We start from the raw sequence: 57,671 nt of genomic DNA, 5'->3' as shown, positions 1-57,671 counted from the left end.
ATCGACCAAAACGTCCCACAAACGCTGCTCCGAGTTAAGTTCGCGAAGCAAGAAAACCTCGATGCGCGCACCTGTTTTTTCTTTGTTTCCATACAAACGCGCAGGGAAAACTTTAGTATTGTTCAAAATAAGTACGTCGCCGTCGTCGAAATAATCGATCACATCCTTAAACATTTTGTGTTCGATGGTTTTTTTCTTGCGATCGACGACCATAAGGCGTGATTCGTCCCTGTTTTCGGCTGGAAATTCGGCTAAAAGATCTTTTGGGAGATTGAAATTGAAATGTGATAATTTCATGCAGAAGTTGACGCGCAAGGTTTTAAGTTAAATAAGACTCGCGCTTTCGGATGCAAATATACGATTGTGAGATAGGCGTTGTCAAGTGTTTTGTGTTATTTGTTTAGGGTTTGGCGTTTAGACCTGCAAAACACTAAATCCTAAACATTGCCGACAACAAAACCCAGTGCTTTCAAGTCTTCCCAAAATGTCGGAAAGGATTTCGAAACCACTTCGGCGTCATTGATCAAAATCTCGGTTTTCAACGCCAATGGAGCGAACGCCATCGCCATCCTGTGATCGTTGTATGTGTCGATCGCGATTCCTGATTTTATTGCTCCCGACGCTTCGAGCGAAAGACTGTCGTCGGTAACCGAAACCTTCGCGCCGAGTTTCGTGAGTTCGGTTTTCAGCGCTTCAAGCCGGTCGGTTTCCTTTATTTTAAGCGTGTGCAAACCTGTGAGTTCGCAACCGATTCCCAGGCCGAAAGCAGTTACGGCAATCGTTTGGGCGATGTCGGGCGTGTGGTTTAATTGACAATTGATAATTGACAGTTGACAATTTTTCGCTTTCGTCAGTGTGATCGAATTTTCATCGAACGTGGTTTCGACACCGAAAACTTTGTAGATTTCCGAGAGTGCGCTGTCGCCTTGTAAACTGTTTTCTTTATATGACGAAAGTGTGATTCGCGCTCCCATGTCGGACAAAGCGATAATTGAGTAAAAATACGACGCCGACGACCAATCGGATTCGACTGTCAAGGCGCAAGGTTCAGGGTTCAGGGCGCCGGGTTCGATTGAAATGACATTCTCGGAAAATTTCGCGTCGATGCCGATCTCATTCAAAAGCGCGACGGTCATGTTGATATACGGAATCGAAGTGATCTTACCGTCGAGCGTGAGTTCTAGGCCGTTTTCGAGTTTCGGAGCAATCAGTAAAAGTGCCGAAATATATTGGCTGCTGACTCCGGCGTCAAGTATTACATTGCTTTGCGTGAGCTTTTTTCCAGTGATTTTCAAAGGTGGAAATCCTTCGTTTTTTTCGTACGAAATATCGGCGCCCAAATCGCGTAACGCCTCGACCAGAATCCTGATCGGTCGTTCCTGCATTCTCGCCGAACCCGTGAGCGTAACGGTTCGTCCGTGCTGGATCGCGAAATACGCCGTGAGGAAACGCATCGCTGTTCCTGCGTGATGGATATCGACGCTGTCAGATTCGCTCGAAAGCGCTTCGGTCATCGCGATCGAATCGTCAGAAATGGAAATGTTTTCGATCGAAATTTGCGGGAATAATGCCTGTAGCAGCAACAACCGATTCGTTTCGGATTTGCTTCCCGTGACGGCAAGCTTCGCGTTGAGTAAATGTCTATCGGGAGTCGTGCGCAGTGCGAGATTCATCTGTAAAGGTTTCGAGGTGCGAAATTACGGCGAATTTCCGTCTTTTCCGAAGTGAAATCAGTCGAACTCCGAATTCGAATACGTGCGCAACCCGACGTAAAGATAAAATGCCGCAAGCGCGTAACTCAACGCGATAAACGCGAGTGTCGCGAGAATTTCTTTCTTAGGTGATCTGCGTTTGCGGTAAAATCCGATGATGCGGACAATTACCCAACTGCTAAGAATAACCGACGCCAGCAAATGAAAAATCCCAACGAACGCGATTCCCAAAAATGCCGTAAGATAATACCATGCGATGATCGTGCTCCCAATGGCAAGCGAGATGAAGGTCGCCCGTCGTCCGAAACGGATAAAATCCATTTGATGCCTATTGAAATACGGGTCCATCGTATTCTCTATTTTAACTTTTCGTTGCCGTGATGGCGGTCGTGGTCGCGTTTCGTCTTCACGTCCATTTTCTTGTCGAAAGCGGCTTGCAGGTCGACGCCGGTTTGGTTGGCGAGACAGAGTACGACGAAGACGACATCGGCCAATTCCTCACCGAGATCCTTGTTCTTGTCGCTCTCCTTTTCCGATTGCTCGCCATAACGACGTGCGATGATGCGCGCGACCTCGCCAACTTCCTCGGTGAGTTGCGCCATGTTCGTAAGTTCGTTGAAATAGCGTACGCCGTGGTCTTTGATCCAGTTGTCTACTTCAATTTGGGCATTTTTGATATCCATTACACTTTCTTTAAAACTATTTTTTGTTGCTGCTTCGAAATCATCTGACTGAAAAATTCCTTGAGAATTTCATAGCCGTCCTCGGGCACGATGGCCGTGCTGATTTCGTACTGCACGACGATCTGCACGTGATCGCCTTTGGGCAAGATCGAATATTTGAAAATCCCGATGTTGGTTTCAGTACCAAGATTCGTTTCTTGAGGTACCGATTCGACGACGTAATTTTCAGGCAATTTGATACTAATTATAAATTTGTCCTTGTACGGAAAAACGAAATCGACGGGATATTGCCTTTCCTCCTGAACGAACGGGTTTCTCTCGAGCCCAAGGAAAAGCATTGGTGAGAAATACATCTTATCACCCATTACGTCGGCGACGTTCGAATGTTCAAATGTATACGATTCCTCTACAGGTTTGGTCAAATCGTCCCGATCTTTGATTTCATAATCCGATATTTGGATTCCGTTGAAACGTTTTTCAGTAAGTTCGGCACACAAATCTTTGCTCAATCCCGAATATTTTTCACGATATCTCATCGCATTGTAATCAAAAAAATTATTGCGCAATTTGCCTTTCATGCCACCGTTCTTATCAAGCGCAGCCAGCAACGTGATTACCTCGTTCGACGGTTTTTCAGGAATCAGCTCGATGTCTTTGTACGCTCCGTTTTTTGAAACCATCCGCCCGAACCAATTTATCGCACGCTCGGGCAAAATTCCCGGCCGTGAATATTTGTGCGTGGCATCGAGCAACACCTGCCCTTTTTCGTCCCAGACACCGCAGATCACATAGTCGAACGCCATTACGCTCGGAAAATAAGAAATCCCGTTTTCACGCGTACTGACCAATATGGGACTTGCTTCGAGACCCGCGTAACGCAGCATGGAAACGAGCATCAGGTTTATTTCGGCGGCGTTTCCTACCTTATTTTTATAAGCTGCCTTTACTCCATCGTCGCACGTAAATCCTTTATATTCATTCCAGGACATACGTGATTGTACGAACGCAAAAATGGCGTTTATCTTTTCAGACGGCGTTTTCGCGTTGGCCAGGATCGGCTTGATATCGTCTTCAAAATATCCTGTTTTTTCGATTTGGGTTCCGAAATCCTCGTCCTCGTAAATCGCTTTTACGATAAGCGGCCAATCGCTCGAGACGTTTCGGACGATGCCGTACGAATCTTCGACAGCTGAAAGCTCACATTGCACATGCGACCTGAAGTTATCGATGTTGGTGACATATTCCTCCTCTTTCAAAGCAGGAACGTCCTCTATCGAATATACGCTGACCATTTGAGTTCCTTCGCCGGCTATGTATGCGGTGTTCTCTACAAGTTTCGGCTTGAGATGGCCGCTCACGATTTTGTTGTACTTGAACCTTTCGGGCAAATTGACTTGATATTCGGCGTAATCGACGGGAATCTCGTGTTGGAAATAAAAATCCCTGAGTTTGCTGATTCCGCCCGATCGTTTTATCACGCGATATTCGATGATGGAACCTTCCCTGACGTTGGGCAACGTGAATTTTTTAGAACGCAGGCCTTTCGTCACTTTTGTCTCGAATTCGCTCTCGCTTTTCATCTTCGTCTTTTCGATCTTCCCGTCGACAAGATTGTACGTAGCCGCTTCTTTCACGGTGATTTTATCTCCGCCAAACGCGAAAAAATAATCTTCGTAATTCGCGTAGTCGTAACCCTTTTTGTCGTAAATCTTGATCTTTGCCTGCGTTTCGGTAATGACTTCGATGTAGCCTTGCCCGTCCCGCCCATATTTTACTTTCGTGCGTTTGAACAAATAGGCCGCAACCGCCGACGTATCGTTATCGTGCCGTTTTTGCTCAAGTTCTCCGATCGTTACTTTACCGATTTCACGCGTTTGGGCAAATCCCGAAAAATTCGTCAGAATAAGGATTCCGACTAGAATGAGGCTCACGCAAACTCTCATACGTCAGGATTTGCGCAGGACGATTTTCTCGTTTTGCTTGGCGATCATTTCCCTGTAGAACATCTTTAGGGTTTCGTAATGTTGTTGCGAAACGACCGCGAAATTCATATCGTGCACGATAGAGAGCTGAATCTGCTTTCCATTACTTGCGATGTTATATTTGAAGGATCCGATATTTGAATCGGTCGAAATCAATCCCGGCGAAGGCGTCGATTCGACCACGTACCCATCGGGAAGATTGATCGTAATCGAGTAACGATCCTGGTAAGGAAACCCGAAATCGACCGGATATTCCCTGACTTCCTGCTTGAACGGATTATTTTCACGCGCCAGGAAAAGCATGGGCGAAAAATAAATCCTGTCTCCGATGACCTCGACGACGTTATCATGCGTGAACGTGTAGGCTTCCATAACCGGTTTTTCGAGTTCGCGGTCGTTTTGGACCGAATAATCGTTCACCGAAATTCCATTATATCGTTTCTCCAATTTCTCCAGATAGCTTTCCTTGGCGACTCCCGAATAATTTTCACGGAAGCTATAGGCGTTGTAATCGCTGTAAATATCGCGCATTTGCCCGGAAACGGAGCCTTTCGAGTCTATCGTCGCCAACAGGTTCACGACTTCTTTCGAATTTTTGTCGGGCATTAAATTTACCTCGGCCGATGTTCCGTCCTTGCGGATAATCCGTCCGTTCCAGTTCAAAACGCGGAAAGGCAGTACATTCGGCAATGAATTTTTGCTAGTCGCATCGAGAAGTATTTGGCCTTGCGGCGTTTCCACGGCTGCGATCACATAATTGAAAGCGGTCCGGCTCGGGAAAAGCGCGATACCGTTTGCGCGCGTACTCAAGATGACCGGATTTGCCGTCAGGCCGCCGTAGCGCAACATCGCGGTAAGCATCAGGTTGATCTCAGCGACATTTCCGGTTTTGTTCTTGTATGCGGTTTTGACGCCATCCCGACAGTAATAACTGTTTCTTTCATTCCAAACCATGCGCGATTGCACGAATTTGAAAATGACGTTCATTTTTTCATCGGGTGTTTTCGCACCGTCCAGAATTACTTTCAGGTCTTCTTCGAAATAGCTGTCTTTGCGCAACTGCGGCCCGAAATCCTCGTCCTCATATATATTTTTACTCACCGAAGCCCAGTCAGTCGCGAGCTTTTCGACGAAGCCCTTATTCTTCTTGGACGACAGTTCGTACGTAACGTGCGAGCGATAGTTATCGATATTGTTCACATAATCCTCATCTTTCATCGCCTTGACATTCGACATCGAGAATGTTGTCCGGAATTGGTTGAAGCGACCGGCGACATCCAAAAGCTTTTCGTCTTTTTGCTCAGGTTGCAGGTATCCGCCAAGAAACCTGTTGTATTCATAATCTTCAGGCGTCGCGACCCTGTATTCGATATAATTTACGGGTACGTCGTATTGGAAGTAAAAATCGCCGAACGTAGTAAGCCTGTATGTCGTATATCTGACGGAATATTCGATGATGGAACCTTCCTTGACATTTGGAAGCGAGATTTTCTTCGTCTTCCAGCTCTCGGCGGTTTTCTCGGTAAATTCCCCTTCGCTCTTGAGTTTCGTCTTTTCAACCTTTCCGTCGACGAGATTATAGGTCGCCGCATCGTCGAAATCGATTCGGTCACTATTTGTTCCCGTGTAATAACTTTCTTCGTGATTGGCGTATTTGTAGCCTTCTTTCTTGTAGATCTTGATCTTCACTTTGGTTTCGGTTACCACGTTCCAGTAGCCGTCAGGATTGATCGTCCACGAGATATCGGCTTTCTTGAACAAAATGGCTGCGGCTGCCGACGTATCGGTCGGACAGACTTTTTCCTTCAATTCATCGACGGTCACTTTGCCGAGCTTGTATTGTGCATTCGCCGAAAAAGTCAGCAGTAAAATAAAGTAGATGATTTTTCTCATGATTTAGTTTTTAACCAATACTATTTTTGAATTGTCGGCCTTTGCGACCTGCTCCATGAATTTCCTGAAATTCTCGTACTCCTCGCTCTTGTAATAACCATCTTTGACCGTGAGCGATCGCTTGTAGACGATTTGTCGGGCATCGACCACGAGATATTCCATTTTATAATCGCCGAACTTATCTGAAATCACGATATTCTCAGGTTTTGCCTCGATCGAGAAACCTTGCGGAATAGCGACCGTCACCTCGTCAAAATCAGTGTACGGCCGTTGTATCTCGAACGGATTCTTTCGCGCCCGATAACGTTGCGGCACGGTAAGCACTTTATTAAACGCATTGATGGGAAAGAACAGCCTGTTGCCGCGAAGCTCTCCGTAACGCTCAGCGTTGAGGCTTATGTTTTCAAGGAACTCGACATTTTCAGAGTTCGAGGAAACGTCAATTTTTTCAAGCACGAGATTGTTGATGCCAAAATAATCCTTGTAGAATTTCTTGCGCTCGTCAGCCGATTCTGATGACAAATGCATGCGATTATCGAATTGGATGCCTTTGGATTTTATTTCGACTTTCCCTTTGATCGTTCCGTTTTCGTCAAGCACATAAGTTCCTTTCGACATTTGCGTGTTGTCTTTGTAGACGCTGGTCCGCACGAGTTCACCGCCGTTCGGCTTGAGGAGTAATGCCATCCGGTCGTCAGTGAAATTACCCAAGTATCCGAAAGGCGCTTTTTGGCTTGTACATTCCAGCCAAACATAATCGTTGGCGATTGGGATCGCGAGGATGACATGATTTCCTTGAACGCTTGCAAAATCCGGATTCAGGTCCATTTTATTGCGATCGCCGTAAAGCTCCGCATAATATGATGGCACGCCTACGACATTCAACAAACTCCGTGTATAATTCGTCAGGGCTTTGCAATCGCCGTATCCAAGTCGTTCGACATCTTTCGCCTTCATCGGTCTGAAACCGCCTATTCCTAGTTGTATTCCGACGTATCGCGTCTTATCCTGTACGTATTTGTAAACAATCCTCGCCTTTTTTATGGGATCGGTTTCCTGTCCGACCAGCGCTATAATTTTCGCTTTGGTCTCGTCGGCAAGTTCATCGGTACCTGAGATAAGATTATAGTATTCCCAACTGCCGAAATCTTTCCATGTCGTGGCACTTCCGTCAAGACCTTCAAGATTAAACGAATCGAGCCCGAACAAGACATGCGGCAAGAATCGTGAAGCAGAAGGAGAATATGCCTCGTCGCGAAATGCTGACAAGTTCGTGGCCGAGTAACTCATGCCGTTCGGAATATCTTTTTTTGCGATACCATAGCCCTCGAAATTCACCTCTTTGTACCTGAGGCCCAACTCGGGCGCGCACGTAATGTTGAGTTCACTGCGCTCGATGCCCATGTTCGTACGATTCAATGGAAACCACAATGGAATAAAAGCTGTATTGGAATCTGAAATCTCGCTTTCATAGACGATCGTAAACGGATAGCTGACAGGCGTAAAGTCGAGAAACGTCCTTTTGTTATCTGATATCATCGCTCCGTCATCGGCAGCCACCTCATGAAAATCCTTGCGTTTGAATTTCTTGATCTCGAAACCAAGCGCGTCGTACAGCGTGGCTCCGATCGATTTCACATCCCTGGTTTCAATCGCGCCTATTCGCGAAAGACCCGATTCATTTAAGACGGTAATGGCACTGGTCGTCTTGACCGTTATCGACTTCCTCGACGTGACGAAGACATCGACCTTCTTATGACGAACCACCGCATTTGCGTTTTCCTTTAAATTCTCAGGAATCGCCAACACGGCATATTCCAATTTTTGCGCCTGCAATGCCGCCGACAGCAACAAAAGGCAAAAGACCATTTTCATTTTCATCTTACACAATAATGTATTACTCCAGTTGTTTGTGAACAATGGAGGATTCGAGTGGAAATTTGGAAATCTTTAACTTTTGTGGTGTTTCAAAAGTAATCCAATTTCTGAATTGAGCAAGTACTATTCGCGGTTTTTTGAATCGATTGTGATCGTGACGGGACCGTCGTTTAAAAGTGCGACTTTCATGTCGGCGCCAAATCGGCCGGTTTGGACTTTTCGGCCCGTTTCGAACTCGAGTTCGGCTACGAATCGTTCATACAACGGAATCGCGATTTCAGGTTTGGATGCCTTGATGTACGACGGACGATTGCCTTTTTTGGTAAGTGCGTGAAGCGTGAACTGGCTTACGACGATGATGTCGCCTGCGATTTCCTTGACCGACAAATTCATCACGCCGTTCTCGTCTCCAAAAATCCTCAGGTTTGCGATCTTGGCCGACAACCAGTCGATGTCTTCGCTCGCGTCTGAATCTTCAATCCCGACGAGAACCAAAAGGCCTTTCTCAATGGCTGCTATTTTTTCGCCTTCGACGGTCACCGAGGCTTCAGAAACGCGTTGAACGACGACTCTCATTGCTCGTGTTCATTTTTGGCGCGCTCGTCCTCGAAGTCGTTCGAGCGATAGTTTTCATCCTCGCCTTCAAGGATTTGGATATAGCTTTTGTATCGTGACCACGAAATCTCGTCTTTTTCGAGCGCTTCTTTCACGGCGCAATTCGGCTCGTCCTTGTGCAGGCAATTGTTGAATTTGCAGTCTTGTTTGAGTGCGAAGAATTCGGGAAAATAATCGCCGATTTCTTCCTTTTCCATGTCGATGATTCCAAAGCCGCGGATTCCCGGAGTGTCGATGATTCGGGCGTCGAACGACAAATCGAACATTTCGGCGAACGTCGTGGTATGCTGACCTTGTTGGTGTTGCAGTGAAATTGCCTTGGTTTTCAAGTCGAGTGTCGGTTCTATCGCATTTACCAATGTCGATTTCCCGACTCCCGAATGTCCTGAGAACATGCTCGTCTTTCCCGTCATTTTCTCGCGCAACTTGTCGATTCCTTTGTTTTGGGTCGCCGAAACCCGCAGGCATTCGTACCCAATTTGAGTATAAATGTGTTGCAGATACAATTGCTCGTCGAGCATCGCATCGTCGAACGTGTCGATTTTGTTGAATACGAGAACGGCTTTTATGTCATACGCTTCGGCGGTAACGAGGAAGCGGTCTATGAAGCTCGTCGTGGTCGTCGGGTTGTTTATCGTCACGATCAAAAAAACCTGGTCGACGTTGGCCGCGATGATGTGGATCTGTTTGGACAGGTTTACCGATTTGCGCACGATATAATTGTCGCGATCGTTGATGTTCGTAATCACGCCACGGTGTTCGTCGGTACTTTTGTCGAGTTCGTATTCGACGACATCGCCCACGGCCACGGGATTCGTGCTTCGGATTCCCGAAATACGAAGCTTGCCTTTGATACGACAATCGAGAAAATCACCCGATTCCGTTTTGATCGTGTACCAGCTTCCCGTTGATTTGTAAACGATTCCTGTCATGCCGCAAAATTAGCGAATTAGAAAATTAGCGGATTAGCGAATGTCCCGAAACTTTAAAAAACTTTCTCGCAAGGCCAAATTTCCTAAAAGTCGTCGCGTCGAATCGCCTAATTCGCTAATCCGCTAATTTTCTAATTTTCTAATTATCCATTCATCACCTTCTCCTGATGCGTAATACTTTCCTGGTGGATCGCCTTGAAAATCTTCAATACGAAGTCTTCGGTAAGGCCTTTGCTGCCGCCTTCGGCAATCATCTTGTCGAGGATTTCGTTCCAGCGTTTGTTTTGTAAAATCGCGACGTTCTTTTCTTTCTTGAGTTGTCCGATTTGTTCGGCGACCTTCATTCGATTGCCCAGGATTTCGAGGATTTTCGTGTCGGCGATGTCGATGCTTGCACGGAGATTGTTCATTTTTGAATTGAAATCGTCCTCATCGATCGTCATTTTCCGCATGCGCAGATCTTCGAAAATCTTTTTCAGGACTGTCGGCGTTACTTGTTGGGCGGCGTCGCTCCAAGCGTTTTCAGGGTCGATGTGCGTTTCGATGATCAATCCGTCGAAGTTTAAATCGAGCGCCTGTTGGGCGACTTCCTTGATCATGTCGCGTCTTCCCGTGATGTGTGACGGATCGTTTATCAACGGCAAATCAGGGAATTTACTTTGCAGTTCGATCGGCAGTTGCCATTCGGGAATATTGCGGTATTTCGTTTTTTCGTACGTTGAAAATCCTCTGTGGATCGCGCCTAGATTGCGGATTCCGGCGTTGTACAAACGTTCGATCCCTCCGATCCACAGCGCCAAATCCGGGTTTACGGGATTTTTGACGAGCACGATTTTGTCGGTTCCCTGCAAGGCGTCTGCGATTTCCTGGACGGCGAACGGATTTACGGTCGTGCGCGCTCCGATCCAAAGTACATCGATGTCGTGTTCAAGCGCCAATTTCACGTGGGTTGCATTCGCGACTTCTACGGCCATCGGCAAACCTGTTTCTGCTTTTGCTTTTTGGAGCCATTTGAGTCCGATCGCACCGACGCCTTCGAATCCTCCGGGACGTGTTCTTGGCTTCCAGATTCCGGCGCGGAAAAAAGAAACATCGGATTCTTTCAATTCACGCGCGATTTGCATGACTTGGTCTTCAGTTTCGGCGGAGCACGGGCCGGCGATTACGAGTGGATGAGTTAAGTTTAAGGCATCGAGCCAGTTGCGGAGTGATTTATCGTTTTCCATTTTGTCTTTTTGTTTTTAGTTTTGATTTTTTTGCCACGAAGACGCGAAGTCACGAAGGCTCTAAGTTTTTTATTTTTTCTTGCGTGGTGTATTTTTGCCACGGATACACGGATTTTCACGGATTTGGTTTGCGTTAAAGTGATTTTCAGAAAAAACTTTCAGTCTTCGTTATCCGTGAAAATCCGTGTATCCGTGGCTAAATTTAAGTCCGCGGCTAAATCTCTAATTTCTGTTCAAATCTAATTAGTACTTCCTCTATTTTTTCCTCAGACAAGCACAGCGAAAATCGGATATAGCCGTCTCCGTTGCTCCCGAAAATCGATCCCGGCGTAATGAACACGTGCTTTTCATACAGCAATTTATCCACGAAAGCTTCAGCGTTTGTAATGTGCGATGGCAATTTCGCCCAAACGAACATTCCCGCTGAATTCGTATCGTACGAACATTCCAACGAATCCGCAAATTTGAAAACCAAATCGCGTCGGCGTTTATAAATTTCGTTTTGCTTCTCGAACCATTCCTTTCCCGATTCAAGTGCAGCGATCGCGCCTTTCTGAATGCCGTAAAACATACCCGAATCCATGTTGCTTTTCACTTTGAGAACCGCGTCGACCAACGATTTGTTCCCGATGACGAACCCGACGCGCCAGCCTGATAAGTTAAACGTTTTCGAAAGCGAATTCAATTCGAGTGCAACGTCTTTCGCGCCTTTAACCTGGAAAATCGACATCGGAGCATCGTTCAACACAAAACTATACGGATTGTCGTTTACGATCAGGATTGAATGCTTTTTCGCGAAAGCGATCAGTTTTTCAAACAATTCCAAGGAACCTCGCGCGCCCGTCGGCATGTGCGGATAATTCACCCACATGATTTTAACTTTGCTCAAATCTTGATTTTCCAAAGCATCGAAATCGGGCTGCCAATCCAGATTCTCGGTCAAGTCGTAATATTTCGGGATTGCACCGACGAGATTCGTCACCGAAGAATACGTCGGATAACCCGGGTTCGGGATTAAAACCTCATCGCCTTCGTTCAAAAATGCGAGCGAAATGTGCATGATGCCTTCTTTCGAACCCATGAGCGGCAAAATCTCCGAATTGAAATCGGCGTCGACATCGAATTGGGTTTTGTAGAAATTTGCGATCGCTTTCCTGAGCTCGGGCAAACCTTGATACGATTGATATTGGTGCGCTCCGGCGTCAGACATCGCGTCTTTTATCGCTGAAATCACGGCTTCGGACGGTTGCAAATCGGGACTACCGATTCCCATGTTGATTACGGGATTTCCGGCGGCGATGAGTTCGCGGACCTCGCGTAGTTTTTGGGAGAAGTAGTATTCTTCGACGGTGTTTAATCTGTTTGCTAACTGTATCATTCTTTGAACTATTGGTGTTCGTTATTCGTTGTTCGGCGTTCGTTATTCGGTATTCGGCGTTCGTAGTTCGCTACTTTTTTTGCCACGAAGGCACGAAGGCACGAAGTTTTGGTTTTTTTTGTAAATGACGCTATAGGTCATGCTTGTCTTCTTTGAATGTCCAATAAATCAATGGATTTCGAACTTTGAAGTCATATCGTCATCGAATGCCAGCCTTGTACTCGCCAAGCACTTTGAAATGCGTCGTCATCAATTCCAAAATCTTTTTCGCTTTCTCATAATGTTTATACTTTTCGAATACGACATCGACGAAAAACGAATACTGGAAAGGCGTTTCTATGATCGGCATCGATTGGATTTTCGTCAAGTTTAACTTCGAACTCGTCATCATATTGAGCACCGACGCCAAAGCTCCGGGCGTATCGTCGAGCTCGAATTTGATCGAAGCCTTGTTGATTTCCTCTTTCGGGATTACCTTATTCTGCGTCTTCACGATCACGAAACGCGTCATGTTGCTTTTGACGGTGTGGATTCCGGGTGCGAGGATTTCGAGATCGTACATCGAGGCCGCAATCGGAGCCGCGACTGCCGCGATTCCCTTGAGGTTGTTTTTCTTGATGCGTTCTGCGGTCTCGGCCGTGTCGCCGCTTTCAACCAACTTGATGTGCGGATATTGCGCAAAGAAAACCCCGCATTGCAACAACGCGATCGGATGCGAATGTACCTCAGTGATTTCCTCGATTTTCTGCCCCGGAAGCGCCATCAAATTCATGTGAATGTTCAAGTAATGTTCTCCGATAATGTGCAAATCATTCTTATCGATCAACGCGTAATTCGGGATTATCGAACCCGCAATCGAATTCTCGAGCGCCATCACGCCTTTATGGGCGCGGTTTTCTTTTAACGAACGCACCAACGATTCGAACGACATGCATTCGTCGAGCGCACTTTGCCCAAAGTATTCGCCCGCAACCTGATGGTGGAACGAACCTTTGATACCCTGAATCGCTATTGTTAAATCTGTTTCCATTTGTAAAACTCTTTTTAGAGCCAAAAAAAAATCCCGACTTGGAGTCGGGATTCGTATCGTTTTCTTGAATTAATAATCAACTAGAGCAACTATACAACAATCCCGGTTCCCTTGCGGAAATAATAAGAATTGCTAAAATAAAACCAGTTGCTGTTCATTTTTATACTTGCTTGCGGCTAAAGTAGCAAAATAAATTTACGCGATTGCCTAAAACCGGGATTTTTTGAAATTTTTAGGAGGTTCGCAACCAAAGCGCAAATACAAGCACAATCTGCAAAGTGAATGCGCGTTATTTTGTTACTTTTGCTTCACTCGCGGCGATGCCCGAATTAAAACAAACCTCTATGTCAATCGAAGTCAGCAACATTTCCAAGAGTTACGGGACGCAAAAAGCGCTCGACAATGTTTCCTTTTCTGTCAAGAAAGGCGAAATCGTTGGTTTTTTAGGTCCGAACGGCGCCGGAAAATCCACGCTCATGAAAATCCTGACCACTTACATAAACGCCGATTCGGGCAGCGCGGCCGTGAATGGTTTCGATGTTTCGGACGATGAAAAATCGGTGCAGAAATCAGTCGGATATCTACCCGAACACAATCCGTTGTACCTCGATTTATATGTTCGTGAATATTTGAATTTCAACGCCGACGTCTATAACGTGAAGAAATCGCGCGTCGAGGAAGTCATCGAACTCACGGGTCTGACGCCTGAGAGCCACAAGAAAATAGGACAACTTTCAAAGGGTTACCGACAACGCGTCGGGCTTGCGAACGCGCTTCTGCACAATCCCGACGTTCTGATTCTCGATGAACCGACAACCGGGCTCGACCCGAACCAACTCGTCGAGATCCGATCGGTGATCAAAAACGCCGGAAAAGACAAAACAGTTTTCCTTTCCACGCACATCATGCAGGAAGTCGAGGCGATTTGTGACCGCGTGATCATCATCGACCACGGCAGGATCGTGACCGACAAACAGATCGAGAAACTGACCGAAGTCTCGCAACAGATCATCGAAGTGGAATTCGATAAAGTTGTCTCGCAAGAAACTATAGACACGATCCCGAATCTTCAATATTCGAAAAACGTTTCGGGAAATATTTGGGAATTGACGTTCGCGACTGAAAACGACATGCGTTCGGCGATTTTCGATTTCGCGCAACAAAACGGCTTGAAGACGTTGCAGTTGAACCAGAAAAAGGAAAATCTGGAATCGGTGTTCCGAGAGATGACGAAGAAGAAATAATTCGGATTATTCAAAAATCAATCTTCCCGACCAATGTTCGACCACGTCAACATTTGCTGGCTGCGACTTGCAGATGATGTTGCCCGTGCTGTAAATATTTCCCGAGATCGTCTGCGTCGGATGCACGATCATGTCGTTTGACCCGCGGTGGAAGACCTTGATCTCGTCGGCGAGGAAATCGGCTCCTTCAAAACGCCCGATGCCGTCGTAGAAATTGAGCAGCAGCTGATCCGTTTGACCCGTTATGTAAAAGGCCGCGACGTGGTTGCTTTCAATGACCAGCTGGCCGTTGTTGACCGCGATGTGAAAATCGCCCGTCCCGACGCCGTCAAAGAAATCCATCGAGAACAATCGCAACGTTGGAAACGTCAACACGCCGTCAGACACGATGTCTTTCTCAGTGTTCGAGTAGATTTCCTCGAGGTTCGGCGCCGTGATGAACACTTTTGTCTGTCCGTATGCACGCACTAAATTACATCCCGAATCGTCTTTCAATGTCAACATTCCGTCCTGGACTTTAAAGCTCACGTCGTCGATTATATTTTCACCCGATTGAATGCTCATCGCATAGTCGTCGCCCTGTTTCACGACAAGCGCGATGCCCGGGAACACTGAAATTTTCGTGAATGGAGTTTGTGAAACGTCGATCGGTTTGGTCACGACCTTGCCCGTACTTTTTATGCAATTGTCGTTCACACCGCAACTCGCAGCAAGAATCAAAACCAGTAAAAGAACTATTTTTTTCATGTCAAATGCGAATTCCAATTCCGACTTCTATCGCTTCTGCCCTGCCGCCGTGCGCTTTTAGGGCTATGCCGCCAAATATGTTTTTGCTGACGTAATATTTCGCGCCAAGCCTTTGGTACAAGTCGATTTCGTAATCGAAAGGTTTGTAGACGTAATAGCCGAGTTGCGCCTCGACCGACAATCGGTTGATAAACAATTCATGTCCGACGAAAACACCTACGCGCTTGTAATCGGTATCGGGATCCAGATACGGACGATCGGGATAGGCGACCGACGAATATCGGATAAACTCTTTCAGGTATTTCGAGAAGAAGACGTCGGCACCCAATTGCAGCGCGCTTTTGCGTCCGAGGCGTTTGTCGACGGCCAAACCGATATGGTAAAACGGATATTGTCCGCTGCCCGTGATCGGACTTTCGCTTACGCCCGATCGGAAATACAAACTGTAGCGCAATGGCTCGCGGAAGGATTTGTTGTCGATGGAATCGTTTCGGATATATTTGGGCTGTTTCTCGTCGATGTTGTAATTCACCCCGACGTTCACCGCATACGTATTTATGCCGCTGTTGGGCGACTTGATGCGTCCGTTCGAGAAATGCGTGAACATCATTCCGGCCTGAGCCCCGAAACGCCCGACGAGATTTTCCTTCTTGAAATTGAGCATGAACAGATTGCTGCTCATGAGGCGAGAACCGAACGCGTTGTTTTTGAAATTCGTTTCCTTGTCGTACGGATTCGTGGCAAAACCGACGCCTTGCGAAATCCGGAACTGTAAATGTCGATTCAAAAAGTAAAAATTGTAGTGCAACCCGATCGCGTATGCCTCGCCCAAATATTCGTTCTTGAAATCCTGGTATTGCAGCGACATCCCGTAATCAGGATAATTGTAGGCCTGTTGCCATTCCTTTTCGCCGAAAGTCTGGCGGTTGAACGAAATCAGCACGCCTTCAGGATGGCCGGTGATCAAATGCGTGATGTCGTCGGTGTGTTTGTAGATGTTTCCGCGGAAATACGAAACTTCGATGTTGGTCGTTTCAGGCGCTTCCTGGGCGAATGAACTCGCGCAGAGCAGTAAAATAACGATACGGAAAAATTGACGCATTTGATTTCGGAAAGGGCAAATATAGTAGAGAAGTGCTGAAGTGCAAGATGCTGATGCGTGAAAGTCGGCGACTCGGTCAAATCGGAACTATCGAAACATTATTTGATCGGCGAAATCACGACTTGAGAAACATTGCTTTCGCGCGATAATTTGTAGCGGCTCGTGCGTTCCAACGTGTCTTTGAACGTGAGTTCGACTTCAAACGCGTCGAGCACGTCGCCTTTTCCCATGATGACAAGTTGGGCCGAGTTTCTTGAGATCGGCATTGGTAACTGGCCGTAACCCAACGACCATTTCGCATCGTCGTCGTCGCTTTTAACGTCGATCAGTCGCGCCGTCCAAGCACTGTTGGTGAGGCGTAAATAATGCGCGTCGTTGCTTTGCTTGCCTTCGGGATCGATTGCAATGTCGGTACTGGCAATATTTAAATCGGGTTTATACAGATCAAAAAATTTGGCGATTCGATAGTTCGACGTTTTTTGCGGAACTGCGAATCCTTTTGACGTACGATCGTCTTCAGCAAGCACGCCTCTTTTCAGCGCGCTTATTTGAATTTGAATTTGTTTGAATTTGCTTTTGTGCAGTCGGTAATATTGTTCGAGACGATACGCATCCTGCGGGATATTGCGGTCCACTGAATCGGTCGGAATTTCCTCGATCATCGTAGCCGTTACCGTTGCACCGTTGACTTTTTCGACTTTCAGGACAATTTCGGGACCGTAATTCAAATCGTATAGTCGGATCAAATTATTTGTATCGAGATTGTTCAGCCGTTCATTGAATTCATCTTGTTGCGCGTGCTGTTCCCGTTCAAATTCTACTAACGAAATGTTCTTTTCGACGGCGTTGTACGCAAACACTCCAAATATGCAAATGGCAATCGTTCCTAAAAATGCAAACCAATAATTTCTCGTTTTAAAGCCCGTCGATTCCAATCTTGTTACTTGCGTTTGCGACCAGCGATCGTGCCAGTTGGCATTCATTAGGAACGAAAATGCTTCAAACGGTACGAAACGTGAAAGTGTGCGCGTGAAGATGTTTGAGAATTGCGGTTTTTCGCCGTCGTCGATGGTGACTATCGTATTTGACAACAATTTGCCCGGTGTTGCGCCGAAAATTCCCTCGAAAAATAAATAGTAAGAAAGACTACAAATAAAATACAAGATCCAAACGCTGACACGGTCGCCTAAAATGTCTTCCATGCTACGCGCGATACTTTGAAAAAACCGCGTGTTTATCAGCAATTCGAACAAAGGCCAAAAGAACGCGACAATCAATAAAATGTCGACGATGTAATTCAGCAAACGTTTGCCGCGCGATGCGTCGTCATAGATCTTGACCGACGATGTTTCATACTGATTTTCAACAAACGAAGCCTGCTGATTTTCCTGCAATGCTTTCAGGAAGACGAACGACATAAATGTCAACCCAAGCGTAACCAGCATCGAAATTACGAATATCGGATTCGCAATACCGACAGCACCAAATGACGAAATGCTGATTATGATTGACAGGAAACCCAAAATTTTCGAAAACACCATCATCGAAAACATAAACTTGACGATGCGCGATTCCCGAAAATTCGTGCGCCAAAAAATCAAGCTGCCGAAGAAGAAAAACAAATACAAACCAAATTGATATACGTTGAACCCGAACGTAATGCCCGATTTCAACGAATCAACATACACCAAATTCATCCAGCCCGAATATCGGATCGCCGACTGCGGCAGCAATTGCGAAATCATTCCCAAAATCGAAATTGCGAACGAAATGATAGCGATTTTCCTCAACATCTTTTTTTGTGCAAGGTGCGAATTTTGTTTCGCGCTAAAAAATTTCCTTCGCGATCGACTTAATATTCTCCGCCTTCCCCATCGAATAATAATGCAACACCGGAATTCCCGCTTTCACGAGTTCCTTGCTTTGCTCGATGCACCATTCGATGCCGATTTGTTTGATCGCGTCGTTGTCTTTGGCTTTGACGACGGCCATGATCAGGTCGTCGGGCAAATCGACGCTGAAGCGATGCGGGATTTGGTTGAGTTGTTTCTTGGTCGAGATCGGTTTCAGTCCCGGAATGATCGGAACCGTGATACCGTTCGCGCGGCACTTTTCGACGAAATGGAAGAACTTTTTGTTGTCGAAGAACATTTGCGTCACGATGTAGTCGGCGCCATTCTTGATTTTTTGTTTCAGATAATAAATGTCCGAATCCAGACTCGGTGCTTCCATGTGTTTCTCAGGATAACCCGCGACACCGATGCAGAAATTCGTCGTGTTCACGTTCTTGAGTTCGCTGTCGAGGTAAATTCCGTTATTGAGATTTGAGATCTGGGAAACGAGTTCGGTCGCGTAATTGTGTCCTTCGTTTTCAGGTCGGAAATAAATTTCGGATTTGATCGCATCGCCTCTCAAGGCAACGACGTTTTGGATGCCGAGGAAGTCCAAATCGATCAACAAATTCTCAGTATCTTCTTTCGTAAAACCGCCGCAAAGCACGTGTGGCACGGCGTCGACCTGATAACGGTTTTGGATCGCAGCGCAAATCCCAACCGTTCCCGGGCGTTTCTTGACAACTTTCTTTTGCAGCAGACCATTTTCGAGTTCCTTGAATTCGTATTCCTCGCGATGGTACGTGACGTCGATGAACGGCGGGTTGAATTCCATCAGCGGATCGATGCCGTCGAAAATCGATTGTATGTTCTGGCCTTTCAATGGTGGCAAAATTTCGAAGGAGAAAAGGGTTTTGCCTTGGGCGTTTTGTATGGTTTCGGTTACTTTCATGTTTTAATTTTTGTTTAGAATTTCGAGTTTAGAGTTGATTGCGGTTAACCCGAAACTCTAAACCCTAAACAATTTAATCGGCGATATTCGGATTCAGCCATTTCGCGGCGACCTCAAACGAAACCCCACGGCGTTTGGCGTAATCGGTGACTTGATCTTCCTTAATTTTTCCGAGTCCGAAATACTTACTTTCCGGATGCGCGAAATAATAACCTGAAACCGACGAAGCCGGCCACATCGCCATGCTTTCGGTCAAGGTTACGCCGATTTGATTTTCGACGTCAAGCAATTTCCAGATCGTCGGTTTTTCGAGATGGTCGGGACAAGCCGGATAACCCGGTGCGGGACGGATTCCTTTGTATTTTTCAGAAATCAATTCCTCGTTCGACAAGGTTTCATCGGCGTCATAACCCCAGATTTCCTTGCGGACTTTTTCGTGCAGATATTCGGCAAACGCTTCGGCCAAACGGTCGGCGAGCGCTTTTACCATGATCGAATTGTAGTCGTCGAGATCTTTCTCGAATTCGGCGGCCCATTCGTCGACTCCGAAACCGGTCGTGACGCAAAACGCGCCCATGTAATCGGTGACGTGTTCGTCTTTTGGCGCGATGAAATCACTCAACGCGATATTTTTCGCGCCTTTTGTTTTTTGGTTCTGTTGGCGCAGCGTTAGGAATTTCACGAGGTCGTTCCCGTTTTCATCCGAAATTTGGATATCGTCATCATTGACTGTGTTCGCAGGATAAATCCCGAAAATTCCTTTAGCCGACAATCGTTTTTCAGACACGATCTGATCGAGCATTTTTCTCGCGTCTGCAAACAACGACGTCGCTTCTTCGCCTACAACGTCATCGGTCAAAATCGCCGGATATTTCCCGTGCAATTCCCAAGTCCTGAAAAACGGCGTCCAGTCGATGTAGGGAACGAGTTCCGAAAGTTCGACTTCGACGGTTTTGGTGCCGATGAAATTTGGTTTCACGGGCGAGAAATCAAGTTTCAATTTATTCACACGAGCTTGTTCGATCGTGAGGAAATCCTTGTCGCGACTGCGGTTCAGATAACCATCGCGAAGTTTGTCGTATTCCGATCTCAATTCGGAAGCGTATACAATTTTATTCGAATTCAATAAATTTTGGGCGACGGTTACCGCACGCGACGCATCGTTTACATGGACGACGGTTTCGCGATATTCCGGTGCGATCTTGACGGCCGTATGCGCGCGAGAAGTTGTCGCTCCGCCGATCATCATTGGGATTTTTATGTTAAGCCGATCCATTTCCTTGGCGAGATAGACCATTTCGTCTAGCGATGGCGTGATCAATCCCGAAAGGCCGATGATATCTACGTTTTCACGGATGGCGGCTTCGATGATTTTTTCAGGCGGAACCATGACTCCTAAATCGATGATCTCGTAATTATTGCATCCGAGCACGACCGAAACGATATTCTTCCCGATGTCGTGCACGTCGCCTTTTACCGTTGCCATTAAAATTTTCCCTGCCGATTGCGATGTCCCGTCTTTTTCGGCTTCTATATAAGGTAAAAGATACGCGACCGCTTTTTTCATGACACGAGCCGATTTTACGACCTGTGGCAAGAACATTTTCCCGCTTCCGAACAGGTCGCCCACGACGTTCATTCCAGCCATTAAATTCTGTTCGATCACGTGTATCGGTTTCGCCGATTGTTGGCGCGCGTCCTCGACATCGATCTCAATAAATTCGTCGATTCCTTTTACCAAAGCGTGTGTCAACCGTTCCTGGACCGTTCCCGAACGCCATTCCTGGATCGCTTTTTCGTCGTTTTTGACGTGGCCTTTGAAACTTTCGGCCAAATCCAATAGTCTTTCGGTGGCGTCTTCGCGTCGGTTCAAGAGAACGTCTTCGACCGCTTCGAGCAGGTCTTTGGGGATTTCGTCATAGACTTCGAGCATTTCGGGATTCACGATTCCCATCGTCATGCCGTGTTGGATCGCGTGGTACAAAAACGCCGAGTGCATGGCTTCGCGCACTTTGTCGTTGCCTCTAAACGAGAACGAGACGTTGCTCACGCCGCCCGAAATATTCGTGTACGGAAGGTTTTCACGTATCCATTTCGTTGCCCGAAAGAAGTCGAGCGCGTTGAGTTTGTGCTCGTCCATTCCAGTGGCGACCGGAAAAATGTTCGGGTCGAAAATGATGTCTTCAGCCGGAAACCCGACTTTGTCGACCAAAATATCGTACGATCTTTTGCAGATTTCGATGCGACGCTCGTAATTATCGGCTTGACCGACTTCATCGAACGCCATCACGATCACGGCCGCTCCGTAGCGTTTGACGAGTTTGGCGTGATGAATGAACAGTTCTTCGCCTTCCTTTAATGAAATCGAGTTGACGACGCTTTTTCCCTGCGCGACTTGCAATCCGGCTTCGATGATTTCCCATTTCGAGGAATCGATCATGACGGGAACGCGCGAAATATCGGGTTCCGACGCGATCAGGTTGAGGAATTTGGTCATGGCCGCGACGCCGTCGAGCATGCCTTCGTCCATGTTGATGTCGATGATCTGGGCGCCGCCTTCGACTTGTCCGCGCGCGATGTCGAAGGCTTCGTCGAATTGTTCTTCTTTGATCAGGCGTAGGAATTTACGCGAACCGGTTACGTTGGTGCGCTCGCCTACGTTGATGAAGTTGGTTTCGGGCGTGACAATTAGGGGTTCGAGACCCGATAATTTTAGATATTTTTTTTGTTCCGGCATTCTGTTTTTGCCACTGATGGCTTTTTATTTTTTATCGTGGATGCTGTTTTTTTGGCCACAGATTGCTGCGCCAATTCGCTTCGCTCGGGTCACAGATTTTTATTTGCTCTTGCGCAGATTTTTTGCTGCAAACTCGCTAATTCTTGTTTTAAATTTTTGCCGAGATTTTGCCACGGACTTTGATTTTATTTTGTCGCTTTATTTTCTTGCCACGGATACACGGATTTTCACGGATCACACGGATTATACTCGTGCCGATTGTCATCTCTTGGTTTGAATTAACAAGCCTGTTTTTACAAAAAACGATGCTTTTTAAATCCGTGAAAATCCGTGTATCCGTGGCTAAAACTAAGCTGTCTCAAATGCTTTTCGCGGCTGATAATTTGCGGCAACGTCGGCAATCAATTTTATATGTTCAGGCGTCGTGCCGCAGCATCCGCCGATGATGTTGATTAAATTTTCATCGAGATAATCCTTGATCAGCGCTTGCATTTCCTCAGGTGTTTGGTCGTATTGACCGAAGGCGTTCGGTAATCCTGCATTCGGGTGAGCCGAGATGTTTAGTGACGTGTTTTGCGCCAGACGTTTCAAATACGGACGCAACTGATCGGCGCCAAGCGCGCAATTGAACCCGACAGAAAGCAACGGAATGTGTGAAATCGAAATCAAAAATGCCTCAACCGTTTGACCCGAAAGTGTTCGTCCCGATGCATCGGTGATCGTGCCCGAAACCATGACGGGAATGTCGAGGTTGCGCTCTTCCTTGACTTCTTCGATCGCGAACAACGCGGCTTTGGCGTTCAGCGTGTCGAAAATCGTTTCGACCAATAAAATGTCGGAACCGCCATCGATCAAAGCCTCGACTTGTTGTTTGTAAGCGACGCGCAAATCGTCGAACGTGATCGCGCGATAACCCGGATCATTGACGTCAGGCGACATGCTGGCCGTGCGGTTTGTCGGGCCGATGGAACCGGCGACGAAACGCGGCTTTCCTGGATTTTGGGATTCGAACTCGTCGGCGACTTCGCGTGCGATTTTCGCCGATTCGTAATTGAGTTCGTAAACCAAGTCTTCCATGTGATAATCGGCCATCCCGATCGTGGTTCCCGAAAATGTATTGGTTTCGACGATATCGGCTCCCGCAGCGAAATATTGACGGTGTACGTCTTTAATCGCTTCGGGTTGCGTGAGTGTCAAAAGGTCGTTGTTGCCTTTTAGCGGATGCGGGAAATCTTTGAAACGCTCGCCACGGTAATCTTCTTCAGAAAAATTGTGGCGTTGGAGCATTGTGCCCATTGCGCCGTCGAGGACGAGGATTCTTTTTGAAATTGCTTCTTGAATTTTAGACATAGGTTTTAGATTTTCAGATTTCAGATTTTCAGATTTTCAGATCCGATCTATCCTTGAAGGGCGATCTGTCAATCTAAAATCTGTCAATCTGTCAATCCCGAGCAACACGGCAATGCGAAACGATCACGTCCTAAATAGCCCGGATGGCAGCGGTTATCCTTTTTGGGCAACCTGCAAGGTTTTCAGAACCTTGTAGGTTTTGCCCAAAAAGATAATAGCGGACAGCCGGACAAAACGTGCAACGTGAACTCACGCGTCGTGCTCCTAAAAATTAAAACCGTTATGGAAAGTGAGAAAATTCCTTTAGTTATCTGTCCGAATTTCGTCGGTAGAATGTAGCACCTTCTTTTGGCAAAGGGTTGCTAAGGCTTCTGCGGGTCTAATCCCTCGGCCTTTCGTGATAACGGCGTTATGTGAATGAACAGTGCAAAGTAACGTGATTTTGGTTTACTGTGCAAGTGTTATTTTGAATGAAATTTTGAACCTTAAGAACTCAAAACGTTGGAGAAAATCGGGGAAAGGATTTGAGAAAGTTGTTGGGATTCGATCAAGAACGCGTCGTGGCCGTGGATCGATTGGATTTCATGGTGGAAAACATTGGTTTTGAACGGAAGCAATTCGGTGATTGTCGCTTTGTTTTCGTGGGCGACGTAAAAATAATCGGTGTCGACTGAAACGATGTGGATGTTCGCCGTAATGTGCGATGCGATGTCGATGAAACTGCCGCGATTCCTTGAAATGTCAATGGTTTTGAGCAAATGATTCATGAGTTTATAGGCCGAAAGCGTAAACCTATTCTGCAATTTCTCGCCGTGGCTGACGAGCCAGTTCTCGATCTTGAATTCTTTTCCCGATGTTTCGCGGTTGAAGCGCAACGCGAGTGATTGCGGCGTTCGATATAAAAGCATCGCGTGGAGGCGAGCGTCAGGTATCGGATCGTTGGAATTGTTGAGGATTTTGTCTTGGATCAAAACGTTCGCGATTACCCAATCGGTGGCTTTCCAATCGGTCGCGACGGGAATCAGGTTTTGGATGGAAGTTGGCCGGAGCGCCGACATTTCCCAGGCGATTCCTCCGCCGAGGCTTCCTCCTATGACGGCGAATAATTTCCCGACCTTGAGGTTTTCAAGTGTTTTCCAAAAAATGGAAGCGATGTCTTTCGCCGTGAAATCGCGGTAGTTTTCGATAAGGTTTTCCGGATCCTGGTCGAAACCGTTTCCCGGAATATTGATCGCGATAACCGTAAAATTGTTTAGATCAATCGTTTTGTTGTAGCCGATGAGTTCCTGCCACCAGCCGTTTTTCCCCGAGACGTTCGAGTTTCCCGTGAGCGCGTGATTGACGAGAACGATTGGCGCGGAACCGATTTCAGGCCCGAACGTTTGATAGAAAACGTTTAGGTTTTGGAGGATTTTCCCGTTTTCGAGTTCGTGGCTGAACGTGACTTTCTTAAGATTTTCCATATAGATTTTTAAAAGTAAAGCCGCCCGCCGAGGCAAGGCGACTTTCACAAACCAAAAAAAACAAGATTTTAATATTTTAAAGCAGGCTCGGATTTTGAACCATAAAGGTCATTTAGCGTTTCCGCAACGAAATCGTCTGTCTTTCGACTTTTCTTTCGACTTTCGACTTTTGACTTTCGACTAAAATCTCAAATCTTCTGCGTCGCCCTGATCAACGCGAAAACCGCCTTCAAATCCGCCTTCAAATCCTCTATATCTTCAAGCCCGACCGACAGTCGGATCAAGTCTTTCGTCACGCCCGTCGCTTCCTGTTGCTCGTCGCTGAGTTGCTGGTGCGTCGTGCTTGCAGGATGGATGATGAGTGATTTCGTGTCTCCGATGTTCGCCAGGAGCGAGAACAATTTCGTGGCGTCGGCGACTTTTTTCGCGGCTTCGAAACCGCCTTTGTGGCCGAACGTCACGATTCCGGATTGTCCTTCGGGCAGATATTTTCGCGCCAAATCCTTGTATTTCGACGACGGCAGTCCCGGATAATTCACCCACGCGACGTCTTCCTGTTGTTCGAGCCAAAGCGCCAGTTTGAGTGCGTTGTCGCTGTGTTTCTGGATTCGGATGGAAAGCGTTTCCAAACCCTGGATCGTCTGGAACGCGTTGAACGGACTTAATGCGGCACCGAAATCACGCAAGCCTTCGATCCGGACTTTCGCGATGAATGCCGCGGGGCCGAGCGCTTCGTGATAGACCAATCCGTGATAACCCGCGGACGGCTCGGTGAATTCAGGGAATTTCCCGTTGCTCCAATCGAATTTTCCGGCGTCGATGATCACGCCTCCCAATGACGTTCCGTTTCCGGAAATGTACTTGGTCAAGGAGTGGATGACGATGTCGGCGCCATGTTCGATCGGATTTAACAAATATGGCGTAGCTACTGTATTGTCGACGATGAACGGCACTTTGTAATCTTTGGCCTGGGCCGAAATCGCGTCGAGATCAAGTACGTCGAGTTTCGGGTTTCCGAGTGATTCGGCGAAGAAGGCGCGTGTGTTTTCTTTTGCGGCTTTTGAAAAATTTTCAGGATCGGACGGATCGACGAAGGTTGTCGTGATGCCGAGACGCGGCAAGGTGACCGATAACAAATTGTACGTTCCGCCGTACAAACTGTTCGACGCGACGATGTGATCGCCGGCGCGCAACAGGACCAATAAAGCCGTTGTCAACGCCGCCGTTCCCGATGCCGTGACGACCGCCCCGATTCCGCCTTCAAGTGCGGCGAGCCGTTGTTCGAGCACGTCGTTCGTCGGGTTGTTGAGGCGTGTGTAAATGTAGCCGGGTTCGGCAAGCGCGAAAAGGTTGGCCGCGTGATCGGCGTTGTTGAATACGTACGACGTTGTTTGGTAGATCGGAACCGCGCGTGTTCCTCCATTTTTGGTTACGTCGTGGCCTGCGTGCAGGGCGTTGGTGGAGAATTTTTGTGTGCTCATGATTTTTGTTGTTTAATTGTTGAAACGTTTAATTGAGGCGTTTTTGTTGATTTGTTCATTTGTTCATTTGTTGATTTGTTCATTTGAGTCATTGCCTTCCGATGGTGTTGTCGTTTGTTATTCGTCTTTCGTCATTCGTCGGTTGCCTTCCGTGGGCTTTTTTTGCTCAATTGTTTAATCGTTTGTTTAATCGTTGAACTGTTTAATCGTTTAGTTGAAATTTGTCTAGCGATGGTTTTTCGTTTGTCATTCGTCGTTCGTCGTTCGTCAGTTGCCTTCCGTGGGCGTTTTTTTGTTCATTTGTTTAATCGTTTGTTTAATCGTTGAACTGTTTAATCGTTTAGTTAAAATTTGTCTAGCGATGGTTTTTCGTTTGTCATTCGTCTTTCGTCGTTCGTCAGTTGCCTTCCGTGGGCGTTTTTTTGTTCATTTGTTCATTTGTTCATTTGAGTCATTGCCTTCCGATGGTGTTGTCGTTTGTCATTCGTCTTTCGTCTTTTGTCTTTCGTCATTCGTCTTTCGTCATTCGTCTTTCGGCCAAAAAAAAAGCCCCTCTGGATGGCTTACCAAAAGGGCTTCGAAATACACAAATTATAACTTGTTATGTTGTTCGATGTCGGGCATGGCGAGCCGGGCGAAAGAGTCGCATACAACAACAGATATTTTTTTGATTTTTCATTTTTTGGATTTGTTGATTTATTCCGCTGCGCTCCATCAGTTCGGCTGCGCCTCGGGTGTTGATTTGTTGATTCGTTTATTTGAGTCTTGCCTTCCGTTGACGTTGCTTTTCGACCTTTTGACTTTACGACTTTTGATTTTTGATTTTTGACTAAAAACAAAAAGCCTCCCAATTTCTCGGGAGGCTTGCTTATATCTTAAACTCAAGATTAGGCAACGGCGTATCCCGCGGATGATTCCGGACGACAGATACACATTTGACAGATGATGAATTTCATTTTACTTTTCTTGAATCACAAACTTCCTAACTATTTTTTGATTATCCAAACGAAACTTTGAAATTTAACAGAAATCGTTATCGTTTCTTCAGCAACTATATATCGAATAAAAAAGCCCCTCGTTTTATTGAGAGGCTTTTTGAAGTTTATCCGTGTGGGATTAGTGTTTTAAAAATTTGGAAACGCCGCTTCCGTCTTCAGTTTTCACACTGATCGTGTAAGCGCCCACAGCAAGGTCCGATGTGACCAACTGGATGTCGCTCATGCTTGCGAAGTCGACCGATTTCACGATGCGTCCGTTCAAGTCAGAAATCTGTACGTTCTGGATTGCGCTGCCATTCGTGACCGAAAGGTTGAGCATTTCACGCGCGGGATTCGGATACATACTGATGTTGCTTTTGAAGAAATCCGAAGCTCCGGCAGTCGGGCGATCCACAGAAACTGCGTCGACACCGATGAAGTTCGAATTATTCCCGCTAGGTCCGGCGCTTGTCGGAACTGTATAGCGGAACGCGAAACGGGCATCAGTCGGCGCAGACAATCCCGCAACCGTATACGTATACTGTGTCCAAACCTGCGGATATCCGGAAGCCGTCGGGAAAACGGTATTTACGGTGACGCCCAAGGTCGTGTAGTCGCCGAGACCTGTCGGGCCAGCCGGGTTTACCGAAGCGGCTCCGTTCGTACTGACACGAAGTTCAAGGTTGTCGGCATAAATAGATCCCGTGGCAGTTCTCGTATAGAATGAAATCACGTCGCCATTCATAAGGTTCAAAACGGGCGACATGAGCCAAGTGCTGATGACACCGGTTCCGGTCGTGCTGTTGAAGTTCGCTCCCGCGTAACCTGTTTGTCCACCGTTGTAGCCAGCAAAAGTGGTTCCGGCACCGCCTCTGAACCAACCCAACGTTCCCGTCGGAGCACTTTGATTTGTTTGCGTCCAGCCTGTGGGCAACGTTACCGGATCGCCTAATGCATCAAAATTTTCTGTCAGAAGATTCGTCTGGGCGTTGGCCGTTACGGCAGCAACCAATAGAGAAAAAGTAAGTAGAATTTTTTTCATAATTTTTTCGATTTAGTTTTACTTGAAGCAATTTAATCAAAGTATATGTTAATTCCTACAACACAATCGCAAAAAGTAAGAATTAACATTCTTATACGAACTTGCTCCGACATTTATAAAAAAAAATGATTCGGTTATGTATTCAATCTGCAATTCCTATATTTGCACCCGTCAATAAGAGGAAAAATTTGACTGATTGCAACCTCGTTAAAAAATGCTAAAGCAGATTTCTTCTTTAGCCATCTGGTTGCCATTCCTCTCGAAACTTAAAAATTTAAAGTATTATGGCTTATTTCTTTACGTCGGAATCCGTTAGCGAAGGACACCCAGACAAAGTTGCCGATCAAATTTCGGATGCACTGATTGATAACTTCCTAGCGTTCGACGCCGAGTCGAAAGTGGCTTGCGAAACACTTGTAACCACAGGTCAGGTCGTTTTGGCGGGCGAAGTGAAATCAAAAACATATCTCGACGTCCAGCAAATCGCTCGCGACGTGATCAAGAAAATCGGATACACGAAAAGCGAATACATGTTCGAAGCGAATTCTTGCGGCATCCTTTCAGCGATCCACGAGCAATCGAGCGACATCAACCAAGGTGTCGATCGTGCGAGCAAAGAAGAACAAGGCGCGGGCGACCAGGGAATGATGTTCGGATATGCGACGAACGAAACCCAGGACTACATGCCGTTGGCGCTTGACTTGTCGCACAAGTTGCTTCAGGAACTGGCCGAATTGCGTCGTGAGAACAACGAGATCAAATACCTTCGTCCCGACGCGAAATCACAGGTTACGCTCGAGTACGACGACAACAACAAACCGTCGCGCATCGAAGCGATCGTAATTTCTACGCAACACGATGACTTCGACGAAGAGCCAACAATGCTTGCGAAAATCAAGAAAGACATCATCGATATCTTGATTCCGCGCATCATCGCGAAATATCCGCAATACGCACACTTGTTCAACGATGCGATCCATTACCATATCAATCCGACAGGAAAGTTCGTCATCGGCGGGCCTCACGGAGATACAGGTTTGACGGGACGTAAGATCATCGTTGATACATACGGTGGAAAAGGCGCTCACGGAGGCGGAGCTTTCTCAGGAAAAGATCCATCAAAAGTGGACCGTTCAGCGGCTTACGCGACGCGTCATATCGCGAAAAACCTTGTCGCTGCCGGAGTCGCCGATGAAATTCTTGTTCAGGTTTCCTACGCGATCGGAGTTGCAAAACCGATGGGGATTTTCGTAGAGACTTACGGAACTTCAAAAATTGGTTTGTCTGACGGGGAAATCGCGAAGAAAGTCGAGAACGTATTCGACATGCGTCCGTACTTCATCGAACAACGCCTTAAACTAAGAAACCCGATCTATAGCGAAACCGCGGCTTACGGCCACATGGGACGCAAACCTGAAACGGTAACGAAGACGTTCAAAAATCCGTACGGAGAAGAAAAAACCGTGACTGTCGAGTTGTTTACTTGGGAGAAATTGGACTTCGTCGATAAGGTGAAGGCTGACTTTGGGATTTAATTGACAATGAAGAATTGACAATTGACAATGTCGATTGCACTGTATAGGAAGCCGTGATTTTTGATCGCGGCTTTTTTTATTTGGGCGCGTCCGCGCGGCAGGAAGTTCATAAAGTTGAAATTGCCTTTTGCCGCGCGGTCAAGCTGTCGGCTTTATCTTTTGGAAACCTCAAAGGTTTTATTCCGCTGCCCTCCATACAGTTCGGCGTTGCCTCGGGTTAAAAACCTTTGAGGTTTACAAAAGTACCGCGTTTCATTTACCCAAAACAACCTTTCACTGATTTTCAGGAATCTCCGCTTCCATATTCCACTATATTTGGCGCACGCCAATTCAGCTTATGGAAAACAAAAACAGACTTCTCGCCATCTTGTTCGCCGCCGTGGCAGCAATCAGCTTCTCCGGGTTTTATCATTCTTATTTTGCTTTGTTCCCGAATCTCGGGCGGTTCTATTTCGTGACGCATATACATTTGTTTTTGTTCGTATGTTGGTTCGCGTTGGTGATCGCGCAGCCCATTCTCATCAGGAAGCGCAAAATGGTTTTGCATCGGAGGTTAGGACGAATCTCGTATTTTCTTGCGCCTTTGCTCGTGATCTCGATCTTTGTGCTGGTTTGGAATTCCGTCCCGAAAAATTACGCCTTATCGCCCGAACAAGCCGGAATCATCGCAATCGGTGGCGTACTCGACGCGATTCTCTTTAGCGTTTGCTATGTCATCGCGATGGTAAAAAAGAAAAACCTGCGCTGGCATGTCGCATTCATAATCGGGGCGACTTTGGTCGTGCTCAATCCGGGTTTGGGCCGACTGATCGGTTATTATGCTGGAGAATTCGGAATCTTGGCGATGGTCGTGACACCGTATCTCGTGTCATTGTCGATCGTAATCTATGAGAAAGTAAAACTTAAACGCCCGATGCTCAAAAACCCGTACTTGCTATTCGCATTATTCTGGACGTGTGAGTTGGCGCTGTTTATCATCGTTCCGCAAACGGATTTCTGGAAAGAGCTGCTGCAAAACGTGGTCGCGATACAATCGTGAATTGAAGCATTTCCGCTAGCCCCGATGGAAGCGGTTAGCCTTTCGAGAAGAACGCCGACGTTTTGTGTGCGCGCCGAAGCGACCGACGGAAGCTCTTGGCGCGCGCTACAAAACCGGCGTTTTTGAGAAAGCTAATAGCGGACAGCGGGAAATTGCTTCGAAAAGACGTAAGATAACAGATGAAAAGATGATAGACGATTCTGACTTCGACCGTCTATCATCTATCCGTCTATCATCTATTATCTCTTACAAATTATACTTCAAACTAAAAATCACATACCGCGGCTGCACAAAATACTGAGAGTTCGTCACGCGGAACTGGTCGAAACTGTTGTCGTTGAGCGAGGTCGTGTTGAGCAGATTCGTCGCGGCCAGTTTGTATTCCCATTTGCTGCCTTTCTTTTGGTAGATCAGGCTTGCGGTCAGGAAATCGTATTCGTTGTCGACGCTGTTGGACGCATCGCCTTTGTTGTAATAGTGATAAAATTCGTACTCGGTCACGAACGAAAACGCATCTAAGAAATAGTAGTCGAGCTTCGCGAACGGCCGATCGGTATAGAATGTCTGGTCGTTGTAGTCGTTTACGGTGAAGTTGTAACCGATCTCGAGGTTGGGCATTTTCTTGAAATTCGTCGAAGCGCTAACGCGGTAATTCTGCGTAAAACTTTCGGTGACGCGGCGGTCTTCGCTGAGCGTTCCGTTTGGAATGTCGGGCACGATCACGATGTTGTTGAATTTGGAATAATTGACAGTCGCTCCGATCGACGCCTTGTAGTATTTCAGGAACGAACGCCCGTAGTTTCCGGCGGCCGAAACGGTCTCGTCGGCAAACCTCGAATTGAACGGCTCCGATGTCTGGTTCACGCCATCGAAAAACGCGCGGTTCTTCACGGCATCCATGCGTCGCGTATAGGTTATGTTGCCGAAAACGTTCTCGAAATTGAACATGTTGTATCGGAAATAACGCAGGGAATGCACTTGCGACGTCGCGTTCTCAAGCGTGCGCGTGCCGCTGAACAAACTGTTGTAATTCGAAAACACGTATCCTTCAGCCAGTTGGTTGATGTCGGTAAAATCGTTCGTCATCGAGAAATTGTACGTGAGCGTTTCCGATTTCTTGATCTGCCAAAGCGCGTACATGTCGGGCAAAAATCGAAAGAAATCGCGCTTGAATTCGCTGCCCAATTGATCGTTGTTCATCGAATACGTATGCACGCTGAAGCCCGGATTGAACGTGAGTTTCCCCGTCATGATCTTGTAATGCAGCCCGACGAAAGCGTCGTTGAACGTGTAATTCACGTCGTTGTTGTTCTCGGGCGCTTCGAGGTCGTTGCGTGTTCCGTTGTCGAGAATCTGGAAAATGCTCGAGTCGAAATTCTGGTGCGAATACGTGTCGCCGACGGTCACGTTTATGTTGCTTTTAGGCGTGACCATGTAATAATAATCGACTTTCGCGTCGAGTTTATTGGTCTTGACGAATCGTTTCTGGTTGATGTCGTTTCGGTTCTGGCCAGCGATGTAGCCCGACAAATCGAACGGCTGCGTCGCCAGATTCGCATTGTAGAACGGGTCTTCGTCCTGATACAGATGCTGCATTTCGACGGCGAAGACGTTCTTTTCGTTCTTGGTGTAATACAGACTCAGGTTTTGGTTAAGCGTGATTGGGTTTTGTTTCTTCTTCGTGAAAATGCTTTCGGTCGTGGAAACGCCGTTTTCGATGGATTCGCGCAGCAGATCGTTGTCCTCATCCTGTTTCGATGTTTTGAGCATCACGTCGTAATCGAACTGGAACGTCGTGCTCGGTTTGTAGCTCGAACTCAATTTGAACAATCCGAAATTGCTTTTTTGGTGCGCGGTTTCCTCTCGGTTTTCCTGCGTATCTTCTTCGAGGTAATCGGTTTGGGACGTGGTTTCGAGATCGGTTTTGGACGACGAAAGAATCGCGAATCCGCTGATCGTCCAGCTTTTCGCGGGACTGTACGAGAAGTTTGCCGCCCCGAAGTCGGTTTCGATTTCCTTGGCGCGATTGTTCCTGAGCAACGAAATTCCCAAGTCGTTCGACGAAACGTTGAAGTTCGTGCCGCCTTTGCGCATCATCGAACGGAATCCGCCCGTCATTTTAAAGTAATCCTGGATCGTGAGCGGCAGTTCGCCTATGTTGTTGAAATTCGTGATCAGGTTGATGCTGAATTTCGGGTTGTAGTAGAACAGTTTCGGATTCACGACATAACGCGATTCCTCATGTCCGACGCCGATTCCAGCCGTGACATCGCCGAACCAGAAGTTCTTCTTGCCTTCTTTGAGCTTGATGTTCATCGCGACGCTTTCCTCGTTGTTTTCGAGTCCTTTCAATTGTCCGATTTCGTTGTAATTGCGCAACACCTGAATTTTGTCGATCGCGTCGGCAGGAATATTCTTGACGCCGAGTTTTGTATCTCCGTCAAAGAAATCCTTGCCTTCGACCATTAGTTTTTGGACTTTTTTGCCCTCGACCTCGACTTCACCGTCGGCATTTACTTCGACTCCGGGAAGTTTCTTGAGCACATCTTCGAGTTTGCGCTCGGTTCCGGTTTTGAACGAGTCGGCATTGTACACGATCGTGTCGCCTTTGATCGAAACCGGCATTTCGCGCACGATCTCGACGTCGTTCAATTGGATTCCGCCCGCTTCCATTTTGATGGTCTGCGTCATGTTTTCGCCCGTCGTCGTCACCGAAACTTCCTTGTTCGCCATGCCCAGATAACTCACTTTGACCGTGTACGTCGCATTGGCTTTGAGGTTGAGATAGAATTTCCCTTTGTCGTTCGTGATCGCGTACGAATCCATGCCTTTCGTCGCGACGTTGACCGCCATGACGTTCGCCATTTCGAGCGGCTTTCCGTCGTTGTCGACGATTACGCCATCGAGTCGGATGTTCTGTGAAATTGCCACAGATGAAAAAATAAGAAAGAAAAGAATGGTAAAATTCTTCATGTTTGTGTGTTTGGTAAAAAGTCAGCCGCGAATTCGAGAATGCGATAAAACCTCACATTCGCGAATTCGCGGCTAAAAAGATTAATTCATTCTCATCGACGGACGACCTTGTCCGGGCCCGTTTCCGCCGTTCATTTCGCGCAGTTCCTCCATTTTCTTGACCACGATTTCGTCGTATTCTTTCTGTGAAACGACTTTACCTGCGGTCGGCGCTTTGATGGATACCTTGTCTTTTGGATTCAGGACGATCTTCGAACACAGCACGATTGTCTTCCCGTCGTTGATCTCGAGAATCAATCCGGGTAATCCCCAATAACTTTCGGGCCCTTGATTCACTGGGATTTCGGGTGCGTACCAAGCGGTGATCGTGACTTCTTTTGGCATTTCGACCTGATCCATCAAATTGGTTTTTTTCTCGGACTCGGCTTTGGCTTTGGCCTCGTCTTCTTTCTTTTGTTCGTCGCGACGTTTCGGCCTGAAATTCCTGAAGTCGGATTTACTGACGGGAATGATCGCGGTGGCTTTGTAACAGGTATAGTTTCCGATTTGCTTGGTTTCGCTTTCCATTTTCCAGTTGAGTTTCGGGAGCGAATCCTTGACCAGAAATTCCTTGCCCATGAATTCTTTGTCGACCGTGTATGTTTTGGTTTTGACGTCTTTATAGTAGGTTCCGCCGCCGCCCATCATCGAGGTCATCATTCTGAAACCGCCGCCCTGTCCGCCCGGGGCTTCCAGTTTTTCCTCTTCCTTGTAGATCGACGCCGATTTGTCGAAGTTGAGGATGAAGGTTTTTTCAAACGCGGCTTTCATGCGTTCCTCGAACATTTTTTGCATTTCGGGCGTGATGTCGCGGTTGCCGCTCATCTGGGCCTTGAAGTCGGCCGTACTCGTTTTCGATTCGTAAACCGCCATCCCTTGGAATTCCTGGGCTTGCGTGATAAATCCCGACATAGCGAGGATTACTCCAATAATTATTTTTCTCATATTCTTAAGTTTTCTTCTTAACATTATATATATGTTTTGCTCAACCAAACGTCGGATGCTTTTCGTAGGAAAAACACGCGACGACTGAAAAAGTTCCAACCGTAGTTTCGACACGGCAAATATGACGGATTCGCCCACGTTTTGTTACCAACGATTCGTTAAATGTTCCTACAAAGGTATTCGCTTCGCGGCGCGTTTCCAGTTAATTGAGGTGAATCGCCCAAAAGGGTCGACCAAAACGTTTCGCCATCGAATCGTGCGGCGTCAAAAAGTTTAATCGTATCTTCGTTTTCCGATGAAAAAAATCCTGCTGCTTCTCCTTTCATTTTCGCTGTCAACGCTTTATGCGCAATTGACGCCGACGGTTTCGTCCGAGGAAAAATTATCAATCGACTACTTCGCCGGCTTCGACAATTTCGGATGGCGTTATTACGTCAAAGACAACACTTTTTTCAAGGAAAAAGACGGACGAAAACTGCAATACCAAAACATCGGACTCGGAAAAATTAAGCGAGCCGATATCTTGAACCCGATGAACCTTGTGCTGTTCTACGAGGATTTCAACACGGCCGTTTTCCTCGACAATCAGCTCAATGAAATCCGCAAGGTGAATTTTTCCGACTATTTGCCCGAACCGATTGTCGCCCACGCCATTGGAAACGCGGCACAAAACCGACTTTGGATATTCAACACTGCGACGATGCAGATCGGGTTGTACGATTATCTCAAAAACACTTTTGTCTCGCTGACCCAACCGTTGCGCGGAAATGTCGTGTGTTATGAAACCGATTTCAACCATTTCAGATGGGTCGATGAAAACGGAGACGCGTTCCGTTGCGACCTGTTCGGCAAGATTGCGACATTGGGCCGCGTGCCCGCCGTCGAAGGCTTCCGGTTCGTTTCGGACACGAGCGGACTTTACCTGTCGCAAGGAAATCTGCATTATGTAACGTTCGACGGAAATACGCAGCAAGTCATCGATTTGGGCAAAAAATCGCCCTCGGGTTTCTGGTATGGCGGCCAAAATTTAGCTATTTTTACACCCGACGGAATCAGCATCTATAATCTTAAATTACCTTAAATGCATATAGCGATTGCAGGCAATATCGGCGCGGGAAAAACTACGCTAACACGTTTACTGGCAAAACATTTCAAATGGGAACCGCATTTTGAGGACGTCGTCGACAATCCGTATCTCGACGATTTTTACCATCAGATGGAGCGCTGGTCGTTCAACCTGCAGATCTACTTTTTGAACAGCCGATTCCGCCAAATCTTGCAAATCCGTGAAAGCGGCAAAAAAATCATTCAGGACCGTACGATTTACGAGGACGCGCACATCTTCGCACCCAATTTGCACGCTATGGGTTTGATGACCAACCGCGATTTCAACAATTATTCGTCTTTGTTCGAACTAATGGAATCGCTTGTCGAGCCGCCTGATATGTTGATTTACCTGCGCAGTTCGATCCCGAATCTGGTCAACCAGATCCACAAACGTGGACGCGATTACGAAAACTCCATTTCCATCGATTACCTAAGCCGACTCAACGAGCGTTACGAGGCGTGGATCACGACATACGATCGCGGAAAATTGTTGATCATCGATGTTGATAATATTGATTTCGTGAATAATCCGGAGCATTTGGGACAGGTTTACAATCGGATTGATGCGGAACTCAACGGACTTTTTTAGATTTCAGATTTTTGATTTAAGATTTAAGATTTAAAGAGAGTTCGGAACATTAATTTCCGCTTAGAATTCACTTTTCATTTTTTGGATTTCCGATGCGTCAGCTGTTTCGCTGTTTCCGGTAATCGCTGCCGAATGGAACCAAGTCGCCGTCGTATGCAACAACGTTTCAATGTTCGACGAACGCACGCCGCCTCCGGGCATGATCGTGATTCGGCCGCTGGCTTCGCGCACGAGTTCGGTGAGATTTTTTATGTTATCGATCGCATTCCCTATTCCGCCCGACGTCAAGATATTTTGGAAACCGCAGTGGATTGCGTCTTCAAGCGCCAATTCCGAATCTAAAATTCCGTCGAACGCGCGATGAAACGTACACGGAAGCGTCGTCGATTTTACGAGCTCTGAATTTCGTTCGACATCAATTTTTCCATCGGAAGTTAGTATTCCGAACACGAAACCGTCGGCAATTTCCTTGAACCTTTTGATGTCTGACTTCATCGTTTCGAATTCCTTGTCCGAATAGTTGAAATCTCCGGCTCTCGAACGGATCATCACGAAAATTGGAATTGAAATTTGCGGTTTGATCTCGGATAAACTTTCAAAATCCGGCGTTATTCCACCCGATTCATAATCGGCGCAAAATTCAATGCGGTCGGCTCCCGATTCCTGCGCGATCAACATCGATTCGACGTTGAAGCAAGCGATTTCGAGATGCGCCATTATTTGAGGTAAAAATCAGGCGTTACCATCCGGTTTCCGGTTTCGTCGTGCATCGCGTAGCTGAATCCGCTTTGGATGCAGAACGATCCGTGTTCGCCTTTCTTGTTGAGCGCGATGAACCCGACTTGGATGTCCTTGAGATTCTTTCCGCGATTTTTCGTGATGTTGACTATGCGCATCGCCGCTTCCTTACACGCTTTTTGAGGCGATTTTCCCTGCCGCATGAGTTCGACTACAAGATGGCAACCCGCAATCCTGATGACTTCTTCGCCATGGCCGGTCGCGGTCGCGGCTCCGATTTCGTTGTCGACATACAACCCGGCGCCGATGATCGGGGAATCGCCTATGCGGCCGTGCATTTTGTACGCCATGCCGCTCGTGGTGCAGGCGCCCGATAGATTTCCCGATGAATCGAGCGCGATCATTCCGATGGTGTCGTGGTTTTCGATGTTAACGATCGGTTTGTAGTTGCTCGTTTTGAGCCATTCTTTCCATTCTTTCCCGGAGATTTCCGTGAGCAGATTTTCTTTTTTAAAACCCTGAGAAAGCGCGAACTGCAAGGCACCATCGCCCGAAAGCATCACGTGAGGCGTTTTTTCCATCACGGCTCTCGCGACCGAGATCGGATGTTTGATGTGTTCGAGACACGCGACCGAACCGATGTTCGACAATTCGTCCATGATGCACGCGTCCAACGTCACGCGCCCATCGCGATCGGGTCGTCCGCCGTAACCGACGCTGCGTTCCTCGGGATCGGCCTCGGTGATTTTAACTCCGGTTTCGACCGCATCGAGCGCGCGTCCGCCCGATTTCAGGATCTTCCAAGCGGCTTCGTTGGCTTTCAATCCGAAATCCCAAGTGGAGAGCACGATCGGTTTATTCGCTTTTTGGGCGAATGAAAAATCGGTTTCGAGAATCGGTGTCACTGCGATCGCCGCCGACGCCAACGCCGTATTCTTCAAAAAATTCCTTCTTCCTGACATTAGTCTATGAGTATTTCGTCGGTGAAAAGCCAAGCTGGATTTCCGGCTCCGGGATTTCCGTCGGCTATTGTTTTGGTATTTTTAGCGATAATTTTCACGAACTGCGCTTTCTGGTTCTTGAATTTCATTTTGATCGTTCCGCCCGATTTCGCAATCTCAGCTGCGGTAACTCTCGCGACCGACTTAAAGTTACGATTATCTTTCGACACGAGAACCTCGACTTCAACCGGATAATAAATCCAACTGCCTTGGCTCTGCATGAAACTCGCGGTCACGGAACTTATTTTTTCCCTGTCGGACAAATCGATTACGGCTTCGAGATCGGTGCCTGCAAACGCAATCCAATCGCGGCCGGTTCGTTGTTTATCGCCGAGAATTCCGTTGACGAGCGTGAAACTTCCGTCGCCTTTGTACTTGTCGCTTGGTTGGTTTTCAAGTGTGATTTGTCGTCCCGTCGCTTTGCTGAACGTGAATTGTTGTTGGGTAATCGCGCTGATGCGTTTCCCGTTTTCGAATCGTGCGGCCTTTACGGTTTGCGACGCGGGCACTATTATTTTTCCGGGAAAATATTGAGAATTTACGGTCGGTTCGCTGCCGTCGTTCGTGTATCGGATCTCAGGATTGTTTCCCGCCGACGACAATTCGAGTGCGACGCTTCGTTTCCCGAACGGAAAGGTGCGCGTCGCAACCTGGAACATCGATTTGGCGTAATTCACTCCGAGTTTGTCGAGCAGCGAAAGATGTCGGAACAACCGTTTCTGAAATTGTTTGAAATTATCGGGATCCGACGTTCCCCATGCGACTTCGCTGAGCGCTGCAATCCGCGGGAAAATCATGTATTCGGCGTGTTCTTCAGTCGCGATGTATTCGGTCCAGAGATTGGCTTGGACACCGATTATGTATTTCGCTTCGTCGGCTGACAACGCATCTGGAATGGGATTGAAACCGTACACTTTTTCGATCGGCACGTAACCTCCGAATCCCAACGGCTCGTTTTTGGGATCGCCTTGGTAGCGGTCGAAATACAGATAACCCTCGGGCGTCATCACGACGTTGTGTTTTTGCCTGGCCGCCGCGATGCCGCCATCGATTCCTCTCCAGCTCATAACGGCCGCGTTCGGAGCCAGACCGCCTTCGAGGATTTCATCCCAACCGATGATTTTTCGTCCTTTCGAATTCACAAATTTTTCGACGCGTTGGATGAAATAACTTTGCAGGCCGTGTTCGTCTTTTAGATTTTTATCGCGGATCAGTTTCTGGCAATGTTCGCAGGTTTTCCATCGGGTTTTGGGACATTCGTCTCCGCCGATGTGAATGTACTCGGACGGAAAAAGCGCTATTACTTCGGTCAAAACACCTTCGAAAAATTTGAACGTATTCTCCTTCGGACAAAAAACATCGTCGAAAACGCCCCAGGTTTTCTCGACTTCGAACGGTCCGGGCGTGCACGCGAGTTCGGGATAAGCAGCCAACGCCGCGACCGCGTGTCCGGGCATCTCGATTTCAGGAACGATCGTAATGTGCCGTTTCTTGGCGTAAGCGACGACTTCCTTGATTTGTTCCTGCGTATAAAAACCGCCGTATGGAATGTTGTCCCAACGCTGTTCGTTGTAATGCCCGGCCATCGTGCCGCTGCGTTTTGAACCGACCTCAGTGAGCTTCGGGTATCTCTTGATTTCGATGCGCCAGCCCTGGTCGTCGGTGAGATGCCAATGGAACGTGTTCATTTTGTACATCGCGAGATGATCGATATATTTCTTGACGAAATCGACCGACCAAAAGTGACGCGCGCAATCGAGATGCATGCCGCGCCATTTGAATTTTGGTTCGTCGTAGATCGAAACTGCGGGAATCGACGGCGTTTTCGAATCGGTCGGCAATAATTGAAGCAAGGTTTGGAACGCGTGGAAAACACCTTCAGCATCGGCTGCCGCGATATAGATATCCTGTTCGGGTTTTACCAAAATGGAATAACTGCCGGGTTCCTTATTTTTGAAATCTTGTTCGACGCGAATATACCTTGGATTCTGCAGCTCGTTGGCGTCGTAGTTTTTTTGGACGTATTCGATGAAAAAATCGCCTTCATCGGTGGCGAAAGCATCGACGTATTCGATCATCGATTTTGAACCAAGCGTTACTTCTCCGGCTGAATATTCGAATTTGACAGGCATCGGAATCAATTGAAAGTCCTGAGCGATCGCGATTTGGCAAACGAACAACAGCAATAAGAATCTTTTGGTCATGATCAGGTATTTCTACAAATTTAAACAACGTCCGCGATTTCGGGCATAAAAAAAGCCCCGCGATCTGCAGGGCTTTCTTACTATTTTGAAATCGCTTATCTGATAACGATTTTCTTCACTTCTTTGGCGCTTCCGTTCTCGACAGTCACAACGTAAATCCCTGAAGCAGTTCCTTCCATTTGCAGGTTTTGGTTGAAAAGCCCGTTGTTTTGGTATGTTCTGCTAAAGATTTGGCGTCCGCGGATATCGTGAACATTCACTTTGATATCCTGAGTCGACGATGGCGTGAACTGGATGTTGAAGTTACCGTTGTTCGGGTTCGGATAGATCGCGAAGTCCTGCAAGTGGTTGTCTTCAACGGCAAGCGGCGCCATGCTACAGATGTTCATGCTCCAGCTGTTAAGCGTTCCTCCATCTTGGTTGAATCCGTCGATGATACGCAATGTCCAAGTACCCGCAGAATTTTGTCCATTGAATGCCGATAGTGGTTGAACCGGAGCAACAGTTCCGCCGATAGCCGGGTTGTTTCCGCAAACGATCGCACTGCCGCTGTCGTCGAACGTGGCAACGATGTTGTTCAAAGCCGCACTTGTGCAAGGTCCGGCAACCATGTTTACCTCAGTTCCAGCAGGACTGATCAATTTGATCGTAAGGTCATTAACCCAAGTGTGCGTTACGTTTACCGTAAGGTTCAAATCGGAAATGCTAACGTTGTTGGTCAACAAGAATGTAGAGTTTACTGTTGGAGTTCCAGTGGCTGAAATTGCCAAAGGCACGTTCGTAGCCGTATATGTAGTACAAGATTGTACGCCTGTCTGGAATGCGAATGCGGTACCGTAAGTTCCCGCCGCGCAAGTGTTGTTCGGCTTGACTCTCCAATAATAGTTCGTGCCTTGTGTCAAACCTGAAACCGTGTAGCTGTTCACCGGCACGTTTCCAGTGCTGATGATGTTCGTGAAGGCCGCATCGGTTGCCACTTGGACGTCATAGGTCGCCGCATTGTCAAGGGCTGACCATGTAAGGTTCAATGTCGTGTTTTGTCCTGTTGCCATGTTGGCCGGAGACGATGGCGTGATGGCCGGGAAAACCGTAGAGAACATTTGGAAGTACAAAGGGACTGTTTTAACCGTGGCACCTGAACTTGCAGTTACCGTAATAGGGAAAAATCCTCCTGTCAATCCAGCCGTGTTGCTGATTGTCATCGTAACGTTTCCACTGGCCGTCACCGACGCCGGAGAGAATGTCACGGTAGATCCTGCCGGTTGCCCTGAAGCTGAGAAAGTTGTCGTTCCCGTGAATCCGCCTAAAGCAGTATAAGGAATCGTGTACGAAACGTCTACGCCAGAACAAGCTGTTTTATTCTGGTCGCCCGCAACTCCTGAGAATGCAACCGAAAATGTCGCAGCCGGAGCCGTAATCGTAAAGTTCGTATTGGAAAGATCGTAGAAAATGTTGTTGTATCCTTTGATCATCAAACGGTTTGTAGTTCCAGGAGTATTCGGAATCGTAATGACTTCAGAACCGTCGTTCGGAACCTGGCTAGCCAACATTACAGGGAAAGAAGTTCCACCATTCGTTGAAAGGAAGATATCGACAAACGCAGTGTTTACACCATTTCCGGTAGTTCCCGCAACGTCCCAGGTAACCGTTTGGTTGGTTCCGGCTGCGTAAGAAACCGCCGTGTTCGGAGATGTCACCAAGAATGGTCCTGCAGTCGCATTAACTGTCACGATCATATTATCTGATTGTGTGTGGGCAACCCCAAATGGCGCATCACGGGCCGTAAGCACGAAATTCAACGTACGAGCCACTGAACTTGCGGCTTCCTGAGGAAAACCGTTCAAGGTCGTAACCAATGAATTCGCCAAAACCGTTGAAAGCATCGGCATATAACGGACAGGAGTCGCTACCGGGTTGAACGATCTCCAGTTCGGACCGCCAGTCTTTGTAGGCGACGCCACACTGTTGGCTCCGGTTTGGGACGTTGCCGTGTCGTTTTGTTCCCAACAGTAATTGAGGACACTTCCATCGGCGTCAGTTGCCGTACCCGTTAGGATAAATGCTGTGCTCTTTGGAATCGTGTAGTCAAGACCAGCGCTTACGACAGGTGGAACACCATTTACCGGAGTACTTACCGGACATGTTTTGGTCGCCATGTTGTCTTGGATCTGCTTGATGCTTGCATAGACGAAGTAATCATCAGAATGCGGCTGCAAATCCTGGGCTGTAATACCCGCGTAACCCATGATCGTAGAACCTGAACCCGGCTCAACGTTTACGCCTGTACCTTCGACATTGTTTGAAAATGTGTGGTTTCCTCCGAATTGGTGACCAAGTTCGTGGGCGACATAATCGATATCGAAATTGTCGCCTTCAGGAATTCCATCGGCAGGAGAAGTGATACCTCTGCCTTTTCCAGTGTTACAAACGCAACCGATACAACCTGCGTTACCGCCGCCACCTGAAGCGCCGAACATGTGACCGACGTCGTAGTTGGCCTCACCGATATTCGCCGTCAAAGTAGTCTGCAACTGGTTATTCCAGTTAGCCATAGTCGTGTACGGGTCTGTTGTGGCATTCGTATAAATTACCGCAGTTGTTCCTGCTATGATGCTCAAGTGGATCGACAAATCGTTCTCGAATACCGAGTTTACGCGAGTGATCGAAGCGTTGATCGCCGCAAGAGCCAATGGCACGGTTCCGCCGTGGTAAACGGTATATTCTCCGTTACAAGACATTGCAAGACGGAATGTGAGCAAGACGTCGGCGCTTGATGCGGGCGATTGTGCCTCGGCGCTTTGACGAAGACTGTTTGCGATTGCGACATCTTCAGTGTAACACGTAAAAGGCATGCTTGATTTGTCACGCGATGAATTGAAGACCGCGTAGATTTTGCCGTCTTCCGAATAGCGTTCCATGAATTCATTTGGTTTCCCCACGCGCAACACCATAGTGCTTACGCCGCGCGGGTCCACGCTCATACGCAAAGTAGCCGAAGGATCTTCGACACCTTTACCCACATAAGCGCGGATGTCAGGAAACTGAGCCTGCAAATCCGGTTCGAAGTTGGAAGCCTCGACCATTTTGAAGTGTTCGATTTGCCCGTCGGTGTTCGGAATCGCAATTACGACGCCTTGATTTTTCTTGGTAAAATCGCGTTGGGGCGCATTTTGTAAAGCCTGACGAAGCGTTTGATCGTTAAGCTCGAATAGTTGATAATCTTTGGGGAATGAGAGTCGGGCAACGTTTTTAGCCGTTTTCACATTCTTCCCCGAGACTGCGGTCCAAGCTCTTTCGGTTTGCGCCGAGAGAGAGGTCGCGCAGAACGAAAACAACAGGAAGAATAAAGTTTTTTTCATGTGTTGAAGTTGATAGAGTTAATTTAACCCAAATGTAAAGATTTGAACACGAATATGCTAATTCATCTGTGTTAAATAAAAAAGGCGCCCTTTTGGACGCCTTTTTTTGAATTAAATCTATTATTTCCTAATGGAATCGAGTTTTGCCTGAACTTCGGCTTCGGTCCCTTTGAATGTTATTTCAGACGTTTCAGGCGTATTGTCACCTGAAATGTTGCTTGTTTTCACTACGGCCGTAACCGTACCATCGACCGCCTCGGTTTTTTCGATCGTAACTTCCTTGCTCGTTGAAACGGTATTGACGACTTCTATCGCCTTGGCTTCGACGACAGTTTCTGAAACACTGTGTCCGCCCAAGATCGGAGCGATTACAAGCCCGACAAGACAAGTAAGTTTGATCAAAATGTTCATTGAAGGTCCTGACGTATCTTTGAAAGGATCTCCAACAGTATCTCCGGTAACGGCTGCCTTGTGCGCGTCTGAACCTTTGAACGTCATTTCGCCGTTGATCATTACGCCGGCTTCGAACGATTTCTTCGCGTTATCCCAAGCACCGCCCGCGTTGTTCTGGAACACCGCCCAAAGCACGCCTGAAACGGTAACTCCCGCCATGTAACCACCGAGCATTTCGGCGATAAGCTGGTTGTTGTCGGAGTACACCAATTTACCCAACAATACGATCGCGATTGGGAAACCGATTGTGAGAACGCCCGGCAACATCATTTCGCGCAAGGCGGCCTTCGTCGAAATCTCGACACATTTTCCGTATTCCGGTTTTCCCGTTCCTTCCATGATTCCAGGGATTTCCTTGAACTGGCGACGCACTTCGTACACCATGTCCATTGCGGCTTTTCCTACCGAATTCATCGCCAACGCCGAGAATACTACCGGAACCATTCCTCCAACGAATAACATCGCCAAAACCGGAGCCTTGAAAATGTTGATACCATTGATGTCGGTAAACGTTACGTAAGCCGCGAACAAGGCCAAAGACGTCAACGCCGCCGAAGCGATCGCAAATCCTTTTCCTGTAGCCGCTGTCGTATTACCGACCGAATCCAAAATATCGGTACGCGTACGCACTTCTTTTGGCAATTCGCTCATTTCGGCGATTCCGCCGGCGTTGTCTGAGATCGGTCCGAAAGCATCGATAGCCAATTGCATGGCCGTTGTCGCCATCATAGCCGAGGCCGCAAGCGCTACTCCGTAGAAACCAGCCAAGGCGTACGATCCCCAGATTGCGGCTGCGAAAAGCAATACCGTCGGGAATGTAGAAATCATACCTGTCGCCAAACCGGCGATCACGTTCGTTCCTGCTCCGGTCGAAGATTTTTGCACGATCGCCAAAACCGGCTTCGTACCCAAACCTGTGTAATATTCGGTTACCGATGAGATCGCTCCGCCTACGAAAAGGCCGACAAGCGTCGCATAAAATACGCGCATCGATGAAATGTCCTGCAAACCTTCGCCGAAGAAATTCATTTTCATCGTTTCAGGCAACATATATTGTACAAGGAAGAAACAAGAGATCGCGGTCAAGACGATGGAAACCCAGTTCCCGACGTTCAAAGCGCCTTGCACTTCTTTTTCTTTTGCATTATTGTCTTTGATTTTTACCAACATCGTTCCGATTATAGAGAAAAGGATCCCGAAACCGGCGATTGTCATCGGCAACAAGATCGGACCGATTCCACCGAAACCGTCTGCTAATTTCCCGCCCATATCTTTGATCACGTAGTTACCCAAAACCATTGCGGCCAAAACGGTAGCCACGTAAGAACCGAACAAATCGGCGCCCATTCCGGCAACGTCACCCACGTTATCACCTACGTTATCGGCGATCGTAGCGGGGTTACGCGGATCGTCTTCAGGAATTCCGGCTTCGACTTTACCTACAAGGTCAGCTCCGACATCGGCAGCTTTCGTGTAGATTCCGCCTCCGACACGTGCGAACAATGCGATAGATTCGGCCCCAAGCGAGAATCCGGCAAGTGTTTCAAGAACGATCGTCATCAATTCAGATGGCGTTCTCGTAACACCGTCGATTACTTTGGATTCCCAAACTCCATCCATGAAGAAGTGGAAAAAGAAGATGAAGAACGCCGTCAAACCAAGTACGGCAAGACCTGCGACGCCCAATCCCATTACGGTTCCGCCGCCAAAAGAAACTTTCAATGCCTGCGGAAGGCTCGTGCGGGCCGCCTGAGTTGTCCTGACGTTTGTTTTAGTTGCGATTTTCATTCCCATGTTTCCAGCCAATGCCGAGAAAATAGCTCCGAAAATAAAAGCGACCACGATCAATATATGTGTCGTAGGCACGATGAAAGAAATTGCGGCAAGTGCGATGCTCGCTCCGACTACGAAAAATGCCAACAGGCGATATTCGGCTTTCAGGAAAGCGAGTGCGCCTTCATAGATGTAATCTGAAATCTCCTTCATTTTACCGTCGCCGGCGTCTTGTTTCAATACCCAGGCTCTTTTTGAAGCCATGAAAAGCAATCCGAGCAAAGCCATTGCAATTGGCACATAAATTATAAATTCTTTCATAAATTCTTGATGTTTATACTTTTTTATCGGGTGCAAAAATAACAAAATTTTAAGAATCCAGATGCAGATTTCGGATTTTAGTGAAAACATTGGGCGATTTTCCGAGTACTTGAATTTTAGGCGGTTCCGACTTTCGAAAACGTTGTAACAAAAACGCGCGCTGTTCGTTTTACGGCCAACTAAAATAGCGCCTGCTATCGCAAAAAAAATATAATGGAACCAACGAAAAAAACAGCACGAATTTCAGGATTAATTTATTTGGTCGTCGTGCTCTCAGGCATGTTCAGTTTACTTTATGTTCCCGGCCAACTCATAGATTGGAACGACGTGTCGGCGACATTTCACAATATGCAACAAAACCAATCGCTTTATCGATTCGGGATACTGAGTAGCGTGATCTGTTACGTCGCTTTTATTTTTTTGGCGCTTTCACTTTACAAATTGCTGAGATCGGTAAACGAATCGGAAGCGAAACTCATGGCGATTTTAGCCATTGTCAGTGTACCGATTTCATTTGCGAACCTGCAAAATAGCTTTACGGTCCTTTCGCTCGTCAGCCATGAGCCTTACCTGAAAACATTTACGAATGTCGAACTTCAGAACCAGCTCATGTTTCATCTCGACAAATACGATCACGGCATCATGGCTGTCTCGGTGTTTTGGGGATTGTGGCTGTTTCCGTTCGGTCATTTGATTTTCAAATCAGGATTCTTGCCGAAGTTTTTAGGGGTTTTCCTGATGCTTGGATGCGCGGGTTACTTGATAAATTTCATAGGAAGAACGGCGATTCCAGGTTATTCGGAATCGGGATTCGCGGGATTCGTGAGCCTGCCGTCGGCCGTTGGGGAAATCGGGATTTGCTTTTGGTTATTGATTGTCGGCGTTCGGATCAGGAAAACGTCGGTTAGGTAAATTGAGACAAAGCTATTTGCGCAATGTTTTGGAGAATTTGTTCGTGTTGGAATCTGAAAACACAGTAAACGACTTAATTTCAAATACTTAGCAAAGACCTTGTCAGGGTCAAAACTTGATCAAAACTAACACAAACAAATACTCAAACCAGTTACAACCTATTGCGTTTCGCCAAATAATGATGCCATAAAATATAAGAAGCCAACGTTCGGTACGGTTTCCAATTCTGGGCGAGCTCATTCATTTTCCCGACTTCGTGGATGTCGTACAATTCTTTTATCGTGTTGCGGATCGCGATGTCGCCAAGCGGAATGATGTCGGGATGTTGCAGGCAGAACATCAGATAGACTTCGATCGTCCAATAACCGACGCCTTTAATCGCGAGCAGTTCCGATGTGATTTCCTCAACCGATTTACTTTCGAATGACGAGAAATCGAGCGCTCCCGAAATCTCGCGCTGCGCCATGTCTTTTATGTAGGCGGTTTTTTGCCGCGAAACGCCACATTCCCTGAAAACCTCATCGGTAGTTTCGATCGCTTTTTTGGACGTGATTTTTCCGAGTTTTTGCTCGAGTTTCGTGTAAGTCGCTTTCGCCGACGCGATTGAAACCTGCTGTTCCAAAATGATATGCGTCAACGCTGCAAAACCTTGTTCGCGAACCTGAATGACCGGATTTCCGTATTGGCGGAGAATCGATTTTAAGATCGGGTCGTTTTGAGATAAGCGGTTGAGATTCTCGTTCACGGTTGGTGGAATGGCGTTTTAAGAATTGATGTAGATTTTGTGTATTGGTGTGTTGGTGGTTTGGGATAAATTGCGGGCGGGTGGTGGTGGCTTTTTATGCTTACGTTTCATAAATCAAATTAACGTCACGATCTCGATTCGGTTTTGGATCAGGTCATTCAAAGAAAAACAGTAAATCCATCCTTGTATACAGCCCGGATGGAAGTGGAAAGCCTTTTGAGAAAAAATAATAGTTTGCCGATTTGCAACAGCGACCAAAGGAAGCTCGTTGCACGCCGTGCAAAACTTTATTTTTTAAGAAAGCTTGGAACGGACAGCCGGAATAGCTCCTAATCGAACAAGTAATATTTATATCTTAAACCGTAAAAAGTTAAGTTTCGTCATGAAAAAAAATTGTCCATACTAAACTTCATAGCGGCTAGAAACGACTGAATTTTTTTAAACCATTAAGCGCATTAAATTTGTTAAGAAAATCCTTATTATTCTTATTTTCTTATTGGTTAAAAACCTTCAAAACAATTACGTCAACAGCCTTACTGAACGTAATGCCCTTAATGGTTTAAATTCTCTTCGCTTAAAAATAAAAGCCGAACGAACCCTTAATCGCCAATCTCCTCGCATCCGGCAAATCCAAATAATTTCCTCTCCAGGAAACATCCAGTCGGAAAACCTTGAAGATGTTCCCGATCCCGAAGCCGTATTCGTAATACACATTTTCAGGCGCGCGATACACGAGTCCGCTTGCATTGATGGCGCGATTCTCGTCGGAAACCGTTCCATAAACCGCCCGGACGCCGATAATCTCACGCCAATTGAGTTTGCGCAAAGCCGGCACACGCGCGAATAATTTACCCTGGAAATTGTGCTCCCAGTGCATCGTCACGTATTCGTCGGCCACGAATTCATAGAAATTCAGGTTACTGAACGTGTTGTCGATCTGCCACCAGGTTTGGTTTCCGGGCACGATATTCATCAAGCCGAGCGGAACCGTCCCGTATGTTTTCCCGACTTCGGTCGTGATGTACGATCGTCCGATCGGGCCGATGATAAGCGGTTGCCTGTAATATAATTGTAACTTTTGGTATTCGAAATCACTGTCGAACATGCCTTGGATTCCCGAACTCAGCCTGAAGAAAATGCGGCTGTACGGATTGTCGACCACATCGCGCTCCACGCCGTATCCGATGGTTTGTCGTTTCGGCGTCCAATCAACCTCGAATTGCATTTCCGACTGTTTGACCTGGCTTTCTATGACGCCCAAAGTCGTTTCGGTCGGCAAGACTTTATAATAATTGAGACTGAATTCGTCGGCCGTGTTCGCCGATTCGAGCGCTCGGTGCGAGAATCCCGTTTTGACCCTGAAATTTTTCACTGGTTCGAATTCGATCGACGCCGTCGTCAAATGAATGGTCGTGAGTTTTCCGTTGCTGCCCGATGAGAATACCGACGAAGACGCGTTGCTTCGGCCCAGAACATCGCTCGTCGAAGTCAGGTCGGCGCCGATCTGTTCGACGTCGCGACGATAACCTCCGCCGATGATCACGCGAGAACGTTTGTCGATCATCCATTTTCCCGAAAGACCGAACTTGAACTTGTCATCGCCGAAACCGTAGGCGAGATAACCTTCAAGTCGCCACGGATCGTTCGCTCCGAAATAGGTTCGGCCGCCCGTCCTGAGCCTGAATTTTTCGACTTCATTGTATCCGAAAGACGAAAATATCGGGCCGTAATCGAAGTTTCCGATCTCGACATATCCGCTGCCCAAAATCTCGACCGTGTTGTAGATCCGCTTGAATTTCTTGACAGTCTTGAGCGTGTCGAGCATTTTATAAACGCCAACCTCATCCTTATTCAATTCCTCGAAACGGTTTTCATTCCAGTACGCATCGTCTTTTTGGTAGATCGAGTTGTCTACGTAATTGACGTCGGGTTTGTAGAAATCGTCGGGTTTCTTGAGGTTGAATTTGTGGTTTCGGAATAATGTCGTACGCTTGCCGTAAACGCCTTTCGACTCTTCCTTTTTGCTGAACGCGAAGTCACTCATCATGTAATCACGCGACAACAAAAACACCGAATCGTTGACGACCTCGAATTCCTGTTCGATGTAAATGTCCTTGACCCAGTTGATATTCGCCGATTTCGTGACGGCCATGTTGATCGATTTGATCGCGAATGTCGTGTCGGCAACCCAGAAATCGCCTTTGAATGTGAGTTCGCTTTTTCGCCTCGGATAAAACACGATGTTGAAACAGCTTTTTCCATCGATAACGGCCGTGTCGCGCAACACATAATTGTAGACATCGATTCCCGTCCTCGAAAGAGGGCTCGTGAAACTCTTGTCGAAAAATGTAAGGTAATTGTCGTAAATATTGTACTCGACATACAAATCCTTGATGAACGCCTGGATTTGCTGATTGCCCGTAAACCCTGAGTTTTTGCTCGCCTTTACGACTTCTTTTTGCTTGTTCTTGGTATTGTCGCCGTAGACGTTCGAGAGTTGTTCGTTGATGAAAATCGGAAGATAGGTTTTGCCCGTGACGTCGCTCGTGTCGACATGTTCGAAGATAAACTCCATGCCTTTCCACAACTTGTTCTTCATGAACGCCGAATCGATCGTGTTCATATCGAACTCGACTTTCTCGTACTTCTCCATCTGGTATTGGTCGAACATGTACAGGCCGTTCTTGCGCTTGCGTTCCCAAATCTTGCGCAAAATATCGAGCGCCGGATTGTTCTTCTTCGACGTTTTACCCGAATAGATTACGACTTCCTGTAGCTTTTGACCGCCCGAAAGCGTCACGACAAAATCATAGGTAACGGCTTTCGTGAGCTCGATTTCCTTGGTGTCGTACCCGAAAAACTCGACGATCAGCGTTCGGTAATTCTCGTTCGATTCTATGTAGAAACGCCCGTCCTCATTCGTGACGACCGCTTGGTTCGTACCCTTGAAAAGTACGTTCGCATACGGCACGGGCTGCTTTGTCTCGTCGAGGACAATCCCGCTTACTTTTGTTTGCGCGACTGCCGTCAAGGTCAGTAAAAAGACGAGGAAGCTGAGGACGTTCTTGTGGCTCATAGAAAAAAAAACTTCACCAGTTTGGCTGATGAAGTTCAAATATAACGGTTATTTTGCTTATTTCTTGTACAGTGTTTTCTTAACTGCCTTGATTACGTCCTGTGCGTTCGGCAACCATTCCTTCAGCAAGGTCGGCGAGTAAGGCGCCGGCGTATCGGCTGTCGTGATGCGCTGGATCGGGGCGTCGAGGAAATCGAAAGCGCGTTCCTGGACGATGTACGTGATTTCAGAAGCTACCGACGCGAAAGGCCAAGCTTCCTCAAGTACGACCAAGCGATTGGTTTTTTTGACCGACGTAAGAATCGCTTCGTAATCCATCGGACGAACCGTACGCAAGTCGATCACTTCGATAGAGATTCCTTCTTTTTCAAGTTCTTCGGCTGCTGCCAACGCTTCTTTGATGATTTTCCCGAAAGACACGACGGTCACGTCTTTTCCTTCACGTTTGATGTCGGCGACGCCAAGCGGAATCGTGTATTCACCTTCAGGCACTTCGCCTTTGTCGCCATACATTTGTTCCGACTCCATGAAAATCACGGGATCGTTGTCACGGATGGCCGACTTTAAAAGTCCTTTCGCATCGTATGGTGTCGATGGAACCACGACTTTCAATCCCGGAGTGTTCGCGAACCAGTTCTCGAAAGCCTGTGAGTGCGTCGCTCCCAATTGTCCGGCTGAAGCCGTCGGACCGCGGAAAACCATCGGCATCGGGAATTGTCCCGCTGACATTTGGCGCATTTTCGCGGCGTTGTTTATGATTTGGTCGATTCCGACGAGTGAAAAGTTGAATGTCATGAATTCAACGATCGGGCGGTTCCCGTTCATGGCCGAACCTACTGCGATCCCGGCGAATCCCAACTCGGCGATTGGCGTGTCGATAACGCGTTTCGGCCCGAATTCGTCAAGCATTCCTTTTGAGGCTTTGTAAGCACCGTTATATTCGGCAACTTCTTCACCCATAAGATAGATTGACTCGTCACGGCGCATTTCTTCGCTCATGGCTTCGCAGATGGCTTCGCGGAATTGTATTGTCTTCATTTAGATTCTGGATTTTAGAGAGGCAAAAATAAGGTTTCTTTTGGAGTGATACAAAACGGGAATCATTTTTCTTTTTGGCTATTTCTTCGGGTCTTGTTTTGTTGTTTCATAATCCGACAAAAAACAGCCGATCATTCCCGAAAAAAAAGTGTGGACAAACGGGAAAAAGTTTCACGGAAATCTCCCACGCCAAGCGTCAAACTTTACTCCAAATCAACACAATCCTGTAATCAAAATCCTTTTAAAAACTTGAATTTTGTTATAGTTCCATCGGGACAAACAACACGACAATTAAAATTTGAAATCATGAAAAAAACCATTTTTTTGCTGGGTGCGCTATTCGCGTTTGGAATAGCCTCAGCGCAGACCGACACAACGGGCACGAAGAAAAAAGCGAAGACGGAACAAAAAGCGAAGATGAAGTCGACGCAAAAAGCGAAGGCAACCAGCAAGAGCGCTTCTACCGACGCCAACGACGCCAAGAAAAGCACTTCGCCATCGACAAGCTCATCGTCTACGACAACGACTACGACAAACGTAGGAACTCAGACGAGCAAGAGCAACGAGAACATCCCGACCACGAACGGCAACGCACTTCAACCCGCAAAGCCTTGACAAAGTCCCCTTGTGGGGCTTTTTTTTTGCATACCGCCGATCGAATCTACACTTGCGATGCGTGTTGCGAGTAAACCTTACGCCAATCATTCAAAATACCGCATAACGCTTACGAAATCGATATAATACGCAAATTTATTATGCACGCATAGTACATTTTCGAAAATTAATCTTTACCTTCGGCACCGAAAATCAACTTTTTTACTCCAAAAAAAATGAAAATATTAGTCTGCATCAGCCACGTGCCTGATACTACTTCCAAAATCAATTTTACGAATGGCGACGCCGAGTTCGATACGAATGGAGTGCAGTTCGTAATTAATCCGAACGACGAATTCGGGTTGACCAGGGCGATCTGGTTCCAAGAGCAACAAGGCGCGAACGTTACGGTTGTAAACGTCGGCGGGCCTGAAACCGAAGCGACTTTGCGCAAAGCATTGGCCATCGGAGCAAACGAAGCGATTCGTGTAAACGCAACCCCGACCGATGGATTTTTCGTCGCGAAACAACTCGCCGAAGTCGTCAAGAACGGCGATTACGACCTTGTCATCGCAGGGAAAGAATCACTCGATTACAACGGAGGAATGGTTCCCGGAATGCTTGCCGCTTTGACGGGCGCAAACTTCGTGAACTCGTGTATTTCGCTTACCGTTGACGGATCGAACGTGAAAGCGACCCGTGAAATCGACGGCGGAAAAGAAACGTTGGCGACTTCATTGCCGCTTATCGTCGGAGGTCAAAAAGGCCTCGTCGAAGAAAAGGATCTCAGAATCCCGAACATGCGCGGCATCATGACCGCGAGAACCAAAGCATTGCAAGTGCTCGAGCCGGTTTCAGCCGACAACACGACGAAAGCCGTGAAATTCGAAAAACCAGCTCCAAAATCGGCGGTGAAATTGTTTACTGTCGATACTTTGGATGAGTTGGTGAACGCGCTACACAACGAAGCAAAGGTGATTTAATTATTATAAATTATAGATTTTGAATGAGACGATTCATTCAAAATTCAAAATTCAAGATAACAATGTCAATACTTATATACGCAGAATCAGCCGACGGGAAGTTCAAAAAAGTGGCTTTCGAGCTCGCGTCCTACGGCAAAAAAGTAGCGGAATCGCTTGGCACGACAGTGACCGCGGTGACCGTGAACGCTTCGAATGTTTCGGAATTGTCGAAATACGGAGTCGATAAAGTCTTGAAAGTCTCAAACGACAAATTGGCGACGTTCAACGCGAAAGCATACGCCGATGTTATCAAGCAAGCGGCCCAAAAAGAAGGAACGAAACTCGTTTTGCTTTCGTCGACGACCGATAGTTTGTACCTCGCGCCGTTGGTCGCCGTCGGATTGAACGCGGGTTACGCGTCGAACGTGGTCGGATTGCCGTTAAGCACTTCTCCGTTCCAGGTGAAACGCCATGCTTTCTCCAACAAAGCTTTTAATATTACTGAAATCGCCACCGACGTAAAGGTCTTGGCCTTGGGTAAAAACTCATACGGTGTTTTCGAAAACGCGGGATCGGCTTCAGAAGAAGATTTCGCTCCGACATTAAACGATGCGGATTTCAACATCAAAACAGAATCGGTCGATAGAACCACAGGAAAAGTAACGATCGCCGACGCCGAAATAGTCGTTTCAGGCGGACGCGGAATGAAAGGCCCTGAAAACTGGGGAATGCTCGAGGATTTAGCGGCGACTTTGGGAGCGGCAACTGCTTGCTCGAAACCGGTTTCAGATCTGGGATGGCGTCCTCACAGCGAACACGTCGGGCAAACGGGAAAACCTGTGGCTACGAATTTATATGTTGCGATCGGAATCTCGGGCGCGATACAGCACATTGCCGGCATCAACGCGTCGAAAGTGAAATTGGTCATCAATGCCGATGCCGACGCGCCTTTCTTTAAGGTTGCCGATTATGGAGTCGTGGGCGATGCGTTTGAAATCGTTCCGAAGCTCAATGAAAAATTGAAAGAATTTAAAGCGAATAATGCATAGTTTACTAACCCAAACTTGCATAGGGCGGTCTCGATTTTCGGGGCCGCTTTTTTTTTGGAGGACACGAAGGTTTGGTTTTTTGGTTTTTGGACGAAATTTGGATTTGTGTTTGCGAAAGACGAGCCTACAGCTTACTGCCTAAAGCTTTCAGCGAGCTGAAATTTTTGACACGAAGGCACGAAGGCGCTAAGTCACGAAGGTTTTTTTTTGGTTTTTTGAAATGAAATTGAATTTTGGAGTTGTAGAGCTGAAATTTTCGACACAAAGGCACGAAGGCGCTAAGTCACGAAGGTTTTTTTTGGGTTTTTGAAATGAAATTGAATTTTGGAGTTGTATCTGCGAAACACGAGCTTACAGCTTACAGCTACGGCAATGGAAATTTTGCCACGAAGGCGCGAAGTCACGAAGGTTTTTATTCCTCTTTTTGAGCGAAATCGAAGTTTGAATTTACATCTGCGATGAACAAGCCTACAGCTTACGGCTTACTGCTTACAGCTTACGGCAATTGAAGTTTTGCCACGAAGGCACGAAGGCGCGAAGTTTTCATTCATCTTTTTGAGCAAAATCGAATTTTGAATTTATATCTGCGACGAACAAGCCTACAGCTTACGGCTTATAGCTTACAGCAAATGAAATTTTGCCACGAAGGCACGAAGGCGCGAAGTTTTCATTCGTCTTTTTGAGCAAAATCAAAATTTGAATTTACATCTGCGACGAACAAGCTTACAGCATACGGCTTACTGCTTACAGCTATTGAAATTTTGCCACGAAGGCACGAAGGCGCGAAGTTTTCGTCCGTTTTTTTGAGCGAAATCGAAGTTTGAATTTATGTCTGCGACGAACAAGCCTACAGCTTACTGCTTACAGCTTAAAGCAATTGAAATTTTGCCACGAAGGCACGAAGGTTTTCATTCATCTTTTTGAACGAAATCGAAGTTTGAATTTACATCTGCGAAACGCGAGCCTACAGCTTACAGCCTAAAGCCTAAAGCCAAAAGTCAAATTTGCAAACATCCAAACCGACCCAAAGCACAAAATCTTCTTTTATTTCATTAAGTTTGCGACAACCAAACAATAAGAAAAGACTTATAAAAAGTTTATCTTGCCAATTAACCACAAATGTTGCTTTTTCGAAAATTTCCCTTGCTGATCTTGTGCGCGAGCTTTGCACTGCACGCCCAACAAAGCCCCGCGGATTCACTCAAGCTTGTCTTCTTAAACCAAAAAATGCACGATACGACCAAGTTGCTGGCCATCGCCACGACCTTGGAAAAACAGGCGCCACAAGATCCGCAGAATATCGCGCTCAACAAATTGATGGGCGATTTGGCTATCGAGAAATACAATTCCGACAAAGGCGCCCTTCACGCCAAATATGCGAGTTATTGCGCTCTTTACTATAACAACCTGGGTGCTTTTTTCGCCGCAAGAAGGGACGCGCCGAACACGCTGGCGGCCATCGACAAAAGTATCTCGCTGTTCAATCAGGCGAAAATGCCCGATGAGGCGAACTTTGCGCTTATCTCGAAGGCAACGTTCCTGAGCAGGATCAATGAATACGAACAGGCCATCGCAATCGTCTTCAAGGCTTTGCAGCATTTCGAGAAGGACAGGGAAAACAACGCCGACGAAATCGCGTATGCCCAGGCGACGCTCGCCAGGATGTATTCCGATTTCGGCAAATACGACAAATCAATCGAATACAATACGAAAATCATCTCGTTTTACGAAAGCAAAAAATCGCCTGACGTAAACGGCTTTTACACGTTGGGCACGGCTTACCTGAACTCGGGATCTTCGTTTACCGAGCTCAAAAAATATGGTGACGCCGTGACGAATCTCGAAAAAGGACTCAAGGTTTTTGTCAAGATCGGTGACGTGAATAACCAAAGTGTCGCGTACGCGAAATTGGCGAACGTCAAGATACGGCAGGCCAAGTTCGACGAAGCCGAAGCCTTGATGAAAAAATCACTTGAAAACGAAATCGGTCCGATTTACTCGGCGAATGCGAACGTGAAATTCGGATTGCTGTATTTCAAGAAAAAAGATTTCATAAAAGCCGACCTGTATCTGACCAAAGGCCTTCGACTCAGCGAGGAAAACGGTGCGCTTGAATTGCAGGAACAGGCTTCAGATCTGCTCTACCAAACAAATCGCGAACTCGGGAATTTCAAGAAGGCGTTCGAGATGTACGAGCTGCACGACAAACTCGTCGACGCCTCGAAGATAGAAGAATCGAAAAACCAATTGGCGCAACAACAGCTCAAATACGATTACGAGAAAAAAGAACTGAACTACAAATTGGCGTCCGAGAAGGAAAACGCGGCCAAGAACAACTTGCTCACCGGGCTTTCGGGCGTCTTGCTGTTGCTGGTGTTGGGCGGATTTTTCTATTACAGGAACAGTCGCCAAAAGCAAAAAATCGCCGTACTCGAGAAAAACCAGATCAGGCAAAAATTATTGCTTTCGCAGATGAACCCGCATTTCATCTTCAATTCGATCCAGAATATCCGAAGCCTGATCCGCGACAAGAAAGACGAAGCCGCCGTGAACTATTTGAACCGATTCTCGAAACTCACGCGCCAGATACTCGAAAACTCCGACGAGAATTACATCTCGCTGTCAGAAGAAATCGAAATGATCAACAACTATCTCGCGATCCAGCAACTGTTATACTCGAATTCGTTCGAATTTTCGGTCGATGTTGCCGAAGAGATCGAGACCGAGGCGATTTTCCTGCCGCCGATGCTCACGCAACCGTTTATCGAAAACGCTATAAAACACGGATTGTCGGGCATGAAAACCGGCGGGAAAATCGCCGTAAAATTCTACCAAAAAGAAGGTAAACTTTTCTTTGAGGTGACCGACAACGGCCGTGGCTTCGACGCGTCTGAAAAGAACGAAAACCACAAGTCGATGGCGATGGCGATCACGCGCGAAAGGCTCGGAAACCATTCGGG

General features: G+C 47.1%; 41 protein-coding genes and 1 riboswitch (1 of these 42 running past the window's edge). Of the genes, 10 read left to right on the top strand and 31 right to left on the bottom strand.

Going from position 1 to position 57,671, the window contains the following annotated elements:
• From queA to EOO50_RS09690, 12 genes are all read right to left on the bottom strand, one after another.
• A protein-coding gene (queA, locus tag EOO50_RS09745) for a tRNA preQ1(34) S-adenosylmethionine ribosyltransferase-isomerase QueA (protein WP_290839620.1) crosses the window boundary here: on the bottom strand, window positions 1-297 show its start. Its footprint begins 753 nt before the window's first position; only the first 297 of its 1,050 coding nucleotides appear in the window; its start codon is at window positions 295-297; its stop codon lies beyond the left edge, outside the window.
• A gap of 140 nt (window positions 298-437) precedes the next feature.
• Complete coding sequence (locus EOO50_RS09740; RefSeq protein ID WP_290839619.1) at window positions 438-1,673, bottom strand: 3-phosphoshikimate 1-carboxyvinyltransferase; 1,236 nt, start codon at window positions 1,671-1,673, stop codon at window positions 438-440.
• Between the two features lie 57 nt (window positions 1,674-1,730).
• Window positions 1,731-2,033: a hypothetical protein gene (locus EOO50_RS09735; RefSeq protein ID WP_290839618.1), complete on the bottom strand. Its 303-nt coding sequence runs from the start codon at window positions 2,031-2,033 to the stop codon at window positions 1,731-1,733.
• Window positions 2,034-2,068: 35 nt separating this feature from the next.
• A complete protein-coding gene (locus EOO50_RS09730) occupies window positions 2,069-2,395 on the bottom strand; it encodes a nucleotide pyrophosphohydrolase (protein WP_290839617.1) in 327 nt (108 codons plus the stop codon).
• Entirely contained in the window at window positions 2,395-4,338 is a 1,944-nt protein-coding gene (locus EOO50_RS09725; RefSeq protein ID WP_290839615.1) for a DUF3857 domain-containing protein, read from the bottom strand. The genes EOO50_RS09730 and EOO50_RS09725 overlap by 1 nt, the downstream gene beginning before the upstream one ends.
• Before the next feature lie 3 nt (window positions 4,339-4,341).
• Window positions 4,342-6,270 carry a DUF3857 domain-containing protein gene (locus EOO50_RS09720; RefSeq protein ID WP_290839613.1) on the bottom strand — a complete coding sequence of 643 codons (1,929 nt, stop codon included), beginning with the start codon at window positions 6,268-6,270 and terminating at the stop codon, window positions 4,342-4,344.
• Between the two features lie 3 nt (window positions 6,271-6,273).
• The gene (locus EOO50_RS09715; RefSeq protein ID WP_290839612.1) at window positions 6,274-8,145 is read right to left on the bottom strand and encodes a DUF3857 domain-containing protein; all 1,872 of its coding nucleotides are present in this window, start codon (window positions 8,143-8,145) and stop codon (window positions 6,274-6,276) included.
• Window positions 8,146-8,271: 126 nt separating this feature from the next.
• Window positions 8,272-8,724 (bottom strand): D-aminoacyl-tRNA deacylase, encoded by a 453-nt coding sequence (gene dtd, locus EOO50_RS09710; protein WP_290839611.1) that lies wholly within the window; start codon window positions 8,722-8,724, stop codon window positions 8,272-8,274.
• Complete coding sequence (rsgA, locus tag EOO50_RS09705; RefSeq protein ID WP_290839610.1) at window positions 8,721-9,695, bottom strand: ribosome small subunit-dependent GTPase A; 975 nt, start codon at window positions 9,693-9,695, stop codon at window positions 8,721-8,723. The genes dtd and rsgA overlap by 4 nt, the downstream gene beginning before the upstream one ends.
• A gap of 143 nt (window positions 9,696-9,838) precedes the next feature.
• Entirely contained in the window at window positions 9,839-10,921 is a 1,083-nt protein-coding gene (locus tag EOO50_RS09700) for a bifunctional 3-deoxy-7-phosphoheptulonate synthase/chorismate mutase type II (protein ID WP_290839608.1), read from the bottom strand.
• Window positions 10,922-11,135: 214 nt separating this feature from the next.
• Window positions 11,136-12,299, bottom strand: a complete 1,164-nt coding sequence (locus EOO50_RS09695) for an aminotransferase class I/II-fold pyridoxal phosphate-dependent enzyme (protein WP_290839607.1) — start codon at window positions 12,297-12,299, stop codon at window positions 11,136-11,138.
• Window positions 12,300-12,498: 199 nt separating this feature from the next.
• On the bottom strand, window positions 12,499-13,329 hold the full coding sequence (locus EOO50_RS09690; protein WP_290839606.1) for a prephenate dehydratase: 831 nt from the start codon (window positions 13,327-13,329) through the stop codon (window positions 12,499-12,501).
• A gap of 344 nt (window positions 13,330-13,673) precedes the next feature.
• Between EOO50_RS09690 and gldA the strand changes: the two genes are divergently transcribed.
• Window positions 13,674-14,573, top strand: coding sequence for a gliding motility-associated ABC transporter ATP-binding subunit GldA (gldA, locus tag EOO50_RS09685; protein ID WP_290839604.1), 900 nt, complete (start codon window positions 13,674-13,676; stop codon window positions 14,571-14,573).
• Window positions 14,574-14,579: 6 nt separating this feature from the next.
• Here the strand turns inward: gldA and EOO50_RS09680 are convergent, their stop codons facing one another.
• The 9 genes from EOO50_RS09680 to EOO50_RS09640 form a co-directional block, all read right to left on the bottom strand.
• Window positions 14,580-15,320 (bottom strand): head GIN domain-containing protein, encoded by a 741-nt coding sequence (locus tag EOO50_RS09680; protein WP_290839602.1) that lies wholly within the window; start codon window positions 15,318-15,320, stop codon window positions 14,580-14,582.
• Window position 15,321: 1 nt separating this feature from the next.
• On the bottom strand, window positions 15,322-16,422 hold the full coding sequence (locus EOO50_RS09675) for an acyloxyacyl hydrolase (protein WP_290839600.1): 1,101 nt from the start codon (window positions 16,420-16,422) through the stop codon (window positions 15,322-15,324).
• Window positions 16,423-16,520: 98 nt separating this feature from the next.
• Window positions 16,521-18,215, bottom strand: a complete 1,695-nt coding sequence (locus EOO50_RS09670; protein ID WP_290839599.1) for an RDD family protein — start codon at window positions 18,213-18,215, stop codon at window positions 16,521-16,523.
• A 34-nt stretch (window positions 18,216-18,249) separates the two neighbouring features.
• Window positions 18,250-19,206, bottom strand: a complete 957-nt coding sequence (gene metF / locus EOO50_RS09665) for a methylenetetrahydrofolate reductase [NAD(P)H] (RefSeq protein WP_290839597.1) — start codon at window positions 19,204-19,206, stop codon at window positions 18,250-18,252.
• A gap of 73 nt (window positions 19,207-19,279) precedes the next feature.
• Entirely contained in the window at window positions 19,280-21,943 is a 2,664-nt protein-coding gene (gene metH, locus EOO50_RS09660) for a methionine synthase (RefSeq protein WP_290839596.1), read from the bottom strand.
• A 348-nt stretch (window positions 21,944-22,291) separates the two neighbouring features.
• Complete coding sequence (locus tag EOO50_RS09655; protein WP_290839595.1) at window positions 22,292-23,293, bottom strand: homocysteine S-methyltransferase family protein; 1,002 nt, start codon at window positions 23,291-23,293, stop codon at window positions 22,292-22,294.
• A 304-nt stretch (window positions 23,294-23,597) separates the two neighbouring features.
• Window positions 23,598-23,700, bottom strand: a riboswitch (SAM riboswitch).
• A 78-nt stretch (window positions 23,701-23,778) separates the two neighbouring features.
• A complete protein-coding gene (locus EOO50_RS09650; RefSeq protein ID WP_290839593.1) occupies window positions 23,779-24,756 on the bottom strand; it encodes an alpha/beta fold hydrolase in 978 nt (325 codons plus the stop codon).
• A 188-nt stretch (window positions 24,757-24,944) separates the two neighbouring features.
• Entirely contained in the window at window positions 24,945-26,237 is a 1,293-nt protein-coding gene (locus EOO50_RS09645; RefSeq protein ID WP_290839592.1) for an O-acetylhomoserine aminocarboxypropyltransferase/cysteine synthase family protein, read from the bottom strand.
• Between the two features lie 1,116 nt (window positions 26,238-27,353).
• Entirely contained in the window at window positions 27,354-28,256 is a 903-nt protein-coding gene (locus tag EOO50_RS09640) for a choice-of-anchor J domain-containing protein (RefSeq protein WP_290839591.1), read from the bottom strand.
• Window positions 28,257-28,540: 284 nt separating this feature from the next.
• Between EOO50_RS09640 and metK the strand changes: the two genes are divergently transcribed.
• Window positions 28,541-29,791: a methionine adenosyltransferase gene (gene metK, locus EOO50_RS09635; RefSeq protein ID WP_290839590.1), complete on the top strand. Its 1,251-nt coding sequence runs from the start codon at window positions 28,541-28,543 to the stop codon at window positions 29,789-29,791.
• A 337-nt stretch (window positions 29,792-30,128) separates the two neighbouring features.
• Window positions 30,129-30,830: a hypothetical protein gene (locus EOO50_RS09630; RefSeq protein WP_290839589.1), complete on the top strand. Its 702-nt coding sequence runs from the start codon at window positions 30,129-30,131 to the stop codon at window positions 30,828-30,830.
• 246 nt (window positions 30,831-31,076) lie between these two features.
• On the opposite strand, the gene EOO50_RS09625 is transcribed toward EOO50_RS09630, so the two are convergent.
• Together EOO50_RS09625 and EOO50_RS09620 are read right to left on the bottom strand one after the other, a co-directional pair.
• Window positions 31,077-33,803, bottom strand: coding sequence for a carboxypeptidase regulatory-like domain-containing protein (locus tag EOO50_RS09625; RefSeq protein WP_290839588.1), 2,727 nt, complete (start codon window positions 33,801-33,803; stop codon window positions 31,077-31,079).
• An 81-nt stretch (window positions 33,804-33,884) separates the two neighbouring features.
• Window positions 33,885-34,787: a GLPGLI family protein gene (locus EOO50_RS09620; protein WP_290839587.1), complete on the bottom strand. Its 903-nt coding sequence runs from the start codon at window positions 34,785-34,787 to the stop codon at window positions 33,885-33,887.
• A 295-nt stretch (window positions 34,788-35,082) separates the two neighbouring features.
• On the opposite strand from EOO50_RS09620, the gene EOO50_RS09615 reads away from it, so the two are divergent.
• Both EOO50_RS09615 and EOO50_RS09610 read left to right on the top strand, forming a co-directional pair.
• Entirely contained in the window at window positions 35,083-35,868 is a 786-nt protein-coding gene (locus EOO50_RS09615; protein WP_290839586.1) for a hypothetical protein, read from the top strand.
• Window positions 35,869-36,483 (top strand): deoxynucleoside kinase, encoded by a 615-nt coding sequence (locus EOO50_RS09610; RefSeq protein ID WP_290839585.1) that lies wholly within the window; start codon window positions 35,869-35,871, stop codon window positions 36,481-36,483.
• Between the two features lie 60 nt (window positions 36,484-36,543).
• Here the strand turns inward: EOO50_RS09610 and EOO50_RS09605 are convergent, their stop codons facing one another.
• The 5 genes from EOO50_RS09605 to EOO50_RS09585 form a co-directional block, all read right to left on the bottom strand.
• Window positions 36,544-37,200, bottom strand: a complete 657-nt coding sequence (locus tag EOO50_RS09605) for a copper homeostasis protein CutC (protein ID WP_290839584.1) — start codon at window positions 37,198-37,200, stop codon at window positions 36,544-36,546.
• Window positions 37,200-38,183: a N(4)-(beta-N-acetylglucosaminyl)-L-asparaginase gene (locus EOO50_RS09600; RefSeq protein ID WP_290839582.1), complete on the bottom strand. Its 984-nt coding sequence runs from the start codon at window positions 38,181-38,183 to the stop codon at window positions 37,200-37,202. Before EOO50_RS09600 ends, EOO50_RS09605 begins: the two co-directional genes overlap by 1 nt.
• On the bottom strand, window positions 38,183-40,426 hold the full coding sequence (locus EOO50_RS09595) for a family 20 glycosylhydrolase (protein WP_290839581.1): 2,244 nt from the start codon (window positions 40,424-40,426) through the stop codon (window positions 38,183-38,185). The genes EOO50_RS09600 and EOO50_RS09595 overlap by 1 nt, the downstream gene beginning before the upstream one ends.
• Window positions 40,427-40,521: 95 nt before the next feature.
• Window positions 40,522-43,785 carry a reprolysin-like metallopeptidase gene (locus EOO50_RS09590; RefSeq protein ID WP_290839580.1) on the bottom strand — a complete coding sequence of 1,088 codons (3,264 nt, stop codon included), beginning with the start codon at window positions 43,783-43,785 and terminating at the stop codon, window positions 40,522-40,524.
• Window positions 43,786-43,905: 120 nt separating this feature from the next.
• Window positions 43,906-46,332, bottom strand: a complete 2,427-nt coding sequence (locus EOO50_RS09585) for a sodium-translocating pyrophosphatase (protein WP_290839578.1) — start codon at window positions 46,330-46,332, stop codon at window positions 43,906-43,908.
• 213 nt (window positions 46,333-46,545) lie between these two features.
• Here EOO50_RS09585 and EOO50_RS09580 point away from each other — a divergent pair, with 213 nt between their 5' ends.
• Window positions 46,546-47,244, top strand: coding sequence for a DUF4386 domain-containing protein (locus EOO50_RS09580; RefSeq protein ID WP_290839577.1), 699 nt, complete (start codon window positions 46,546-46,548; stop codon window positions 47,242-47,244).
• 151 nt (window positions 47,245-47,395) lie between these two features.
• On the opposite strand, the gene EOO50_RS09575 is transcribed toward EOO50_RS09580, so the two are convergent.
• The 3 genes from EOO50_RS09575 to EOO50_RS09565 all read right to left on the bottom strand — a co-directional run bounded on the left by EOO50_RS09575 (window position 47,396) and on the right by EOO50_RS09565 (window position 52,103).
• Window positions 47,396-47,989, bottom strand: a complete 594-nt coding sequence (locus EOO50_RS09575) for a DNA-3-methyladenine glycosylase 2 family protein (protein ID WP_290839576.1) — start codon at window positions 47,987-47,989, stop codon at window positions 47,396-47,398.
• 574 nt (window positions 47,990-48,563) lie between these two features.
• Window positions 48,564-51,065 carry a DUF5686 and carboxypeptidase-like regulatory domain-containing protein gene (locus EOO50_RS09570; protein WP_290839575.1) on the bottom strand — a complete coding sequence of 834 codons (2,502 nt, stop codon included), beginning with the start codon at window positions 51,063-51,065 and terminating at the stop codon, window positions 48,564-48,566.
• A gap of 57 nt (window positions 51,066-51,122) precedes the next feature.
• Complete coding sequence (locus tag EOO50_RS09565) at window positions 51,123-52,103, bottom strand: pyruvate dehydrogenase complex E1 component subunit beta (RefSeq protein WP_290839573.1); 981 nt, start codon at window positions 52,101-52,103, stop codon at window positions 51,123-51,125.
• A 306-nt stretch (window positions 52,104-52,409) separates the two neighbouring features.
• Between EOO50_RS09565 and EOO50_RS09560 the strand changes: the two genes are divergently transcribed.
• The 4 genes from EOO50_RS09560 to EOO50_RS09545 all read left to right on the top strand — a co-directional run.
• Complete coding sequence (locus EOO50_RS09560; protein WP_290839572.1) at window positions 52,410-52,718, top strand: hypothetical protein; 309 nt, start codon at window positions 52,410-52,412, stop codon at window positions 52,716-52,718.
• A 215-nt stretch (window positions 52,719-52,933) separates the two neighbouring features.
• Window positions 52,934-53,680: an electron transfer flavoprotein subunit beta/FixA family protein gene (locus tag EOO50_RS09555; RefSeq protein ID WP_290839571.1), complete on the top strand. Its 747-nt coding sequence runs from the start codon at window positions 52,934-52,936 to the stop codon at window positions 53,678-53,680.
• 62 nt (window positions 53,681-53,742) lie between these two features.
• On the top strand, window positions 53,743-54,711 hold the full coding sequence (locus EOO50_RS09550; protein WP_290839569.1) for an electron transfer flavoprotein subunit alpha/FixB family protein: 969 nt from the start codon (window positions 53,743-53,745) through the stop codon (window positions 54,709-54,711).
• 1,227 nt (window positions 54,712-55,938) lie between these two features.
• Window positions 55,939-57,671: histidine kinase (locus EOO50_RS09545; protein WP_290839568.1), on the top strand; the 1,733-nt coding region annotated here is incomplete at its 3' end.

This window comes from Flavobacterium sp. (assembly GCF_004211145.1).
GTDB lineage: Bacteria > Bacteroidota > Bacteroidia > Flavobacteriales > Flavobacteriaceae > Flavobacterium.
Note: the sequence above shows the minus strand (reverse complement) of the source record. Positions and strands in the feature narration are given on the sequence as shown.

What these genes read in the sequence shown, in the direction of transcription:
- EOO50_RS09740 (WP_290839619.1), bottom strand. Translation starts at nt 1,673, where the DNA reads ATGAATCTCGCACTGCGCACGACTCCCGATAGACATTTACTCAACGCG.
- EOO50_RS09735 (WP_290839618.1), bottom strand. Translation starts at nt 2,033, where the DNA reads ATGGATTTTATCCGTTTCGGACGACGGGCGACCTTCATCTCGCTTGCC.
- EOO50_RS09730 (WP_290839617.1), bottom strand. Translation starts at nt 2,395, where the DNA reads ATGGATATCAAAAATGCCCAAATTGAAGTAGACAACTGGATCAAAGAC.
- EOO50_RS09725 (WP_290839615.1), bottom strand. Translation starts at nt 4,338, where the DNA reads ATGAGAGTTTGCGTGAGCCTCATTCTAGTCGGAATCCTTATTCTGACG.
- EOO50_RS09720 (WP_290839613.1), bottom strand. Translation starts at nt 6,270, where the DNA reads ATGAGAAAAATCATCTACTTTATTTTACTGCTGACTTTTTCGGCGAAT.
- EOO50_RS09715 (WP_290839612.1), bottom strand. Translation starts at nt 8,145, where the DNA reads ATGAAAATGGTCTTTTGCCTTTTGTTGCTGTCGGCGGCATTGCAGGCG.
- dtd (WP_290839611.1), bottom strand. Translation starts at nt 8,724, where the DNA reads ATGAGAGTCGTCGTTCAACGCGTTTCTGAAGCCTCGGTGACCGTCGAA.
- rsgA (WP_290839610.1), bottom strand. Translation starts at nt 9,695, where the DNA reads ATGACAGGAATCGTTTACAAATCAACGGGAAGCTGGTACACGATCAAA.
- EOO50_RS09700 (WP_290839608.1), bottom strand. Translation starts at nt 10,921, where the DNA reads ATGGAAAACGATAAATCACTCCGCAACTGGCTCGATGCCTTAAACTTA.
- EOO50_RS09695 (WP_290839607.1), bottom strand. Translation starts at nt 12,299, where the DNA reads ATGATACAGTTAGCAAACAGATTAAACACCGTCGAAGAATACTACTTC.
- EOO50_RS09690 (WP_290839606.1), bottom strand. Translation starts at nt 13,329, where the DNA reads ATGGAAACAGATTTAACAATAGCGATTCAGGGTATCAAAGGTTCGTTC.
- gldA (WP_290839604.1), top strand. Translation starts at nt 13,674, where the DNA reads ATGTCAATCGAAGTCAGCAACATTTCCAAGAGTTACGGGACGCAAAAA.
- EOO50_RS09680 (WP_290839602.1), bottom strand. Translation starts at nt 15,320, where the DNA reads ATGAAAAAAATAGTTCTTTTACTGGTTTTGATTCTTGCTGCGAGTTGC.
- EOO50_RS09675 (WP_290839600.1), bottom strand. Translation starts at nt 16,422, where the DNA reads ATGCGTCAATTTTTCCGTATCGTTATTTTACTGCTCTGCGCGAGTTCA.
- EOO50_RS09670 (WP_290839599.1), bottom strand. Translation starts at nt 18,215, where the DNA reads ATGTTGAGGAAAATCGCTATCATTTCGTTCGCAATTTCGATTTTGGGA.
- metF (WP_290839597.1), bottom strand. Translation starts at nt 19,206, where the DNA reads ATGAAAGTAACCGAAACCATACAAAACGCCCAAGGCAAAACCCTTTTC.
- metH (WP_290839596.1), bottom strand. Translation starts at nt 21,943, where the DNA reads ATGCCGGAACAAAAAAAATATCTAAAATTATCGGGTCTCGAACCCCTA.
- EOO50_RS09655 (WP_290839595.1), bottom strand. Translation starts at nt 23,293, where the DNA reads ATGTCTAAAATTCAAGAAGCAATTTCAAAAAGAATCCTCGTCCTCGAC.
- EOO50_RS09650 (WP_290839593.1), bottom strand. Translation starts at nt 24,756, where the DNA reads ATGGAAAATCTTAAGAAAGTCACGTTCAGCCACGAACTCGAAAACGGG.
- EOO50_RS09645 (WP_290839592.1), bottom strand. Translation starts at nt 26,237, where the DNA reads ATGAGCACACAAAAATTCTCCACCAACGCCCTGCACGCAGGCCACGAC.
- EOO50_RS09640 (WP_290839591.1), bottom strand. Translation starts at nt 28,256, where the DNA reads ATGAAAAAAATTCTACTTACTTTTTCTCTATTGGTTGCTGCCGTAACG.
- metK (WP_290839590.1), top strand. Translation starts at nt 28,541, where the DNA reads ATGGCTTATTTCTTTACGTCGGAATCCGTTAGCGAAGGACACCCAGAC.
- EOO50_RS09630 (WP_290839589.1), top strand. Translation starts at nt 30,129, where the DNA reads ATGGAAAACAAAAACAGACTTCTCGCCATCTTGTTCGCCGCCGTGGCA.
- EOO50_RS09625 (WP_290839588.1), bottom strand. Translation starts at nt 33,803, where the DNA reads ATGAAGAATTTTACCATTCTTTTCTTTCTTATTTTTTCATCTGTGGCA.
- EOO50_RS09620 (WP_290839587.1), bottom strand. Translation starts at nt 34,787, where the DNA reads ATGAGAAAAATAATTATTGGAGTAATCCTCGCTATGTCGGGATTTATC.
- EOO50_RS09615 (WP_290839586.1), top strand. Translation starts at nt 35,083, where the DNA reads ATGAAAAAAATCCTGCTGCTTCTCCTTTCATTTTCGCTGTCAACGCTT.
- EOO50_RS09610 (WP_290839585.1), top strand. Translation starts at nt 35,869, where the DNA reads ATGCATATAGCGATTGCAGGCAATATCGGCGCGGGAAAAACTACGCTA.
- EOO50_RS09605 (WP_290839584.1), bottom strand. Translation starts at nt 37,200, where the DNA reads ATGGCGCATCTCGAAATCGCTTGCTTCAACGTCGAATCGATGTTGATC.
- EOO50_RS09600 (WP_290839582.1), bottom strand. Translation starts at nt 38,183, where the DNA reads ATGTCAGGAAGAAGGAATTTTTTGAAGAATACGGCGTTGGCGTCGGCG.
- EOO50_RS09595 (WP_290839581.1), bottom strand. Translation starts at nt 40,426, where the DNA reads ATGACCAAAAGATTCTTATTGCTGTTGTTCGTTTGCCAAATCGCGATC.
- EOO50_RS09590 (WP_290839580.1), bottom strand. Translation starts at nt 43,785, where the DNA reads ATGAAAAAAACTTTATTCTTCCTGTTGTTTTCGTTCTGCGCGACCTCT.
- EOO50_RS09585 (WP_290839578.1), bottom strand. Translation starts at nt 46,332, where the DNA reads ATGAAAGAATTTATAATTTATGTGCCAATTGCAATGGCTTTGCTCGGA.
- EOO50_RS09580 (WP_290839577.1), top strand. Translation starts at nt 46,546, where the DNA reads ATGGAACCAACGAAAAAAACAGCACGAATTTCAGGATTAATTTATTTG.
- EOO50_RS09570 (WP_290839575.1), bottom strand. Translation starts at nt 51,065, where the DNA reads ATGAGCCACAAGAACGTCCTCAGCTTCCTCGTCTTTTTACTGACCTTG.
- EOO50_RS09565 (WP_290839573.1), bottom strand. Translation starts at nt 52,103, where the DNA reads ATGAAGACAATACAATTCCGCGAAGCCATCTGCGAAGCCATGAGCGAA.
- EOO50_RS09560 (WP_290839572.1), top strand. Translation starts at nt 52,410, where the DNA reads ATGAAAAAAACCATTTTTTTGCTGGGTGCGCTATTCGCGTTTGGAATA.
- EOO50_RS09555 (WP_290839571.1), top strand. Translation starts at nt 52,934, where the DNA reads ATGAAAATATTAGTCTGCATCAGCCACGTGCCTGATACTACTTCCAAA.
- EOO50_RS09550 (WP_290839569.1), top strand. Translation starts at nt 53,743, where the DNA reads ATGTCAATACTTATATACGCAGAATCAGCCGACGGGAAGTTCAAAAAA.